Below are 57,671 nucleotides of genomic sequence, written 5' to 3'. Positions count from 1 at the left end.
GTCGATACTGTGAAAACGATTGAGATGCAGCAGGGTAATAAAATTACGCGGGTTTTAGCGTGGAGCTTCCAGTCAGCAGCTAAGCGCAAAATCTGGCGCGGTGAACACTTAGCCCGTTAAGACTTTTGAGTATGACCCAATTAAGTACTGCTAACAAAACAGGCGCTAATGGCGCCTGTTTTTATTAAAAGTAAAAATAGCCACTGTTACTGCGGCTTTTCTTCCTTATGATCGCGACGGAATAACGCCCACTCTTCAATTGTTTCACCGCTGGGTAAGGTGCAGATCCCATGTTCACCTTCGGCGGTTTTCTCAATTGTTAAGTTACCACCAATGGAGACACAATACTCAGAGGCGGGATTGGCTATTTTTACTTGTTCAGTATCACTGCATCCGACTAATACCACACTCGCCAGAAGTGGAGCAGTAACAAGCAGGAATTTGATTTTCATAGACACTCCTTGGTGAGTTATTTTCGCCCTAAAATCCGCAGGATCCGTAGGAACAAGTTGATGATATCCATATACAAAGCGGCGGCGCTATCGATGGCATTATCTATGGTTTTAGGGATTTGATTCGCTCTTCCCCAGTCATAACCAATATAACCGCAGAAAATCAGCACGACTATCCAATCTAAAATGCCGTGGTGAGTATTAAAGATAAACACTTCAATCAGTTCGACGACGATAACGAGCAATAAAGCAATCGTGAGTGCGCCGGAAATTTTTTGGAAAAAGGCGGGGAAGAGTGTGCCTAAACACATCATGGCTATGGTCACTAGCCCTGTGATTCGAATGGCTTCAGTCACCAATTCGGGATCGTATTGACTGACCACCATATTGATAATTAAGCCGAAGGGCACGACCACAAAGTTGTAGCCAATAAAACTGACAACGGGGTTAGTCGATTTTTGGAACAGATAAATCCCAAAGAAACAGGAGGCGAAATAGCCGATAAAGAAAATCCAAGGATTAACACTGGCAATCGCCTCTGGGTCGATATTGGTGACCATCCAATAGTTAACGGCAAAACCCCAAATCAGCGTGAGGCCGATAACGAGGTTGTAAATACCTGCGCCAACTATGGGGTCGTCTGTGGTCATGCGGTCAAATACACTGTTTTCCGAATCCATATGTTTTCCTTATGATTTCCTTATTTTAACGGGCCATTAAGCGTCATCAGTGTTGAGCTATATGACGGCAAATTAAGCGGTGGCAATTAAGCTAGTGTAAATAAAGCCGTTTTTCAAGCGAGAACAACCTAAGCCTCTTTAGTACCACAAACACTGCAGCGGACTTGTTTCGGTAACTTCATCTCGCGAAACTCCATCGTCATCGCATCGATCATCAAAATGCGTCCCGCTAAGGTTTTACCCATGCCAGTAATCACTTTGATGGCTTCAACCGCCTGCAAACAACCTATCATACCGACCACAGGGGCTAGGATGCCCGATTCAACGCAGCTCAGTTGTTGCTCGCCAAATAGGGCGCTAAAGCAATGATAACAAGGCGTTTCGCTGTGATAATCGAACACAGTGACCATGCCTTCCATCCGAATTGCCGCGGCAGACACTAAGGGCACTTTATGCTTAAAACAGCTGAGATTAAGTTGCTCGCGCACACTGACATTATCGGTACAGTCGAGCACTAGTCCGTGATCGGCGACAAGGCCGTCAATCTCATGATCATCTAATACTGCATTGATAATGTTGATCTTAATAAAGGGATTGAGCTGCATGAGGCTCTGTTTAGCCGATTCGACTTTAGGCTGGCCGACATTGGCATCTTGATGCAGCACTTGGCGCTGCAGGTTGGATAATTCAACTGTATCAAAATCGACCAGTGTCAGTTCACCAATACCCGCAACCGTGAGGTACTGGCTGGCGGCACAGCCCAAACCGCCAGCGCCTATCATCAGCACTTTGGCTTGTTTTAAGCGTTCTTGACCGTCGATATCCATAGCCTTGATGGATATTTGGCGGCTGTATCTTAAGAGTTCGCTGTCGCTGAGAATATCTTTTGGCACATTCATTGGGATTTTCCTAGCAAAGCACGCTGTTAAATGGCTCGACAGTCACTTGGGTGCCAGCGGGAGTATCACCTTGGAATTGCTCCAATAAAACGAAACAGTTTGCTAAGCTCATCGAAGTCAACATGCCAGAACCTTGGCTACCAGTAATGGCAACTTCAAGTTTACCTTGTGCATTACGGCTTAAAATGCCACGTTGATATTCGACGCGGCCCGGTTGTTTACGCACGGGCGTGGTGAGCGTAGCGTCTAACATCAAAGGTGCAACTGGGGTTAACCCCTGCATCTTGTTCAGTATTGGCCAAACGAGTTTGTAAAACGTCACCATAGAAGACACGGGATTCCCCGGTAAACCACAGAATATCGCTTTGCCGATACGGCCCATGGCGAAGGGCTTGCCTGGTTTGATGGCGAGTTTCCAGAAGGTAATCTTGCCTTCCTCATCAAGAATTTGTTTAGTGAAATCCGCTTCACCGACCGACACGCCACCCGAGGTTAATACCATGTCGGCTTGGCTGGCAGCATGGCGAAATGCCTGACGTATGGCTTCAGGATCATCGGCAATCACGCCTAAATCGAGCCATTCCACGTTAGCGCGGCTGAGTAAACCTTGGATCGAGTAACGGTTTGAATCGTAAATTTGTCCTAGGGCTAATTCGCTGCCAACGGGACGCAGTTCATCGCCAGTGGAGAAAAAGGCCACTTTAAGCTGACGATAAACTCGCACTTGGCTAACGCCAATCGTGGCCAACACCCCGAGTTCGGCGGCACCAATTTGAATGCCAGCACTGAGCACTTTAGTGCCTTGGGTGAGTTCTTCACCGCGGCAACGCACATTGGCGCCTTGCGCCCTAGGGTGGCGGATATGAATAATCTCTCCTTCAACCTCGGCTTCTTCCTGCATTTGCACTGTGTCATAACCTGTAGGCACAGGCGCGCCTGTCATGATCCGCATGCAGGTATTAGGTTTGGCTTCACCTTTAAAACCATGGCCAGCGAAGGAACTGCCGATAAGGCGCAATGCGGTCTGATTGGTTTGCGTATTTAAGTCGACAAAACGGAAGGCGTAGCCGTCCATAGAGGAGTTGTTAAAGGGCGGCAGGTCGATGCATGAAGCTAAATCTTCTGCTAGGACGCGGCCAAGGGCATGGGGAAGCAATACGACTTCGGTGTCTGACACTGGGCTAACTTGCTCGAGCAAAAGGGGAATAGCTTGATCTGGATGCATTAAGCTAGGTTGCGAACAAGGATCGGCTGTTACGGACATTAGGGTCTGCCTTATATGCAATGGGTCGTAATGACGCTGAATGAATTTCCACCTGATTATGACTGGCTATTATGCCACGGTGATCTGGGATGGCTATGATTTGCATGTGAGTTTCTGTGATAGGCCAGTCAGTTTTTTCTGCCACTTTGGGCGATAACCTCGCTAGAAGTCACACAATTTACTGCGCTAATTCGAGGGTTGAACGCGAGTCGATGAACAAATGAAAATCATTTTTATCAATGAATCATTAACTTAGCAAGAAATCCAAAGGTAAATTTTGTTGCTTTTGTCGACCCCCTTGATGACAATGTCCCCCATGATTCAGTTCGAATGCAAAAGAGGATTTACTATGCTGTCTGCAACTATGATCGAAAAGTTGAATGAACAAATTAATATGGAGTTCTTCTCCTCAAATTTATACCTGCAAATGAGTGCGTGGTGTGAAGATCAGGGATTTGAAGGCGCAGCTAAGTTTATGCGTGAGCACGCGGATGAAGAAATGGGCCATATGCGTCGTCTGTTCACGTATGTGAGTGAAACTGGTGGCTTACCCTTGTTAGGTGCGATTGCGGCGCCACAGTCACAGTTCGATTCTTTACTGGCGTTGTTTGAATTAACCTATGAGCATGAGCAGCTGATTACCCGTCAGATCAATGCCTTGGCCCATGCCGCATTTTCGAATCAAGATTACTCAACCTTTAACTTCTTACAATGGTATGTCGCTGAGCAGCACGAAGAAGAAAAGCTGTTTAAGTCGATTGTCGATAAGATACGTTTAGTGGGCGAAGATGGTAAGGCACTGTTCTTTATAGATAAAGATTTAGCTAAGCTAGCCTCTAAGGGGGGCGAAAGCATAATGAACGGTCAAGGCCAACCACAGGCTTAACCCGTTTTATTTGCCACAAAAAAGCAGCCTAGGCTGCTTTTTTGCTCTTTATCGTTTTATTTTTTATAAGCTTAGATATTCACGCATTTATTTTGATAGCCATCATTCAACAGTGCTGTGTGCTTGATGCGTAGCAAGGGAGTGATCTCGTTAAAGGGGAGCGGTTTGGAGATCAAATACCCTTGAGCGAAGTGACAACCTAAATCTCGTAGGAAGTGCCACTGTGCTTCGGTTTCTATGCCTTCAGCAACTAACTCCATTTCTAGGCTTTGCCCCATCATGACAATCGCTTTGACTAAGTTGGCGTTCGAGTTATTTTCGAGGGCATTTTCCACAAAGCTGCGGTCGATTTTAATCACTGAAATCGGGAATTTTTTCAGATAACTCAGGGAAGAATAACCCGTACCAAAGTCATCGATATAGATTTGCGAGCCTAAATGACGAATAGACTCGAGCGTGCTCAAGCAATGGCTGGCATCGCCCATCAGCATGCTTTCAGTGATCTCAATATGCACATTTCGTGGGTTAACGTGGTGGCGGTTGAAGCACTCTTGCAACACTTGGTCGAACCCCATACCGCGTGTATTGATACATTGGCGGCTGGAAACATTAATCGCGACATTGATATTTAAGCCACTTTTCTGCCATTGCCTCAGGTCATGCATGGCTTGGTTGAGCACCCATTCGCCCATAGGCTCTATCAGTCCGGTTTCTTCGGCTAATGGGATAAATTGATCCGGCGGGATCAACCCAAGCTCGGGATCTTGCCAGCGGATAAGGGCTTCGACGCTGCAGACACTTCCGGTTTGCATATCCACGATAGGTTGATAATGCAGGGCAAATTCATTTTGTGCCACGGCACGGCGTAGACGTTGTTCTAACTCCATCCGGGCGAACATGGCTTGATTCATACCCGCGGTGAAGTATTTAAAATTGTTCCGTCCCGCATCTTTGGCTTGATACATGGCGGTTTCGGTATTGCGGGTGAGTGAGCCAGTATCTAACCCATCTTCGGGATAGACGCCAATACCAAAGCTGGCCGAAATCTGGATCTCGCGGTCATTTAAGTTAAATGGCATACCTAAGGTTTCAATGATTCGGGTTGCCATGTGTTCTATGGCGAGTTCGTTAGTCAGCCGTGGCAAGATAAGCACAAACTCGTCGCCACCGATACGTGCGATAAAATCGGTTTTCCCCGCAATGCCTTCTAAGCGCTTTGCGACATCTTTAAGTAATAAGTCGCCAGTGGCATGGCCTTGTACATCATTGATATATTTGAATTGATCCAAATCAATCAGCAAGATAGCCAGCTTGCGAGAGTCATGCTGCGCCACATGGATTTCGTGCTGCAGTCGTTCATTGAACAGCTTACGATTAGGCAGCCCAGTTAATCCATCGAAGTTGGCCTGATACCAAAGATCCTGCTCATATTGCTTACGCTTACTGATATCCATAAATAAACCAATATGTTGGATTATTTTACCTTGTTCATTTCGCACCACAGTAATCGCTAGATACTCGGGATACACTTGGCCATCTTTGCGTTTATTCCAAACTTCACCCTCCCATTTCCCTTCTTTTTGTAGTGACTCCCACATGGCGGTATAAAAGTGCTTAGGATGACGGCTAGAGCTGAGTAGGGAGGGGCTGCGGCCTTTCACTTCTTCCAATGAATAGCCCGTAATGTGGCAAAAAGCGGGGTTGACCAGTTCAATATGGTTGTCGGCATCTGTCACCACTATGCCTTCGGCAGAATAGTCAAACACTGCTGCTGCGCGGCTTAGGGCATGGTTTGCTTTTTGCCGTTCGCTAATCATACGGTTCATGGCACGGGCCATGCGGGCGAGTTCATCTGTGCCTGAGACTTGGATATTAATATTGAGCTGTGGATCTGCTGCCATTTGCTGCATGTCATTGGCAATCTTAGTGATCTTATCCATAAAATTGCGGATGATCTTTTGTCCAAGCCAAAGTGTGATGGTTGCGGTGAACAAAGCCGAGAACAAGTATAAGCCGAGTAAGATTAAGGTGTGGTTTTGTTGATATTCGCTCTGCTGCGCCATGTTCTTGGTGATATTTTGCGCCAGCAAATGTAGTTGATTGATACGCTGAGTGGTGAGATCCCACCACTCCTGGCTATCAATTGGATGTGGCGGCATTAATAGTTGGCTCATCGCTTGGCTTAATTTGTCCTCGCTGGCAGGGACTTGCGCGATGGCTTTGATCTCCGTCATCGGCAAACCTTGCTGCTTCAGTTGCTGCAACTTGACCATGCTGAACTGGTATTGATTTATGCTGTCCTCAATGGTTTTCAGCGCCACCTTAAATTCGGGTAGAGAACGAGTCTCGTGACTGAGTTCATCCAAATTAAGCTGAATCGTCGCAAGTGCTGCATTAAATTTTTGCAGTGAAATCTCATCGCCCTTAAGCAAATAGTCCTGAAAACTGCCCATTAAGCCACCGTAACCTAAGTAGGCATTAATATTTTGTGCCAGAGCGCTAATGCGAGTTTGTTGTTCAATTTGCTTGCTGATTTGCAGAATGCGTTGATTTTCTGGCGAATCTTGTAGGTTTTGTAGTAAGGACCTTCTATCGGAAATTGATGCATTACTTGCGTGCATCACGGCTCGCTCATATTCATACATGAAGGAGATTATGGTGCGGTAATCATTAATATTGAGTGATTTGCTTAGCAGTAATTGATTGATGGCACTTCGTTCTTTTACGGCCAACTCCTGCACCATTAGTAGGTTCAATAGATCGGTATAGGCACGGGACTGGCTGATTTCGTTGGTTTGTAACTGTAATAACTGAATGAGCTGCAAAAGCTGAGTGTGGAATTGATTATAGAGTTCCGTAAACTGACTCAGTGTTTCGTCTGTGTGGTTTTGGTGAACGTTAGCGAGTTTGTTGCCTGTGAGTTTGAGCGCATCCAACAATGCGTTCATTTTGTTTGCTTCAATACTTTTAGGGTCGAGCGCCTCCAGAAGATGTTCTAAAGGCTCACTGTTCAGTAATGCATCGAGTGCTTTTGATCTAGTCGCTTGTTGCTGTAATAGCACTTCATCGGTTGGTCGCTGATTTGTACTTAGACCATATTCGTTTTGCAACTGATAGAGTAGCTCAGTGATTTGTACCGTCGTTTGTACCGCAAGATGATTGTGCTTGGCCGAGTGTGATTCCTTTATTAAGTCATGCATGCGCGTCAGAATGAAAAAGCTCATCATTAATAATGGGACTAACGAAAACAGAATGAGCTTTTGCTTCAAACTGAGATGGTGTAGCGCTGACGGCATTAAAGATCACTCCACTCGTTCGCCTAGGCAGAAAAAGAAAATTCAACGTAATAACGTTGAATCCGAGTTACAACAAATAGGACTAGGCACAGGGTGAGGATATTTAACATAGGCGGCCAGCCACCGCGACCTTTAGTTTATGGATATCTAATCTAGGTCACGAAATTAAGCAAATTGTTATATATCATGCTAAGAGACTATTTTTATTAACCTATTTTGCACCTATCAAACAAGCATTTGCTTTGTCTGTGATGTGAAGCAGTATTTCATCATTCGAAAGAATGACTTGTTTAACTTTACCTTTTATCGGTTTTTTAGTGCATTAGGTGGAACGCGATTGTTAACGGTAAATCTACTTAAATAAAAAGGACGTTTGCCGCAGCTAAACGTCCTTCTATTTAAATCAATGCCCTAGATTCAGGCGATTGGCATGTTATCTAGCCGACATTGGCCAGCAATGATTTGCGATAAACGACAATATCTTCAATCGTTAACACGGGTATATTGTGCTGAGCACCGAAGGCAATAATTTCGGGCAAACGCGCCATAGTGCCATCGGTGTTAGTGACTTCACACAATACGCCAGCGGCTTTTAAACCCGCGAGTTGCATTAAATCAATCGTGCCTTCAGTGTGACCACGGCGGGTCAATACCCCACCCGGTTGAGCGCGAAGTGGATACACATGGCCAGGACGAGCGAGATCACTTGGCTTAGCGCCATCGGCAATCGCCGCTTTAATGGTGGTCACGCGATCGGCGGCAGAAACCCCTGTAGTCACACCGACTTTAGCTTCAATACTCACAGTAAACGCAGTGCCGTATTGGCTAGAGTTGTTTTCCACCATAGGGGGTAATTCGAGGGCTTTGACTTTTGCATCGGGTAAACACAGGCAAACAATACCGCTACATTCACGGATGAGCATGGCCATTTGCGCGTTAGTCAGCGTCTCGGCAGCGAAAATTAAATCGCCTTCGTTTTCTCTATCTTCGTCATCGACAACTAATACACCTTGGCCTTGACGCAGGGCATTAAGACCCGCTTCAACGCGTTCGATAGCAGTACCAAAAGGAGCAAGTAAAGACTGATTCATGGTTAATATCCTTAAATAAACGACATTGGAATATCCAGAATCAGGGCGTGCAGAAATACAACGTAATCAAACCAAAAGGCTCGATTTTGCTGTAGCAATATCACTTCACTTGGGGTGAAGTTATTGCAAAACATGAGGCTAACACTGCAATACATAAGCGCGTTGCACTTAAATACCGCAAGGTGTTGTCTTACATTCTCTTCCATCCGGACTCAGCACTGTCGCCATTGAAGCAAACAGTCCATTACCGTCGGCTCTGGAATAGTCAGTTTTGCACTAAGCAAAATCTAAGGCACCAGATCTGCTGACCCCGAAAGTGATTTCGGGCGCTCGCGGGCTTTGGGTGTCGCTCAGCAAAATAATCACTTAGTCGTTACCCATTTACCGCCGGTGGGGAGTTTCACCCCGCCCTGAGAATTTGCTTTTGAGCCATTTGCGCTCAAAAACGCGGTTATGTTGCTCTTATTTACCGCGAATGGCAACTTCTCGCGTTCAATGTTTGCGCTAGTGCACACCTGACCACTATCATACTGAACACATAAGCTAATTGACTTGCCGTCGCACTCTTCGACGGTCGTTATGGACGTCACAAGGACGTATAAATGCGCTCTCTGCTACTCACTTTAGGTATTGTTATGCTGTTATCCGCTTGTTCGACCTCCAAAGGGCAAGTACCCGCCCCGGTTGCTGAAAAAATTCCCCATGTGATGACTTTACATGGCGTAACACGTACCGATGATTACTATTGGCTGCGTGATGATGAGCGCAAAGATCCTAAAGTGTTGGCCTATCTCAACGCTGAGAATCGCTATACCGCGGCTTATTTCAAACCATTAAAGCCGTTGCAAGATGGTCTTTATAAAGAGTTAACCGAACGTTTAGTCGCCGATGAGTCGAGCGTGCCGTACCAATGGCATCAGCACAGCTACTATCACAGATACCAAGAGGGTAGCGAATATCCGCTGATCAGCCGTAAGGGCGCCGATGGTGTTGAGCAAGTGATGCTCGATGTTAACGAGCGAGCTAAGGGCCATGAGTTTTATGGTTTAGGCGGCGCCAGTGTCAGCCCAGATGAAACCATGTTGGCCTTTGGCGAAGACGTCCTCAGCCGTCGTGTATATCACATCTATTTTAAAGACTTGGCTTCGGGCGACATGATCACCGACGTGCTTGAAAATACCGAAGGTCGCGTAGTGTGGGCGAACGACAACAAGCATGTGTTCTATATCGCCAAAGATCTAAAAACCTTGCTGGGCTATCAAGTGTATCGCCACGAGCTGGGCACTAAGCAATCGAGCGATGTCTTAGTGTATGAAGAACAAGACGATTCATTTTATATCTCGCTCGGCAAAACCTTAGATGAGTCGCAAATTGTGTTGTTCCAAGAAAGCACCACAACGAGTGAAGTGTCTATTCTCGATGCCAGCGAGCCTTTAGGTTTATTCAAGCCAGTGTTAGCGCGGGAAGAAGGCCACGAATACAGTGTGTCTAAGCTGGGTGATACTTATTACATTCTCACCAACTGGCAGGCGACTAACTTCCGTTTGATGAAAGTCGCCATTAAAGATGCAGCGGACAAATCTAAGTGGCAAGAAGTGGTTGCGCATAATCCCAATGCCCGTATCGAAGACGAGTTAGTGCTCAAGGATTATCTGATTATTCAGACCCGTGAAAACGGCCTGACGCGGATTAAAGTGATGCCGCTCAATGGTCAAAAGCCCTTCGAGTTGAGCTTTGATGAGCCTGCTTATGTGATGGGTTTAGAGATTAATTCCCAGCAAGACAGCAATAAGTTACGCATTTTCTACTCCAGCCTAACGACGCCAGAAGCCGTATACGAATATTCGCTGGTGAATCCCGATAGACGTGATTTATTAAAACAAGATCAAGTCTTAGGCGGCTTCGATGCCAGCCAGTATCGTGCCGAACGGATATTTGTGACGGCCCGCGACGGTGCAAAAGTGCCCGTCTCTTTGGTATATCGCAAAGATAAATTCAAGAAAGATGGCACTAACCCTCTGTATCAATACGGTTATGGATCTTACGGTTACACAGTAGAACCCGATTTTTCTTCATCCGTTATCAGTTTGCTCGACCGCGGTTTTGTGTATGCCATCGCCCATGTGCGCGGCTCAGAAATGCTAGGTCGCCCTTGGTATGACAATGGTAAGCTGTTGAATAAGCAGAATACCTTCAATGATTTTATTGACGTAACAACGGCATTAACGGCGCAAGGTTATGGCGACAAAAACAAGGTAGTTGCCTCTGGCGGCAGCGCGGGTGGTTTGCTAATGGGCGCGATTGCTAACCAAGCGCCGGACAAGTATTTCGCCCTTGCAGCCCATGTACCTTTTGTTGATGTGGTGACGACAATGCTGGACGAGTCGATTCCGTTGACGACCAATGAGTACGACGAGTGGGGCAATCCGAACGAGAAAACTTACTTTGATTACATGTTGAGTTACTCGCCCTACGACAATGTCACCGAGCAAGAATACCCACACATGTTAGTGACGACTGGTTTGCATGATTCCCAAGTGCAGTATTTTGAACCCGCCAAGTGGGTCGCTAAACTGCGCGATGTACAGAATAAGTGGTACAAGATGGATGATAAGGTGTTGTTATTCAATGTGGATATGGAAGCTGGCCACGGCGGTAAGAGTGGTCGTTATCGCCAGTACCAAGACACTGCCCAAGAATATGCGTTCTTCTTGAGTCTATTAGGTATGGCGAAGTAGGTTATTCGCAAGTGACTGAATCAGCCGTCAGCCTAGGCAATACTGACAGAGGCGCTTTACAGCAACATGAGTCACTGGTGGCAGACACACTTGCCCCAGTGGCTAGCGCTGTCGCTACCAAAGATGCAGTGACAGAAGCTTCGCTGAATCTCGTACCATTAAATCCTGCACCACCGAAGCCTACACCCATAAAGTCAGCACCCCTCTGGTATTTGTATCTAGTCCGCTGCGCCAACGGGCATTTATACACAGGCGTCACCACCGACGTAGCGCGACGCTTTAGCGAGCATCAGTCGGGTGGCATTAAATCCGCTAAGTATCTGCGCGGTAAAGGTCCATTAACGCTGATGTATCAAGAGCCGGTTGGCAGTCACGGCGATGCACTGCGCCGTGAAATAGCAGTTAAAAAGTTAAGCCGTAGTCAAAAGTTGGTGTTGATTGAGTCAGGGCGTGGATTACTAGAGCGTTAACACTGCATCATACTTGTTCTGTGACGAGGAATGAGAGTAAGCACTGTCATTCCAGTGACTCGCCGTAAATATGTCCCTATAGGCTCGACGACGGCATCCATGCCGTCAACGGTCACTTCCATGTCAGTGCTTAATTCCGTTAACCACTGAGTATTCTGTTTGCATGTAAGGGCTATCCATTTAGCGCCACCAGTGTCAATATGTAGTAATGAAAACTTCATCGTATTTATTAAAAGCTGGCGTCGATTACCCTACAAATTAGGACGAATTTGTTGATTGGTTTCATGATGAACAATCTTGCACCAGCTACCTTTACGCACTTCGTTGGCCAAACGGATTCATTTGCCCAAGCTGTTCGAGCTATCAATCACCTTATCAGTTAAGTAATGGCAAGTTAAAATGTCATGCTTGCCGTTCTCAGTGTTCAGTAACATCAAGTACACTTTTTGACAAAACAAGAACCCCCATGAAAAGTTGGTTTGCAGCTGTATGGTTTATTACAAATCAAAAGAATGGGGTCAGCGCTCTTGGAGTCCAAAGGCTATTAGGTCTTGGGAGTTATCAAACTGCTTGGTCTTTAATGCACAAGTTAAGATATGCCATGGTTGATCCTGAAAGAGATAAACTGTCCGGCATCGTAGAGGTTGACGAAACATTAATAGGTGGGGTCATTCCAAAATCATCTATTAAAAATCAACAGGGTAAGCGTAAAGCTGTAGTTTTGGTGGCTGTTGAGCTGCTATCACCCTCTGGATTTGGGCGGATACGTTTAAGGCAAGTAGAAAGTGCAACTAAAGAACATATCCATCAATTCATTCAAGATGTAATAGAACCTGGTAGCACAATTTGTAGTGATGGTTCTCAAGCATACAAACAAATAGACAAAAAAGGATATAAGCATAATCGGATAGTACATTTAGGTTCATCTGTACCTGCACATGAAACAATGGCTGGGGTACATCGAGTCTCATCATTATGTAAAAGATGGCTTTTAGGTACGTATCAAGGTGCGGTAAAGGCTAAGCAACTTGATTATTATTTAGATGAGTTTACATTTCGCTTCAACAGAAGAAAGTCAGATTCACGGGGATTATTATTCTACAGATTGCTTGAGCAAGCAGCGCGTTCTAAGCCGATAACGTACCAATCAATTAAAAATCGATAACCACAATATATAGTGGTTGGTCGTGCTAAGTGGATAGCCCTTTTGCATGTACATATCTCAATTCTGTCGTTACGTTGCAAAATTTAACAGCGAGTGTCTCGATAAACTCTGTTTACCTCGAATCAAATGTTAGAAAGTAATTCTGAGTTTTGGTTAGCATGTTGTTTTCTATTCTGATATATATCTGATTATTCGGATGTATTTGCTTGAATTTTGTAAAGGGTATCACTGATGGCATCATATTTTATCGAGGGTGCGAGGCGCTTTCTGTCTGACCATGAGCGAATTTTTTCAAACCCAAAAATTCAGGATTTTTATTGCGAATGGATACTACTTATTAGAGTTCGCGATAAACAATTTTTGTTGGCGGATATCCATGAGCTTGTTCATCATTACCCAAATGTTTATAAGGCATTTTTAGCAATTCAAGACTCAATAAATCTGCCGCATGAAAAGCTTTATCCAGAGCCATTGCAAAATTGGATTAATGCTGCTTTTAGACTTTGTGTGGATGTTTTGTGTGATGAAAACAAGGCCAATGTTGACGCATTGCTTCAGCACATCAATAGTGGCGGATATTACGAAGAATGCGTACCAAACTATTATCAACTTTGCGTAAAAGCTTATAAAAAAGTGAGCGAAGTATGCCGAAAGTATCCATTAGGCTCTAAAGAAATCAATCAAATAGTTAAGCACGCCTCAAACCTAACCGCTAGGGGCGGTCAATCTGACTCAGATAATCTTGCGAAAATTCTTAAATTGAACACTGATCTACTAAGTGAAAATGCCATAACAATACTTCATCTTGCCAAAAATAAGGAAGGGAAGCAGCTTGAGTTCAAATCTTCATTCGAGTATGACGTTAAATTGGAGTCAATAAAAAAGGAGCTTAAATATGAATGCACAAAGACGATAGCGGCCTTCTTGAACTCCAGAGGTGGAACGTTACTCGTTGGTGTTGATGATTATGGTAAAATTCTTGGATTACAAAAGGACTTATCTTATGTCGCTAACGTTCAAGACAACTTCCTTCTTAAGTTCAAAGATACTGTTTTCAACAGATTGGGGAGGGAAATTTCTAATTTGGTTGAATGGAGTCTTGTAGATGTTGGTACGAATTTGTTTGTGCTTATGGTTGATGTAAATCCTTCCCCATTCCCTGTTTGGGATAACAAAAGTTTTTTCATAAGGAATAATCCCTCAAGCGACCGCTTACTTGATGAAAGAGCATATAAGAGATATGTCAAAACTAGGTTTCCTGAGGAATTTGTCTCCGAATATATTGGTAAGTAGTAGCAGTTTATCTAGGCACCTATTGTTAAATTTTGACTCGAAAGTCAGTAATAGGCATTACTCGACTACCACTGGTGCGACTAATACATGAGCTGGCGAAAGCCTACAGTAGGCAAAGTTTGTCGAGACACCCATTGTTAAACTTTGCGCGTAAGCTATTGATCGTGGCTAACTTGCTTAAAGAGATATGACTGCTGAGATTGTTCGTTCGGTTTTCATGTCACGCTTAGGTGCTGTTTCAGACTAACAGAATACGATTTAGCTCGCGGAATTAAGCATTGTCATGAAAGTGACCGTTGGCGGCATGGCCGCTCTTTCACATCTAGGTGATCGCGGTATTTGCACTTCCGTATGCAGCAGATGACGCCGTTGAGCCTATAGGGACACTTCTTGTTAAACGAAAGTGCGGCGAGTTACTAGAATGGCAGTGCTTAATAGCTTAACGATTAATTTACATAATAAATCAAGTGGTTAAGGTTTGTCGTCACCAAAGACTGGTCTGCATTGGGGTGAGTCGATTTTTTCTTCTGCTGAGTGATAAGTTTGTCTGCTATTGGTATTCTGAAATCCATTCAACAGTTTAAGAATGCCACTTACACAGATCTTTTCGCGCTCTCGAACTACATGTCCGGCCTTTTTCTATGCTTAATTTACAATCCCTGGTAGGGCTTCTCTTAAAAGTTCCAACTCCTTTTTGTTTGCTTTAATCCAAAGTTTTTTCAAGTTTGGTATCGAAGCCAAGATTTCTACTGTCTCTTTAGTCTTAATTACATTTGTTTCAACAAGATACAACGCAAAAATATTTTTATTTCCACGCAACTCGTCAATACTGGACAACTGTGGGTTTCCACTGAGGTCTAAAATTTTTACGCTGTCCAGCGTTGAAATGATAGAACCAAAATCTAACTTTTGACATTTATTTAAAGATAAGTAGCTTAAATTCTGGGTGTTTCCGGTAATTTCAGAGAGTTTGCTTGCATGGGATACACTTAATGATTCAACTGAGTCTGAGCATAAATTAATTGACTCTAATGAACGAACAATGGAGCAGTTTAATGAAATTGCGACATCAACTTTTAGATTAATAACTTTGGAGTTGAATATATTTACATGCTTAATCCCGTCAACCAATTCAGATGATTCATTTTGCTCAACATAACCTTTCCGAATGAATGCCATTATGGCTTTCCAATCATCTCGCTGCCACTCAGCGTTATATACATAATCCAATATTGGTAATATAGAATCGAAGGTAGGTAATGAATTTTCCCATCTCTGCCATTCTGAAACATTTTCTGGTGCTAACTTTATATATTTCTTAAAAGATGAAATGTCCATATTATCACTTAATTAAAATTGGGTTGTCGAATTCAGAACGTTGATCTCTTCCTGTATATTTTTGCATTTCTTTTGAGAAGCGGCTCTAAATTCTGATGATTTATTCTGTCACGCTATCCCTTTACTCACTCTTATTTGAGCTGACTAAAGCTTTAAAGCGAAGGTCACTCTTGCTCGGAGGGGTAAGTGCCTCGGCTTGGGTGAGATATTGCATAGTGATGTGGATAGCATCTTGATGGTGACTAAATTCCCTAAAAATACGCTTTGCAATCAGCAGATTTAATTGATGTGTAGCTAATGAGGCATGCTCATGCTTTATCTGTAAAATAACATCTTCTAGGGAGATAGGGGGAATTTCTTCCAAGGTTATAAGAAAGGCTTTTGCGACAGTCCTGGCGTGTGATAAATAGTCTGAGTGCGCATCTAAGGCGTAAATATGCTTGAAAATGTGTTTGGCTAGGGCTTTATTGCCGTTGCGATAAAAAGATTCGCCATCAAAACAAATATCCCCTAGTCCTTCCATTATCTGTCTAGGGTTATCCGATAGAGAAAGCGCTTCAATTTCTTTTTGGTATTCCGAAAACTGATCCATATTCTCGACCTTACTGGCAATACAGTGTGACTTTTCGACTATTGAAGTGGGAAGGCTGACAATCTTAGCAAATCCACAAGGTTAAAGCGTAACGGTCTGAATAAAATCAACATCATTTCTGCAAACTCAAGCTTAATTTCGGTATAAAAAAATGCCACTACAAGGGGTTAGTGGCATAAATGCATAAGTCTGGCATACGCTTAAAAGGGTGGGTAGAAGACTGACATCTTGGCTGGGAACCGTTGCAACATCAGCCTCTACGCCGGGAAGTGGGTAAAACCTTTGGGTGTAGGGTAGTAAAACAGCGCGTTATTGCATGCTCACTGGGCCGTCGATTTTGTTAAATGTCACATCGCCAGAACCTGCCGCAAGAATCGTTAATCCCTTAGTGTTAAAGACATTAATATTGCCTGAGCCGTCTGTGATGGTCACAGCACTTTGCACATTGGCGACCTCGATGTTGCCCGAGCCGTCATCAATTGCGATATTGCCGCGAATATCGGTCACCTTGATGGCACCAGAGCCATCTTCAATGGTTAGGCTGCCGTTGATTTGGCTGATTTCAATATCACCTGAGCCATCCTCTATGTTGATATTGTTACCACCGTTGATAGTGAGCTCACCCGAACCGTCTTTGACGTTCATGTCCGACGTCATCTTGTTGATCAAAATAGCCCCTGAACTGTCATCGATATCCAGTGTAAAGAGCGCAGGGACTTGCAGTTTTAGGTCTATATAGGGCGAGTCATTATTAGAATCTGTTTGCTCAAAGTTGGCCTTGAGCTTGGCTTTATTGGCTTTTTTCTCAAGGGTGAGAATGACTTTGCTGTCATCGTTGCCGTCCTTATTGCTATAGATGTCGGCGATGAGTTTAATTTGGGCTAGGCCTTCGACACCGATAATTTCGAGACTGCCTGCGCCAGTTTCTGCAATCAGGCCTTGTAAGTCTTGGCTATCGAGTGTGAGTTCGCGTTGCTGGTGGTCTAAGTCTGGCATGCCTGCAGCGTTCACATTAAGAATGCAGCCAGTGAGCGATACTCCAGCAGTAAAAAACACTATAAAAGCGAGGGTGAATATAAATGGGCGTAGTGACATGTTAGCTTCCTTGTTTATCTGGCACTCGATTTTTTGGGTGAGTGCTGAGTCGTCTTGCGATGAATAAGACATTGCACAGCCCATGCCAATTTTAAGTTTCATTTATAATCAATTGGTTAAGCTGAAAGTGTCCGAGGTTCACTGTGCGGACATGTCCGCTACATGGGTGATTTACTCATAGATTAGTGAAATTGCTCATTTATTAAGTTAGTTTAAACTCCGTAAGTCACGCGGAATCAAAAATACAAAAAAGACAAGAAGGGATGCTGATGGATTATTTAACAACAAACAAAACGGCTTGGGATGCGCGCACTCGGGTACATTTAACTTCTGATTTTTATGATGTGGCGGGCTTTCTTAGTGGTAAGACTTCGCTGCGGGAAATTGAGCTAGGTGAACTCGAGGTTGCAGGTAAAAGTTTGCTGCATCTGCAATGTCATTTCGGCTTAGACACCTTGTCGTGGGCGCGAATAGGGGCGAGAGTCACAGGCGTCGATTTGTCAGAAGTCGCGATTGTTGAAGCGCAAAAGCTGGCAGAACGGACACAGTTGTCCGCCGAGTTTGTCTGTAGCGATGTTTACAGTGTGGCGAGCAAGGTTGAGCCTCACGATATTGTGTTTACGTCCTATGGCGCCATTGTTTGGCTGCCGGATTTAACCCTGTGGGCGCAGACGGTTGCCGACTGTTTAACACCCGGCGGACAGTTTTATATGGCCGAGTTTCATCCGGCGCAGCAGTTGTTCGATGGTTATAGCTATTTTAATCGGGGTGAGCCAGACATAGAGCTGGAAGGCACATATACCGAAAATACCGGTGATGATCAGCAAACCTTAATGTGCTGGTCGCACAGTTTATCTGAAGTGATCAATGCGTTATTGCAGGTAGGCTTAGTGTTGGAGTTCTTCCACGAGTTTGATTTCAGCCCCTATAACTGCTTTGAAGGGCTCGAAGCACAAGCCGATGGTCGTTATGTGTTAACACACCAAGGGCAGAAGGTGCCCTTGGTGTATAGCATCAGTGCGCGTAAGCCTGCGTAATCACAACCTTTTGTAATCGCGATGATCAACGACTACGGTAAACCGGATACTTAAGGTATTGGTTATCGTAGTAAGGGCTGCGTTCATAGAACCAGCGTAGGCGTGCCTCAGGATCGGCGGCAAACTCTGTATTAGTCAGTGCTTTGTCGAACTCAGCTTGTAGCTTAGGATCTTCTTTCAGCATCTTGGCAGCCAGTGGCTCTACTGCATAATCTTCAATGTATTCAGTGCGAGTGAAGATAGGATTGAAGAAACCCCATTGCAGTAAAGAATCTGGTGATTGCGGCTCAAGCAGTAAAATCGCCAGATCACCTAGCGGTTGATCCGTACTGATTTTAATGGTGCCAGCGGGCAGAGTTGTACTGACTTTGGTTAACTCTGACTCGGCTTTGACCGTTTGGCGGCCCTCAAAATCCTTAGTGTTAAACACGGGATTGCTGAGGGTATATTGTTGCAATTTCAACTCGGTTGGCTTTTTGAGCGTGGTCATGCGAATGCCATGCACGTTAAGACGATCAATCACTTGAGTCCATTGCGCTGGAATATAGTAAGCACTCGGACGAGTGACCTTAATGTCGGGCACTGTTTCAGCCATCACAGGCAAGTTAGGGTAAAGCTTAGGTTCACCTGTCCAGCGCACAACTTCAGCGCCACTGATGGGGCTCTTTTCAAGTTGATAATCTATGCCTTTAAAATCCCAGCCTTTTTCTAATGGTGCGAATTTCCAAGTAAGGGTGATTAGCGGTGAGGCGCGGTATTTATCTTCTTGAATCGCACTCTTAAGTTTCGTCGCCTGTTCACCCACGGTTTTGAGGGTTTGCGCTAACATCACATAAGTGCCGAGCACCCTTTGCTTAAAGGGCTTTAGGCTGTGGTTTTCAACCAGAATGGTGGGCAAATGGCGAGCATCGCCATAACCGTTAGAGAAGCGCGGGCTTGGATTCCACAGCGACATGCCTTTGTTAATATCGGCGTTATCCACGGCAAAAATCAGTGCGCCGGGAATATGGCCTTGTTCCGTTAATGCCGCTTCAACTGCAGGTCTGTAGCTGTTTTCGAGCCAGCGGTAACTGGCTGGGCTTAAGCCTTGGGCGAGGTTATAACCAAAGGTGACATCGTATTGATAGTCGATGCCGTCAGTAACATGCACATCGATATACAGATCCGGTTGCCATACGTTGATTGCGCGCAGCATGTGCTGCATTTCTAAGCTGTCGGCCTTAGCATAATCGCGGTTAAGGTTGAGATTATTAGCCGTAGTGCGCCAGCCCATATTCACAGGGCCACGTTGATTTACACGATTAAATTCGCCGCTGCGCTCATGGGCATCAACACTAAAAATAGGCACAAACAAGAGGTTAGCTTTATCGAGCAGGGCACTTTTATCGCCTTGGATAATGTCACGTAGCAGCATCATGCCGGCATCCTTACCATCGATTTCTCCTGCATGAATTCCCGCCTGCACTAGCACTGTCGGCTTAGTGTTTTGTTTGAGGCGTGCCGATTCATTAATGCCTTCACTGCTGGCGATATACATCCAAATATCGCGCCCTTGTGGGCTCTTACCTAAACTCACCTTTTGTAATTTATCTGTCTCGCCCGCGAGTTTGTCGAGCCAAGCGATAGTGGCATCGTAGCTTGGACTTTCAATACCGCCACTTTGCTCAAAGGGCGTCGCCCACTCGCTATCAACACTTAACATGAGCGATTCGCTGGCGCCATGCCAAGTGATGTTGGGCGGTAAAATCGCATCGTTGACAAAGGTGTTGGCTCGTTCAGGAATGGTCGCTGGTTGTGCTTCTGGCGCTGCGACTGCGGCATCGGCCAGTACATTAGTCGCAGTTTCAGTTGCTTGGCTATTCGCTGCTGGACTTGCATCCTGTGACGTTGTGATTACTGGGGAGCCAACTGCCAATGTTTCTGTGGTAGAGGCTTGCGCCATAGTGGCTGCCGGAGTTGTTTGGGTTGTGGTTTTCGCATCATTGGCAAAAGCATTCCCAGGGTAGAGATTGCCCGTAGAGAGACAGGCAATGGCGATAACGGAGAAAGAAAACAAGCGCATGAAAATAGTCCATATATCGAATTTTTATTAGGACGGTATCTTTTCATTAAACGCCCCGTTAACGCAAGGGCGGCTAAGGGTTATCCGGCATTTCTGACATGGATTTAAGCACTAAGCGGAATGGGAAAATCGACTAAGCCGTTTTGTTGGGCGTTATCTGAGAAGCTGGCCGCTTGTTATAGGCAATGTCGATAATGGCAATGTCTTTATAAAGTGCTTCGACGGCAATCGCGAGCTGATAAATTAGCCAGCTATAACCTGTGAGCGCAAATCCCTGCGGCACTTGGTCGTTTACGGCTGTCACTGGATCTGCGGTCGATGCTTGAGTGGCTGCGACTAGGGCAAGCTGGAGTCTGTGTTGCAATTCTTGATCTAAGCATTCTGGCAGTGTCGGCAATTGTTGAGCTTTACCCGCCACAAATTCTGCAAGTTGTTGCAAATAGAAGGCAAGCTCAGAGGCAACCGCATTAATCTGCAGATAGGCGTCTTTGTCTTCTTCCTGCCAGCGGGTTAAGGGTAATAGTTCGAGTAAGGTGATTAAGCGCACTTGTTTATTGGCTAGCTGCGACAGTAGCACTTTGTGTTTTTTGAGGGTTTGACTTTCCCATTCCAAGGAGAAAAACAGTTTCTTTTGAGTGAGTACGGCCTTCATCGCAGCCTCCAGTCTAGCGCGAAAATCGAGTTCATGATTGGCGGGCGCCTTAAGATGCTCGGCTAATACTTCGGCCATATTGTCGATGGCATGGGTGAGTTGGGAGCGCCAATCTTGTTTAGCTTTAATCGGAAAAATGAACAGTGAGACCAAAATAGCAATCACGCAGCCGGAGAGGATGTTGGCCGTGCGCCATAGTGCCTCAGAGGTGTCATGGTTGGCGTCGCCGACCACGATTATGATGGTAAATCCGGCCACTAAATAGGCGTAACTGTAACGTCCGGCCGAGATAAAACAAATCAAGCTAACGGCTAAGATCAGCAGGCTCATGATTAGCCAGTAACTGTCCACAGTGGCAACTAACATCACTCCATAAGCTGAGCCTAAACAAGTGCCTATCGCCCTTTGTAGCGACTTTTCAATCGCGCCGCCTACTTGAGGTAAGCTCATCATAATGATCACTATCGTGACCATGCTCCAAATAAAATGCGGTGGCGCCCAAATGGCATTAATAGTGACAGCAACGAGTAAGGCTAGCCCGAGCTTTAGGGCGTGAATTGAGCGGAAATGGCGATAGATAAAGTCGGCAAAGGGTGTGGCTGGGGCAAATACAGACATAGGGCAAAATTCCTTTGAGCTAACTTAGCGATGTTAATCTGGTGGCAGTATCGCAGAAAAACCGTGTCACTTGCGGCCATAGCGCCATAAAGAAATGTAAATTGCGAAATCTAGCAAATTGAGCTTAGTGGATGGCGCGGGAGAGATCACATTAACACTCAGATTAAATAGGCTTAACTGATGCGTGTAGAGGCAGGCCATTATACCGTGCTGCAGATATAAAAAAGGCTTGAATAAGCGTTGCCTATTCAAGCCTATATTCAAAGTGTTTGAGTTAGCTTAAGCTGCGCTCACTATCCGCTTTAACGTCAACTTCTGTGTATTTATCCATGATCAAGGCACAAGCAGCATCGCCAGTGATATTGAGTGCGGTACGGATCATGTCAAAAACCCTGTCTAACGCAAACAGCAAAGGTAAACCATCGATAGGAATTCCCGCAGCTAACAGCACTGCCACCACTAAGAAGGATGGGCCCGGCACACCTGCTTGACCAATTGCGCCTAAGGTTGAGGTGAAAATGATGGCCGCATAGGCTGTCATCGATAGATCAACGTTATACATTTGGGCGAAGAACATGGCCACTAAACCATAATAAATCGCGTTGCCGCTCATATTAATGGTGGCGCCTAACGGCAGTACAAAAGCCGTGGTTGCCTTAGAGACTTTAAGATCTTCCTCGCAGGTTTCCATATTCACTGGCAGAGTTGCCATTGAAGAGGCGGTCGATAATGCCATCACCTGCGGCTTCTTCATTGCCGAAATAAACTGGCGCGCCGACACTCTTGAGAAGAGTTGTACCACTAATGGGAAGAAGATAAAGCCGTAGATCAGAATCGCAGCAACAAACACGGCGAATAACTTAAACACGACTTCTAGTGCATCAAAACCGAAGGTGCCGACAGAATCGGCCATCAAACCAAATACACCGATAGGGGCAATGATCATCACGCAGTTGATCATCCACACAAAGGCATCGACGACTGTGTTGAGTGCGGCCAAAATAGGTTTAGCGCCATCGCCTTTAACTTTAGTCAGTGCGATGCCGAAGAAGATACTAAAGACTAAGATTTGTAATATGTTACCGCCGTTAAGCGACTCGAACACATTGGTTGGGATCATGCCGATAAAGGTATCCATTACCCCGGGCAATGCGCCATGTTCCTTAGTCACTTCCATCAAGTCTGTGCTGCTGTGGGCGGTAAAATCAACGCCTGCACCCGGTTGGAACAGATTACCCATCAAGAGTGCAAGCACAACGGCAAAGCCCGACGTGACAATAAAAAAGCCGAAAGTGCCAATACCAATCTTACCCGCCGATGGGCTATCGCCTAAGCTCGCTGCTCCGCTGATGATAGAAACCAATACCAGTGGTATCACTAGCATTTTGATTAAATGGATGAAAATGGTTCCGAGTGGTGCAAACACACTTGCACTCTCGCCCATCATAAAACCCACCAGTGCACCGATAATCATGGCAATAACCACTTGCACACCAATGTTACCTAATAAACTCTTGCTCTTCATTCTTGCGAAACTCCCCAGTTGCCGCAGCATTTTGTGTCATGCACAGACGATTTGAACCTAGACGACTCAAGCTTTAGTGATTAAGGCTTACTCTAGGCTAAAGGTTCACTCTATGTTAAAGGCAAATGCCCGACATTTTTGACCGAGTAAAGTACCACAATTGCATAGTAGGGGATTGTGAAACATCACTAACCTTGGTTTCAAAATAACCAAAGTCTAAATCACGTTAACATTAAATGAGAAATACTTAAATTTATGCGATTAAAAATGAATAAAGCTTATTTAATTGTGGAATTTTAACTGCAGAATTGATGAATTGTGATTTTGCGTTGGGTTGCAGAGTCGCGTTGGGTAGATATAACGACTGTTGAAAGTATCAATTTTAACCTTTGCTTAGTTTTTTCTGTGGTATACAACCCGTTTTTTCCATTATTTATGGATGAACTGACTGCAAGTGATTGGAAGGAGCAGATTAACTCAAAGCCATAGACTTATGTTTTTTAAGCAAGTTAACATGTCACTCTGACGTTAATATGAAGGAGACATTGGTGGATATAGGATCATTCCTTGGCGAATCAGAGCCGTTAAAAAACTGGATTAATAAGTGTATTACTCAGCGAGGCTTACAATATTGGCTTGTTTATCAAGATACTGCGGAAAATGAAACTCTCCAATTGACCACGCAGCTACTGCCAATTGTCGATGATATGAGGGATTGGTCTAATGAAGAAATCGATGAGTTTGAAGATAGTCTGATAAACAATGGTTATTGCTATCTGCTCAATATGGATCAGATTGAGGATGTGATCGATAACCTGATGCAGCAAAAAGCCCTGCCAAGTGAACAGGAACTGCTTGAAGCTATTATCTTTTACTATGAGCGAGATGCGTTTATAGATATTTAAGTGTTTATTTTTATTTTGTTGTTTCTATATAAAATAAAATTACGTGTTGTTAGCGGTAAAATACCGACGGTTAACGTCGGCATTTGTGTTTAAGGCGAGGTAATAAGTTGTGCACCATTTAGTGGTTATTGAGGTATTGAGCGCCTGTTTATTATGAATTCAATTTCGCAAGCACTCTGAATTCCTCTTGAACGCCCTAAGGCATTGCGGGGAAGGAGAGCGAGCTGCCAATCCCTAGAGGCAAGCCTAAGGCCCAATATGCCAGTAAGAAACCGCTCCAAAGTAAAAGAAAACTGATTGAAAACGGTAACATCAGTGCCACTAAGGTGCCGATGCCTGATTCCTTAACGTATTTTTGGCAAAACACCACAATTAACGGAAAGTAAGGCATCAGTGGGGTGATGATATTAGTGGATGAGTCGCCCACTCGGTAAGCGGCTTGAGTCAAATCCGGTGACACACCTAGTTCCATTAACATGGGCACCATAATGGCACCAATTAATGCCCATTTGGCTGAAGCGGAACCCACTAATAGATTGACGAATGCCGTGAGAAACACAATCCCCACCAGAGTCACGCCCATAGGAAGGGCCAATTCCTTTAACGCCAACGCGCCTTTAATGGCCATTAATGCGCCTAAATTGGATTGACCAAATGCATAAATAAACTGGGCACAGAAAAAAGCCATCACGATGTAATAACCCATGCCACTCATGGATTTACTCATGCCTTGAATAATGGCTCTGTGGTTGTTTGCCGTGCCAGCGACGTAACCATACACGATGCCGGGGATGAGGAAGAACACAAAAATAATCGCCACAATGGAGCGCATTAATGGCGCTGAAGCACTGGTTAAGGCGCCGTCAGTACCACGCCAAGCAGAGTTGTCCCCATAGGCAGTAAACACCAGTCCTAAGGCACATAACAACATGGATAGCATGGCGAATTTGAGTCCACGGCGCTCATGGGGTTGCAGTTCATCTAGGGTTGGGAGCGTGCTGGGATCGCCATTCACCGCAGTGTTTTTTAGGCGCGGCTCGATAACTTTATCCGTTAAGAACCAGCCAACTAAGATAATTAAAATGGCAGAAGTCGAAGTAAAAAAGATGTTATTTAGTGGGTTAATCGTTAATGTCGCGGCCGCGGGGTCGGCTGATAATCTTGCCGCTGCCTGAGTTAAGCCCGCTAGCATAGGATCAAGGCTGGATGGCACGCCAACGGTCGCAGAAAAACCACCGGATACGCCAGCGAAAGCGGCGGCAATACCGGCTAAGGGATGACGACCCGCGGCATAGAAGATCACCGCGCCGAGTGGGATAACGAGTACATAACCCGCATCAACCGCGACATGGCTCAGAATACCCACGGCTATCAATACCGGGGTGAGTAACATCTTGGGGGTAACAGATAAAATGGAGCGCAGCCCTGCATTAATAAAGCCAGTATGTTCAGCAACGCCTAGACCCAACATAGCAACCAGCACGACACCGAGCGGCGGGAAAGTCACAAAGGTCGTGACCATCGTCGAGGTAAACGCGGTTAGTGCACCGCCTTCGAGCATATTCACGACTTGAATCGGGTTACCAGTACGAGGGTCGATTTCATCAAAACTGACACCCGATAATCCCCAAGAGATCAGCCAGACTAAGCCCAGAAACATCGCAAATAATACCGCTGGATCAGGCAGTTTATTGCCGACGACTTCGACGCCATTGAGAAATCGCTGGAATCCAGTGACAGGTTTATGATTTTCCATTTGGGTGCCGCTTCCTAAAAATGATGATTGTTATCGGCGATTATAAAAACGCAGCATTAATTTAAGCTTGGTTTAACTAATCGATAAGAAATAAAACACATAAAAATCTATCGTAGTGGCTTTAGTGTGGGTGGATTTAATCATCACTAAATCAATTTAGCCGCAAATAAAAAGCGCGGGTTCATGACTGAACCCGCGCTTTTTTACTCAACAATGTGTTTGATTACATTATCCGAATGGAGCCGCTACGTGCTTAAGCCTTTGGGCCTGCATTGCGGATAGCGTCTGACACTTGATACTTAGCGAAGTTTTTAGTGAAAGCTTCTGCTAGCTTCTGGGCGTATTCGGCATATAGCGCTTTATCGCCCCAAGTGTTGATTGGATTGAGTAAGTTGCTGTCTACGCCTGTGACTGCCACAGGAACGGCGAGGTTCAAGGTGTCTAAGTGGACGGTTTCCACATCTTTCAACTCACCGCTGACAATCGCATCGACGATGGCGCGGGTGGTGGGGATGTCAAAACGTTTACCTACACCGTGTGGGCCACCAGTCCAACCAGTGTTGACTAAGTACACTTGGCTGCCGAAGGACTCAATGCGCTTCATCAACAGTTCTGCGTACACGCCAGCAGGGCGTGGGAAGAAAGGTGCGCCGAAGCACGTTGAGAAGGTGGATTGAATCGCTGAGGTTGAGCCGATTTCAGTCGAACCCACTTTGGCGGTATAGCCAGACAAGAAGTGGTATGCCGCTTGTTCTTTGGTCAGGATAGAAACCGGTGGTAATACGCCAGATACGTCGCAGGTTAAGAATACAACCGCATGTGGCTCAGCGCCGCAGTTGTCTTCTTTACGTTGGGCAATGTGCTCCAGCGGATAGGCTGCGCGGGTGTTTTCCGTCAGGCTGCTGTCTTTGTAGTTAGGTACGCGGTGTTCGTCCATCACGACGTTTTCAAGTACAGTGCCGAAACGAATCGCATCCCAAATCACGGGCTCATTCTTCTGGCTTAAATCGATACATTTGGCGTAGCAACCGCCTTCGATGTTGAATACGCCGCCGGGTGCCCAGCCGTGCTCATCGTCACCAATGAGGAAGCGTTTTGGATCGGCAGAGAGTGTGGTTTTACCTGTGCCAGATAAACCGAAAAACAACGTAGTGTCGCCATCTTTACCTACGTTGGCCGAGCAGTGCATTGGGAGCACGCCTTGGGCTGGCAGTAGGAAGTTTTGTACTGAGAACATAGACTTTTTCATTTCGCCAGCGTATTTCAGGCCAGCGAGCAGCACTTTACGTTCGGCGAAGTTTAAAATCACTGTCGCATCTGAGTTAGTGCCATCACGTTCTGGTACGCAAACAAAGTCAGGGGCATTGATGATCTGCCACACTGGTTTGTCTTTACGATTAAATTCTTCAGGAATGATAAATAGATTGCGGGCGAACAGTTGGTGCCAAGCGTATTGCGTGGTGACTCGTACTGGTTGGTAATGTTCAGTGTCGGCACCGACTTCGAGATCAGATACAAACAGTTCTTTATCGGCTAGGTAAGCTTCAACCCGTGCCCATAAACCTTCAAAAGCACCTGGATCGAAAGCCTGATTGACTGGGCCCCATTCGATATCAGCTTCTGAACTGGGTTCTCTTACAATGAAACGATCGCCAGGTGAGCGACCGCTGCGAGCGCCTGTTTTAGCAACTAATGCGCCATTGGCTGTCAATTCACCTTCGCCGCGTAGCAGGGCAAATTCGACAAGTTGTGCTGTTGAGGGGTTAAAGTGAACGCGGTTTAATCCATCCGCCATAGTGAGGTCTCCATTTGATTTGTAAGGTTATTTTAATATCGATCGTCTGCCGATTTAATTTTATTTATCGCCTGAGTCGTGCTAGGTGACAAAGTGAGGGCGATTGTAGCCTAAGCCGAGTGCAATGTGTGAGGGGATTATAGGTATGAATAAAAAATGGGCGCCAAATAGGGCGCCCATTTTTTAGCTGTAGTAGTTTTACTGCTGGGTTGTTGATGTCTGACCGTTAGCAAATAAGGTTGCTACGTCTATGGCATCAAAGGTGTATTTAGCGTGGCAATATTCGCAACCCATTTCTATCTTGCCATCTTCGGCCAGTATGGCTTCGATTTCTGCTTGATCTAAGGTTTTGATCGCGCCGGCACTGCGCTCATGGGAACAAGTGCATTTAAAGCTCACATCGATAGGATCAAATAAGCGTACTTCTTCCTGATGATAGAGACGATGTAACACGCTTTCTGCATCAAGAGTAAATAGCTCTTCGGCCTTGATGGTCGACGTCAGTTGGCTCAAGTGTTCGAAGTCGGCGTTGTGATCTTGCTGGCTTGGCAGAATTTGTAGGAACATGCCCGCCGCTTGTTTGCCGTCGGCAAATAACCAAATTCCCGTAGGTAACTGCTCAGATTGATTGAAGTATTCTTCAACACAGGCCGCAAGTGTTGGCTTGTCTAGTGCAACGACACCTTGGTAGCGTTCACCTTCGTCGGGTGTTAAGGTGATGACCATGTAGCCTTGGCCGAAGAGTTCTGTGAGGCTAGCATCATCGGCGAGTTCAGCATTCCAGCGAGCCACACCGCGTAACTCTTGTAAATTGTTACCGTTGATCACCGCTAAAGATACAGGGCCGTTGCCTTGTAACTGTACGCTGATATCACCGCTAAATTTCAATGTAGCGGTTAATAGTGAGGTGGCTGCCATTAATTCACCCAGTAGCACTTGCAGTACGGCTGGGTATTCTTGGGCGCTGATCACTTGTTGATAGCTGTCTTGTAACTGCACCAGTTCACCGCGCACATCGGCATTATCGAACAAGTAGCGGTGTAAAGTATCTTGGTTCATCGTGTATCTCACTGTTAAAGGTCTTTAAAGCGCATGAGCTGGCGTCGTTGCTTTTTATCTGGTTTCTGATCGGGTATCGGGTTATTGAGCATGTGGAGGCGTCGTTGCTCAGCATTAATGGCCCGTTTAGCCAGACTTGTCGCGGTTTCTTCGTACAATTCTTGTGCAATCGCACCACTTTGGCGTAATTGCGATAATTTTTTTATGACGATCTCTTTATCGTCATATCCTTGGCGTATCTTAAGGACGGCGCCTATCTCGGCATTCCTACTAGATTTGGCACGCTGGCCGTTGTAATGTACTTTGCCGCCGTTAATCATTTCTTTGGCGATGGCACGGGTTTTATAAAAACGTGCAGCCCAAAGCCACTTATCGAGTCGAATGTCTGTTTTATCGCTTTGACCTTGAGTCATAGTGTCTCCAGCTAAAAGATCGATGAGTTCACATGCCGAGCAAGAAAATGCGTGAAGAGCATTTCTATTATGTTAAAGGGTGGCGTGCTTCACACCCTTTTATGGCGGGCAAAGTTAGCATAATTGGCCTATTTTCGCCAATTTGAATGCTGTTATGGGCTTGTTGCCAAATGCTGCCTAGGTTAGCATGACACGGTAATCGCCTAATTATTATAATCAGAACAGAGACCTGTATCGAGGGTCCACATAAAATATGGATTTATTAGATAAAGTTATCGCGAAAGCCATTGGCATGCCCCATAAGCCCTTAAGCCGGATAGTCTTCTGGTTGGGTTTTATTGTGATCATGTTGTTAGCCGCGCAAATTACATGGAAATTAGTGCCTACTAGCTCATCACCCAGCGCTTGGTCGCCAACGCCCGTCAACCTGACGGGTAAAGGTGCTGGGCAGGTTGATCTTGCGGGTTTACAGCAGCTTGGTCTCTTTGGTAAGGCAGATGCTAAATCTGAAAAGCCAAAAACTGAGGTTGTTGAGACTGTGACCGACGCGCCTAAGACCACGCTCTCTATTCAGCTCACTGGCGTTGTTGCATCGACAGCGGATCAGAAAGGCTTAGCGATCATTGAGTCAAACGGCAGCCAAGAGACCTACAGCTTAGGCGATAAAATTAAGGGCACTTCGGCATCACTGAAAGAAGTCTATGCCGACCGTATTATCATCACTAACGCTGGCCGTTACGAGACATTAATGCTCGATGGCTTAGTTTACACTAGCCAAAGCCCAGCCAATCAGCAGTTACAACAAGCTAAGACTAATAAGACTGGATCGGCAGTGAGCCGTGTCGATCAACGTAAAAATGCCGAAATCTCCCAAGAACTCGCCGAATCCCGCACCGAATTGTTAGCCGACCCCAGTAAGATCACCGATTATATTGCCATTTCACCTGTCAGACAGGGTGACGCTGTGGCGGGATATCGCTTGAATCCAGGGAAAGACGCCAATTTGTTTAAGCAGGCGGGTTTTAAAGCTAACGATTTAGCCAAATCGATTAATGGATACGACTTGACCGTAATGAGTCAAGCGTTAGAAATGATGAGCCAATTACCCGAGTTAACCGAAGTTTCTATTATGGTTGAGCGGGAAGGACAATTGGTTGAAATCATGTTTAGTTTGCCGCAATAACACGCGTTAGAGGAAAGAAAAAGAATGAATAACAAAAGGATTCGACGCAAGCTGATTGCTGGGGTTGTTGCGGGTGCAGCCATGTTCTCCTCCCAATTCGCTTGGTCTGAACAGTATGCGGCCAACTTTAAAGGCACGGATATTCAAGAATTTATCAATATCGTTGGTAAAAACCTGAATAAGACCATCATAGTTGACCCGACAATTCGCGGCAAAATCAACGTTCGCAGTTATGATCTGTTGAACGATGAACAGTATTACCAGTTTTTCCTCAACGTCTTACAAGTTTACGGTTATGCCATCGTTGAGATGGAAAATAACGTTATTAAAGTCATCAAAGACAAAGATGCCAAAACCGCTGCAATTCGAGTCGCTAACGATAATGACCCCGGCCTTGGTGATGAAATGGTGACGCGTATCGTGGCCTTGTATAACACTGAGGCTAAGCAATTAGCGCCGTTATTACGTCAACTTAATGATAATGCGGGTGGCGGCAACGTAGTGAACTACGACCCCTCCAATGTCTTGATGTTGTCTGGCCGTGCTGCTGTAGTGAACAAGTTAGTCGAAATTATCCGCCGAGTGGATAAGCAAGGCGATACCTCGGTGCAAGTGGTGCCGTTAGAATTTGCCTCCGCGGGTGAAATGGTGCGAATTATCGATACCCTTTATCGTGCTACCGCTAACCAATCTCAATTGCCAGGCCAAGCGCCAAAAGTGGTTGCTGACGAACGTATCAATGCCGTAGTCGTGAGCGGTGATGAGAAGAGCCGCCAACGTGTGGTCGAGCTTATCCGTCGTCTCGATGCCGAACAAGCCAGCACAGGTAACACAAAAGTTCGTTATCTACGTTATGCCAAAGCAGAAGATTTAGTTGAAGTGCTGACCGGTTTTGCCCAAAAGTTGGAAGGCGAGAAAGATCCGAGCGCTCAGGCTGCAGGTGGTAAACGCCGTAATGAAATTAATATCATGGCACATACTGAAACCAACGCCTTAGTGATCAGTGCTGAACCCGATCAGATGCGCACTATCGAGAGCGTGATTAATCAACTCGACATCCGCCGTGCTCAGGTACTCGTAGAAGCCATTATCGTGGAAGTCGCCGAAGGCGATAGCGTCGGCTTTGGGGTCCAATGGGCCGCGAAAGCGGGTGGTGGTACTCAGTTTAATAACTTAGGCCCAACCATAGGTGAAATTGGTGCAGGTGTATGGCAGGCGCAAGATCAAGAAGGGACATTCATCACTAACCCGAGCACTGGTCAGGTGATAGGTCAAAACCCGAGTACTAAGGGAGATGTGACGCTACTCGCCCAAGCCTTAGGTAAAGTGAACGGTATGGCTTGGGGCGTGGCCATGGGCGACTTTGGTGCCTTAATTCAAGCAGTGTCGAGTGACACTAACTCAAACGTACTGGCAACGCCTTCTATTACGACCTTAGATAACCAAGAGGCCTCGTTTATTGTGGGTGACGAAGTGCCTATTCTGACAGGTTCTACCGCCAGCTCGAGCAACAGTAACCCATTCCAAACCGTTGAGCGTAAAGAGGTTGGGGTTAAACTGAAAGTGGTGCCGCAGATCAACGAAGGCAGCTCAGTTAAGCTGACGATTGAACAGGAGGTTTCTGGGGTTAACGGTAATACAGGCGTGGATATTTCCTTCGCGACTCGTCGCTTAACCACTACCGTTATGGCGGATTCTGGTCAAATTGTGGTACTCGGTGGTTTGATCAACGAAGAAGTACAAGAAAGTATACAAAAAGTACCGTTCTTGGGGGATATCCCTATTCTAGGACATTTGTTTAAATCTTCCTCGAGCAAAAAAACGAAGAAAAACCTCATGATCTTCATCAAGCCAACGATTATACGTGATGGCATCACGATGGAAGGGATTGCTGGACGTAAATATAATTATTTCAGAGCATTACAGCTTGAACAGCAAGAGCGTGGCGTTAACTTAATGCCTGATACTAAAGTGCCTGTACTAGATGAATGGAATCAGTCTGAGTATTTACCACCTGAAGTTAATGAGATTTTAGAGCGTTATAAAGAAGGTAAAGGTTTAGAGACCCAGATGCGTAAAACGGATCCAACGCTCAAAACGCTCGATGAAAACAAAAACAAAGATAAAACCAATGAGTGAAATTCAACTATCCCAAGTCGATGACCTCAGCCAAGTCTCTAATGAGCTAGGCCTTGAAGCTGAAGGTGATGAGGTATTTCGTTCGAGCAGTAAAGAGCGTTTACCTTTTGCCTTCGCACACCGCCACGATGTGGTGCTCGCGCTGGGTGAAACGGGCGCGTTAAGCTTGTTTTATACGAGTAAAACACCCTTAACGGCTATGCTCGAAGCACGGCGTTATTCGGGTGTTGATTTGCCTTTGGTTAAGCTCGAAGTGGCGAAGTTTGAGGCCAAACTCACTCAAGCATATCAGGCGAACTCGTCTGAAGCGCAGCAGTTGATGGAAGACATAGGCAACGAGATGGATTTATTCACCCTTGCCGAAGAGCTGCCGCAGACCGAAGACTTACTTGAAGGTGATGATGATGCGCCTATCATCAAATTGATTAATGCCTTGTTATCTGAAGCGATTAAAGAAGAAGCGTCGGATATCCATATCGAAACCTATGAGAAACAGCTTGTGGTGCGTTTCCGTATCGATGGTGTGCTCAAAGAGGTCCTCAAGCCAAACCGTAAACTGTCGTCGCTGTTAGTGTCGCGGATTAAGGTTATGGCTCGCCTCGATATCGCCGAAAAACGTGTGCCACAGGATGGCCGTATTTCGCTGCGAATCGCAGGTCGTGCGGTAGATGTGCGGGTATCGACCATGCCATCGAGCCACGGTGAACGTGTTGTACTGCGTCTGCTGGATAAAAATACTGGCAACCTCGATTTAGAACAATTGGGGATGACAGACAGTATTCGCGTTAAGTTTGAAGATCTTATTCGTCGTCCTCACGGGATCATTTTGGTGACTGGCCCAACGGGCTCGGGTAAAAGTACCACTTTGTATGCGGGTCTGACGGAGATCAACTCCAAAGACACCAACATACTCACAGTAGAAGACCCTATCGAATACGAGTTAGACGGTATCGGTCAGACCCAAGTTAACACTAAGGCCGACATGACTTTCGCCCGTGGTCTGCGCGCTATTTTGCGTCAAGATCCCGATGTCGTGATGATAGGTGAGATCCGTGACCTCGAAACTGCGCAAATTGCGGTGCAAGCGTCACTCACTGGCCACATGGTGATTTCAACCCTGCATACCAACACAGCGTCTGGCGCGATTACACGTTTGCAAGACATGGGCGTAGAGCCATTCCTCGTGTCTTCAAGTTTGCTCGGCGTGTTGGCTCAACGTTTGATCCGAACCCTTTGTCCTAAATGTAAAATCGAGCATGTGCCCGATGCGCGTGAGCGTGAGTTGCTGGGCATAGCCGCCGATGACGACAGACGTATTTTCCGTGCCAATGGCTGTAAATCCTGTGGTAACAATGGCTACCGTGGTCGAACCGGTATTCATGAGCTTTTACTGGTTGACGATAATGTGCGTGAATTGATCCATGGCGGCCGCGGTGAGTTAGCCATCGAAAAGTATATTCGTCAGTTTGTACCGAGCATTCGTCACGATGGCATGAGCAAAGTGCTCGCGGGCATCACCACTCTCGAAGAAGTGCTACGTGTGACTCGCGAGGAGTAATTTATGCCAGCATTTGAATATAAGGCACTGGATGCCAAGGGAAAGCAGCTTAAGGGCGTGATTGAGGCGGATACCGCCAGACACGCCCGCAGCCAACTGCGCGATCAGCGCATGATGCCCTTGGAAATACTGCCTGTTACTGAAAAAGAAGCCAAAGCTAAGAGCAGCAGTTTTTCATTTTTCAAACGTGGTATTTCAGTTGCTGAATTAGCTTTGATCACCCGCCAAATTGCGACCTTAGTGGCCGCGGGTTTACCGATTGAAGAATCCCTTAAAGCCGTTGGTCAGCAGTGCGAGAAAGATCGTCTCGCGAGCATGATTATGGCGGTACGTTCTCGGGTGGTGGAAGGTTATAGTCTGGCCGATTCCTTGGCTGAATTTCCGCATATTTTCGATGATTTATACCGTGCCATGGTGGCCTCGGGTGAAAAATCAGGTCACTTAGAAGTGGTGCTTAATCGTCTGGCGGATTATACCGAGCGACGCCAACAGCTTAAATCTAAGCTGACCCAAGCCATGATTTATCCCGCGGTTTTGACCACAGTGGCGATAGGGGTGATTTCAATCCTGCTAGCAGCGGTTGTGCCTAAAGTGGTCGGACAGTTTGAGCACATGGGCGCTGAGCTTCCCGCCTCGACCCGATTTTTGATCTCGGCCTCTGACTTTGTTCAAAACTATGGTGTGTTTGTGGTCATCGCCTTAGTGCTGCTGTTCGCACTCTTTCGGCGCATGTTAAAGTCACCTGCGTTTCGGATGAAGTACGATAATTTTTTATTGAGCATGCCGGTTGTTGGCCGCGTGAGTAAGGGATTAAATACGGCGCGTTTTGCTCGGACGTTAAGTATCTTATCCGCCAGTTCAGTGCCTTTGCTCGATGGTATGCGTATCGCCAGTGAAGTGTTGCAGAATATGCGAGTGCGCGCCGCAGTTGACGATGCGACCGCACGCGTGCGGGAAGGAACTAGCTTAGGTGCAGCGTTGACTAATACTAAGTTGTTTCCGGCTATGATGTTATACATGATTGCGTCGGGCGAGAAGAGTGGTCAACTTGAGCAGATGTTAGAGCGGGCCGCCGATAACCAAGACAGGGAATTCGAAGGTAACGTCAACATAGCATTGGGTGTATTCGAGCCTATGCTGGTGGTCAGTATGGCGTGTGTTGTGCTCTTTATCGTGATGGCAATTTTGCAGCCAATTTTAGCCTTGAATAACTTGATTAGCGGTTAATTTTTGAATTTATGGATTATGACCAAGTCGATTGGCATAGGATTTTTTAGGAGAAGTAGTCGATGCAAATGAACAAGAAACATCAAGGTTTTACCTTACTCGAAGTGATGGTTGTTATCGTGATTTTAGGGATTTTAGCCTCTATGGTTGTGCCTAACTTGATGGGTAACAAAGACAAGGCTGACCAACAAAAAGCCGTGTCTGACATAGTTGCACTCGAAAATGCCTTAGATATGTATAAGTTAGATAACGGTGTCTATCCATCGACCGAACAAGGCTTAGAAGCATTAGTGCAAAAGCCTACGATTTCGCCTGAGCCACGTAACTACCGTGAAGATGGTTATGTAAAACGTTTGCCAGAAGATCCATGGCGCAATAACTACCTGTTGTTAAGCCCTGGCGAAAACGGCAAGTTAGATATTTTCAGTGCAGGCCCCGATGGTCAACCAGGTACCGAAGATGACATCGGTAACTGGAATTTACAGAATTTCCAATAAGATGCTAAAGCTGCGTCACGCTGGTTTCACCTTAATGGAGGTGATGCTAGTGATTTTGTTGATGGGGCTCACGGCTGCGGCCGTGACTATGTCTATCGGCAATTCTGGGCCGCAACAGGCCTTAGATAGAACGGCGCGGCAGTTTATTGCGGCCACTGAAATGGTGCTTGATGAAACTGTTTTAAGTGGCCAGTTTATTGGTATTGTGATTGAGAAAACCAGTTATCAGTTTGTTTTTTATAAAGACGGTAAGTGGGAGCCTTTGGATAAAGACAGACTCTTATCTGAAAAGCAAATGGAGCCAGGGGTTGTACTGAACTTAGTGCTCGATGGTTTACCTTTGGTACAAGAGGATGAGAAAGACGATTCTTGGTTTGAAGAACCGCTGATTGAACCCTCTGCCGATGATAAGAAGAAACACCCTGAGCCACAGGTCATGCTATTCCCGAGCGGTGAAATGAGCGCTTTTGAGCTGACGTTTATCGCTAAAACTAACAAAGGCCAGCAGGCCGAAACGTTAGTGGTCGGTGATGCGCTGGGTAGATTAACCATAGGGCGCCCCGATGAAACGCGTTAAGGGCATGACCCTACTCGAAGTGATTGTGGCCCTTGCCGTATTTTCGATTGCGGCCGTGTCTATCACTAAAAGTTTGGGCGAGCAGATGGCAAACATGCCGATTCTGGAATCGCGCACTTTAGCACAGTGGGTGGCTGATAATCAGATGGTCGATGCCAGACTTGATCCACAGTTTCCTGAAATCGGTAAAAAAGAAGGTCAAGTTGAGCTCGCAGGAAAGGATTGGTATTGGCGTAAAGAAGTGGTGAAAACGACGGACGATAATTTTCGTATGATCCGCATAAGTGTGAGTGAAGACGAACGCTATCAGCGTATTGCCGCACAAGTGAGCAGTTATGTCCTTAAAACTAACTAGTGCGCAGCGGGGATTCACCCTGCTGGAAATGCTGATCGCCATCGCGATTTTCGCCATGATAGGTTTGGCTTCTAATGCGGTACTCAGCACAGTGCTGACTAACGATGAAGTGACGCGCGCGTTTTCAACTCGGCTTAAAGCTCTACAGCAAGGTTTTGGTGCGATTGAGCGTGATCTCGCCCAAATGGTGGCGCGCACGCCAAGATTACTCGAAGGTGGTCGAGGTTCGACCGTCTTCCAAACGGGCAATGATATCTTAGATTCGGAATCAGAAGCCTTAGTGTTTTACCGTTTAGGCTGGTTAAATCCCGACGGTTTATTACCGCGAGGCAGCTTACAGTCGGTGGCGTATGTGGTGCATGAAGGGCGGCTGGAACGTTGGTATTTTCCTTATCCTGAGCCTGAATTTGGCGCCGAGCCGATTAAGACAGTGATTATCGACAAAGTGCTATCGGTGGAATATTCCTTCTTCATGGAAGACAAGTGGGAGCGCAAGGTCGAGGCGACTAAGTTGCCTAAAGCGATCGCCATGGAGATTGAGATTGAAGGTTTAGGCAAGATCCAACGTAAGTTCTTGTTGCCGCTGGGTGCTGTTGCACCAGAAAAGTCTAAGGATGACGATAATAAAGACGAAAATCCGGACGATACGAACAAAGATAAAGACAAAGATGGTGATGGAGTCGATGATGGCTCGGGGAACGATCCAGGTGACGGTTCTGGTGATCCAGGTGATGGTGACCCTGAAGATGAGGGCCGCGAATGAGAACCCAATCTCGGTCTAAACAGCGCGGTGTCGCACTGATAGTTGTGCTCTTGATTGTGGCCATGGTGGTGATCATCGCGACAAACATCACAGGCCGTAATCAGTTATCCATGCGTCGAACGTTGAACTTGGCCCAGTACGATCAAGCCTATTGGTACGCGATTTCTGCCGAAGAACTGGCGAAGAAAATTTTAAAACAAGATTTAGACGACTCGGAAGGTCGGGTCCACAGGCAACAATATTGGGCCATGGCCGATGTAGTGTTTCCGGCGGAATACGGTGAAATTGCTGGCAAGATCACTGATATGCGTGCCTGTTTTAACTTAAATGCCTTGTCTGTGACCACGAAAGAGGTGGAAAACAGTCAACCTAAGCTGCCGCTGGCGGCTAAGCAATATAAGGCCTTGTTGGTGAGTTTAGGGATGGACGACTTTAGTGCGGACCGTCTGACCCAGACCTTAAAAGATTATATCGACGAAGACACCACTGCTAGCCCTTATGGTGCCGAAGATGCGGAATACGAAGCGCGAAATGTGCCTTACCGTGCGGCCAATACGCTGATGAATCATCGCAGTGAATTACGGGCAGTGATGGGATACACCCAAGATATCTATTTGAAACTCTTGCCCTATGTATGCGTTATCCCTGGCAATGACAGGCAATTACTGAATGTGAATACCTTGGAAGTTGAGCAAGCGGCACTGTTGGCTGGCATGCTCGAAAATCAGATTTCGGTAGGCGAAGCAGAAAGTATCATCAACCAACGCCCCGGTGATGGCTTTGCCAAGATAGATGATTTTTATGAAAGCTCATCCATGGGATCGATCAAGTGGGAAGGTGCCATGAAGTCGAGCTTTGTCATCGATAGCCAATATTTTTTATTGGCCTCGGGGGCGAAGGTTGATAACGCCGTATTTAGAATGGAAAGTGTGCTCAAAAAGAGCGGCGGCAATAAAATGGAAGTGCTCACCCGTCAGTTTGGTGGACAAAAATAATGGCAGTGCTCACCCGTCAGGGTTTGATGTTGGTGGCCAAAAATAATGGCAGTGCTCACCCGTCAGGGTTTGATGTTGGTGGCCAACAATAATGGAAGTGCTCACCCGGCAGGGTTTGATGTTGGTGGCCAAAAATAATGGAAGTGCTCACCCGGCAGAATCTGGTGGACAAAAATAATAGCAACGAGCTCAGTCACGCTTTCTTGACTGGGACTGGTGGAGAAAAACTGTGAGTGAACGGCTATTTATTCGCTTAGGCAGAACAGCAGAGCAAGCGTGCTCTTGGCTCGTTTGGTCGGAGCAAGAACAGGAAATTATCGCCTCTGGCGAGCTCGCCAATGCTCAAGGTTTGTCGACCTTAACTGAGCGTGCGGGCAATCGTCCCGTCGATGTGTTAGTGCCCGCCGCGGCAATGACGCTCACTAGTGTGCATTTGCCCGAAAAAGGTCAACGCCAAGCCTTGAAAGCCTTGCCTTTTATGCTCGAAGAAGCCTTAGCCGATGATGTCGATGCCATGCATTTTACTGTTGGTCCACGTGATGGTGATGCCTTAAGTGTGGTCGCAGTGGCCCATGAGCAAATGCAGACTTGGCTGAGTTGTTTGACTGAAGCGGGTTTAAAAGTGAAGCGTATTGTGCCTGATTGTTTAGCCTTGCCATTGCAAGAGTGCCAATGGGCGGCAATGAATTTTGGCAATGAGCTATTGCTGCGTACCGGATTAGCTTCAGGCCAGAGCTTACCTCTGCCTTGGTTGCCAATTGCGTTAGAACAACTTAAGCCAGTGCAAGGTGAGGTCTCTGTCGCCAGTTATACCGAGATGGAACTCGAGGGTGTCGAGCTTAAGCCGCAGTCACTCGAGCTACCTATGTTAGTGTTAGCCCGCGGTATTTTGCATGCGCCAGTGAACTTACTGAGCGGCGTTTACACGCCGAAGCGTGAATACAGCAAACAGTTGATGATGTGGAAAAGTGCAGCCATCGTTATTGCCATCGCTTGTGTGCTGGCCTTAGTGAATAAAGGGCTGACTATACATCAAGTCAATGGTCAGGTTGCCGATCTTAAAGCCCAGAGTGAATCCATTTATCAGCAAGTGATCCCGGGAAATTCGCGCATTGTTAACCTACGTTCGCAGATGGAAAGTCAGTTACGTGCATTGCAGGGACAGGGTAGTGGTGCCGAGTTTTTTGCCATGCTCGATGGTTTACAGGATGCCTTTAAGCAAGTGCCTGAACTTAAACCTAATAGCTTAAGATTCGAAAGCGCTCGTAACGAGATCCGCATGCAAGTGAGTGCGAAAAATTACGCGCAGATCGAGAAGTTTAAAGAGATTGTCGGTCGTCGTTTTCAACTCGATGGCGGCACTATGAATAGCGGTGAAGAGCAAGTCACCAGTACCTTAACTTTGAGGAGCAAATAAGATGGATAATTTGCGGACTTGGTGGCAAGGGCTCGCATCGCGCGAGCAGCAGTTAGTAGGCTTTTGCTCGGTATTTTTAGTCATTGGTATTTTTTATTGGGGTGTTTGGACGCCGATTGCCAATGCTGAAGCCGATGCATTACGTAACCTCAATGCACAGCAACAGACGTTGAACTATGTAAAACAAACGGCGAATAAAATAGCGAGTCTTAAGCAGAACGGTGCTAAGCCAACTACGTCGGGCAGTTTAAGCTCAGTGGTTAACCAAACTGCGGGCAATTATGGGTTAGTGATTACTCGCATGCAGCCCCAAGGCGATAAGATCCAAGTGTGGATGGACGATGTTCCTTTTGATGCCTTGTTAGGTTATTTGAGTGAGTTAGTACAGAAGAAAGGACTTTCACTCGAAAGTGTTGATTTGGCTGAGGCCGATGTACCTGGCTATGTCAAAGTGAGACGTATCCAATTAGCGCAATAAATTAAGGTGTAGCTGTGAGTTTGATAAAAAAAGTCATCATAGGCGTACTGATTTATTTAATATTTTTAGTCGTTCTATTCCCCGCTAAGATTGCGATAGCGTTAGCCCCATTGCCCGCGAATATCAGTGTTTCGGGTGTGAGTGGCAGTATTTGGTCTGGCAGCATAGAAACCTTAAGTATGCCGCAGCGCCAGGTAGAGCAAGTGCGTTGGGATCTGAGTCCTTGGGCGCTATTTTTAGGTAAAGTGAAAGTTGATTTTCAAGTGGGCAGCCGCGCAACACCTGTCAGTGCTAAGGGATTAATTTCTTGGTCTATGGGAGGCTTAAGTGCGCAGGGGCTACGTTTCGAAGCGCCGGATAGTTTTTTACTCGGCAATGCAAAACTGCCCTTTAGAACCGAAATTACCGGTGAAGTCAGTTTGTTGGTTGAGACGCTAGAGCAAGGTAAGCCTTGGTGTGAACAGTTGTCTGGTAAGCTGTTTTTGAATCAAACCAATGTTAAGAATCAGTTTGGTAACTATCCTCTAGGTAATATTGAACTCGGACTGAGTTGTGTCGAAGGCAAAGCGCAATTGGCCACAGATGAAACCAAGAACCAGCTTGGTATTGTTGGTACCTTACAGTTAGATGAAGGCAATATGGTGAAGGTTGAGGCTAAGATTAAAGAAACGGCAGAGCAACCGGAAGATATGCGTGAGTCGCTGAATATTTTAGGTAAGCGTGGTGCGGATGGTTATTTCCCTGTGGTATATCAGGGGCGGATTCCAGGGTTATAGCGCTGTTTTAGATGAGCACTTAAACTTAATGTGAGTGCTCAGATGTGAAGGCCGTAATGCGAGAGTTGCGATTAAATGTCCGATCATAAAACAACGCGATGAATAGAAACGAAGGCACCTTAGGTGCCTTTTTTATAGCCTTTTTATCGCGTTAGATCAGTCAGTAGTGAGTGATAGTCGGTAATTGCGGGAAAATCGTGAAAGACTTTGATTGGTTTTTTACTGTCAGGGTTAGCAATCCCCAATTGATGACCCACACCGGCAAGTTTAGCGGCTTTGAGTATGGGTTCGCTATCGTCGATAAAGAGACAGCGACTTGGTTCAAGGTTGAATTGTTTAAACAAGGTCAGCCAAAATTGTGGGTGTTCCTTAGGGTAACCTGTCTCGTGGCTAGAAATCATGTCATCGAGCCCTGCTGCCAGCTCGGTATGTTCAAGCTTTAGGGCAAGACTCTTGGGATGCGCATTGGTCACTAAGATGCGCCGTTTACCCGCAGAGGCCAAGGCCACTAAAAATGACATGCTGTCTTGGCGCAGTTGAATGCGATCCACTAAAGTGCGGTGCAAGCCCATAATGTCGAGCTGCAGTTGCTCCTGCCAATAATCGAGACAGTACCAATCGAGTGTGCCTACGACTTTCTCATAGGCGTTCACAACTAATTGCTGCGCTTCGTTGTGGCTCACACCTTGTTGTCGACTCAATTCCTGCGGTACTAAATTCAGCCAAAAATGATTGTCGAAGTGCAAATCCAATAGGGTGCCATCCATATCGAGCAGAACCGTATCGATAGTCTTCCAGTTAAACATGGGTATTTCCTATTTTTGCAAAACTGAATCACGCTTAGCATTGATTGTTGCACTGCGTAATACTCAGTGATGACGATGATTCGAGTCACTTGTATGCTTAAATCTTTGTGCTAGTCTTGGATGATTAATTATTTTTAGTCTGAAAATTAAGCGGTTGGATATGGATATCTGTTCTTTTGCCCTATTAGCTCAAGTTTCAAACTCCCTTAGTTTACAGCAAGAGTTGAATGCTTTGCTGCAACAAGACTGGTTACCCCATGTAAATCAGCGTGATTATATGGGGGGGTGGGATGTTCTCGTCTTACGCTGTGCTGCAGAGTATCGCGGTGTTCATCCTATCTTGCAAGCCTTCTCAATTTCTACTGGTCAGCACTGGCAAGATTTGCCTCAACTCGAATCGAGCCCTGCGTTATGCCATTTTCTGCAATCCTTAGCCTGCCCAGTGAAATCCGTGCGTTTGATGCGCTTACATGCGGGGGCAGAAATCAAACCCCATAGAGATCAAGGACTCTGCCTAGAACAAGGCGAGGCAAGATTACATTTGCCACTGCAAACGAATGAGCAACTCAACTTTTACGTGGACGATAAACGTGTACCCATGCAGGCCGGAGAGCTTTGGTATATTAATGCCGACCAAGTCCATTGGGTTGAAAATAAAGGGCAGGATGCGCGGATCAATTTAGTGATTGATTGCGAGGTCAACACTTGGTTAAGGGAGTTAATCGATGCTGCAAAGATCAGAGCTTGAATTAGGGCATAGTTTGGATGTAGCTGTATTAACTCAGTTTGCTAATGCGCTACTGCTGTCAACCTCAGCAGGGGAGTCTAAACGGCTCATTGATCCCATGCTGAAGCAGTTGTGCCAAATAGCGGCAGTGGAGTTACACCCCGAGTCTTTTTTGGATACTGAGGCGAGCCATACGCCTTTTGGTAAGGCGGTGTCATTCACTACCGCGGCGCAGTGTGCCGAAGATCCCGAACGGGGTCGAGTCTTTATACAAGGGATTTATCAAGCAATACAAGATCGTCTAAAGGCTCATCCCGGGCAGATTGTGAACATCTTATATGCGGGGACTGGGCCTTTTGCTTGGTTATTATTACCTCTGCTGCCGTTATTTTCTGCGAGTCAAATTCAAGTGACCTTGCTCGACATTCATCAAGCCTCGTTAGATAAAGTCACCAAGCTTATTGAACACTTTGATTTGGCTGATCGTGTGGTGGAGAGTGCCTGTGCGGACGCCACGCTTTGGCAGCCAAATACAGTCGTAAAGTTTGATGTGATTCTTTCCGAAACCATGAAGCACTTGTTGCAACAGGAGCCGCAAGTGCAAATTTTTACCCATTTACAGGCGTATCTTGCAGATGATGGTGTGCTCATCCCGCAAAATATTGAGTTAGACGCTTGGCTTGAGTGTCGTACTGTGCAGGATTTTGTGGAGACGCATTATTTAGGACCTTTGTTTGCACTCAACCTGCAAACTGCGCGCTTACTTGCCAGTGGAGACCGTAGCTTCTTGGCTGGTACTTTACTGCTCCCCGATTTCACCCCGAGTGCGGTAACGCTTAAGTTCACGACTTCCGTTCAAGTCTATGGTAATTCCACGCTGAGCGAATACCAATCTCAACTCACGTTACCTCGATATCGACGTGAACATTGGCTTAAGCCACTCTCATGCCTTGCTTTTCGATATGAGCAGGGTACTCATCCCGATTTTGTGTTTGATGTTATAGAGCAAAAACCAGTGCTGGTGTCGAGTGACGATCTGAGCTGCTTAGGCATTTATCATTTGCAGCGGCTTTGGCAAAAGATACAGCTACGCAAACGGGGAGTGCCATTCACTGAACTGGCTAATGAATGGCACTTAGATAAAACCTTGCTGGATCTTTGTGGAATAGGGCTAGAGCCGGGTCTAAGAGCTTTATATCAAAACGATCATCAGTCAGCTTTTGTTGCTTACATTCAGCAAATCGCCAAGCTGACAGCCGCGGATATTGCAGGGATTAATCAGCAATTAGGCGCTATTTTCCATGGATTAACGCCATCGGTCACTGTACCAGAAGTCGAAGACTTCAATTCAGCGGAGGTTGAAGACTCAAATCCGGCGGCAGTACTCAGTGAGTCACAACTCAATTTTTGGCAAAGTGAAGGCTACTTAGTGATCCCGCAAGTACTCACGGCAGAGCAATGCGCCGCAACTCGAGATTTTATTTGGCAGCAGTTAGGAGCCAATGAACAAGATCCCACCACTTGGTATCAACCTCATGAGTTTATGCAGAAAATCATGCTACAACTGTTTCGCCATCCGCAACTAGATGCGAATCGACAAGTCTCCAAAATCCGTCAAGTGTTTGAACGGTTGTGGCAGCGAACTGATTTAGTTATGACAACCGATAGAGTCAGTTTTAATCCACCTGAAACGCCAACTTGGCATTTCCCCGGTCCGGATATGCACTGGGATATGCCGCTACAGCTACCCGTTAAGTTTGCGACTCAAGGGTTAATTTATTTAACCGATACCAGTGCCGAACAAGGCGCATTCTGTTGTGTCCCCGGATTTCATCTCAAGATAGAGGAGTGGCTTCTCGAACAGAACAAGCCTGATATTGAGCTTCAGCAACAGGATTGGCATCGCTGGCAAGTAAAACCTATAGCGGCTAAAGCGGGCGATTTAATCATTTGGCACCATGCCTTGCCCCACGGCGCCAGTCCTAATCGTGGGACGTTACCGCGTATGGTGCAATACATTAACTTTTACCCTATGGCTTCCTAATGGTTGATTTTAAAGAACAACAGCAACGCTATTGGTTGTTAGTTCATAATCCAGCCGCCCTGAGGGAGCTTGGCAAGGTTATGACTCTCACCAACTTTTGCCAATATTTGCGGCTTTTTTGGTACTTACCAGACTGTGGCGATGATACGTTACTGGCCATCTTGCATACTGGTAATCGACAAAGGATAGAGCCGGATTATTCACTCTTCTGCCAGTTTTGGGCGCCAGCAGACTATGACCCTAAACGCAGAGTATTAGAGTGGATGTCCGCCGCAGAAAAACCGATTCATCCTTTCTACTCGGAGCATATTTCTGCCGTGCGGGGTCAGTTATTGTCCGCCTTGATCAAACCCCAAACTGCTCTGTTACCTGCGCCAAATCTTTCTGGGCTAGTAGAACAAGTGCAGCCTGCCGGATTTATATTTCACCTCTCTCGCTGTGGATCTACCTTAGTGTCGCGCAGTTTTGCGGGGTTATCTAAATGCAGGGCGTTATCTGAATCGCCTTTGCTGACTCAAGTGCTATTGGATAGGAACCTATCAGACACTGAAAGACGCGCAGCTTTAATATTTTGCATTAATACCCAAGGTCAGTTGTTTCATCCTGAACAGCATTTGTTGATTAAATGGAATGCGTGGGATTTGCAGTTTTGGCCATTGATCCTATCACTTTATCCTCAAGTTCCCGTGTTATTGCTACTTAGGGACCCCGTCGAGATCTTAGCCTCACAGCAAAAGTCTGCTGGATATCATATGGTGCGACAACCGTCTCGACCTTTATTCCGTGAATTATCAGTACCAGAGGAGGGGGAGTCGATACTGGATTATCAATGTAAGGTATTGCGCTTGTTATTGGGTTATGGGTTAGAGATGAGTCAGCGTAACCAAGTGATGGTCGTGGATTATCAGGAGTTGTTACCCGCGATAGCGAATAAAATCGCAAACTGGTTTTCGTTGGCTCTCTCTAAAGAAGAGTGCAGCCAAGTCGAACAATGTCAGTTAATACATGCTAAAACAGCCACGCAGCCCTTTGTAGCAGATTCACAATCTAAACAAAGTTTTTTTTCGGCTAAGCAAAAAGAACAGATCCACCGTTATTGTAACTGGTCTAATCTTCACCTTTTTGAAACTAAAGGTTAACATAAATCTTGTATTTTTGTGTGATGTGAACTAGCTTTAGCCAACTATCTATATTAAAAAATATCAGCAAGTTAACGTTTTTATTCTAGGGATGGAAAATGCAACCATGTACTTCCAAGTCGTTAGCCTTTTTTATTCTGCGAACGCATTTCCCTGAGTCTCTCTTTAAACCTGTCATTCGATTTGTCGAGTTTTTTGTCCGTTAACCCCGAGATGCCACGACGAATTAAAGAACTATAAAGCGCTGTTAGAGTTACTTACTACAGGGAATGTATTTGATGGTAGAAGACATAGTATTACCTAAAGCCTATTCATTGCGTTATGCGTATAAAAATGACGATGCTTTTGTATTTTCACTATTTTGTTCTGCAAGGACGGAACTGTCTCTATTACCACTTCCCCCACAGCAACGAGAGTTGTTAGTGCAACAACAATACCGCTTACAGCAAGCGGGTTACGCAGCCCAATATCCTCAAGCCATGACTCTGATCATTGAGTATCAATCAATTTCTATTGGCAAAATCATACTTAATCCATCGACTAACGGTGTGCATATCGTCGACTTTGTCATCGCACCGCAATTTCGTGGCTATGGTTATGGTTCAGTCATTTTGGACTCGGTAAAAGCCTATGCCCAAGCAAAAGAGGCGAGTGTGAGTCTGAGTGTTGATCGACAAAATATGCGTGCCAAACAGCTATACCTTCGCTTGGGTTTCTTACCTTTTGAAATATCACCTACTCAAGAGTGGCTATCGTGGCCATCACCATAGGTAGTGTTGTTTGAGGGAAGAGGAAAGCATGTGTAATCAAACAGATGATGTATAGATAGGTTTATTTTTATTAAGGAGTCATGGATGTCTGATTTTTTTCTCGGAGAAATTAAGCTTCTCCCATACAACTGGGCACCTAAGTATTGGACTTTGTGTGCAGGGCAATTATTGCCCATCAACACCAACCAAGCGCTTTTTTCACTCTTGGGTACGACCTACGGTGGCGACGGTATCAATACTTTTGCGTTGCCGGATTTACGTGGCCGCGTACCAGTTCACTCTAATGTTAGTGCAGGTTTGCCTCAGGGCAGTAAGGCGGGTGTTGAAAATGTAACCCTAGTACCTAACAACCTGCCAGTACACAATCACCTTGTGATGGCCAGTTCTACGGCGGGCGATACCACGTTGCTTGCAGGCAATAATATTGCCACCGCCAAAAATGCAGCAGGTGAGGTCAATTTGTATGGGTCCGCTGCAAGTTTACAAGCGTTGGACCCTGCAACTGTATCCAGTACCGGCGGCAATCAAGCCCATGAAAACTGTCAGCCTTCACTGGTAATGAATTATTGCATTGCCACTCAAGGCATTTACCCTTCACGTAACTAGAGGAGAATCACTATGGATCCTTATATCGGTGATATCCGTCTTTTTGCGGGTAGTTTTGCACCTAGAGGTTGGATGTTGTGCGCTGGTCAGCTATTAAGTATTAGTGAGCAAAGCACTCTTTTCGCAATTATCGGAACCACTTATGGTGGTGATGGGGTAACAACATTTCAATTGCCGGATTTGCGCGGTCGCCTTCCGGTTGGGCAGGGTAATGGCCCTGGTCTGACTCCCCGTGTTATCGGTCAGCAGTTTGGTGTTGAATCCATTACCTTATTAACGCCGCAAATACCTTCACACAGCCATAGTTTGTCGGCGAGTACTGCAAGTCCCTCCACATCACCTAGCCCTATGGGTAATGTCTTTGCCCACAGTAATACCGATAATATTTATGCTCCTTTGCCATCTAGCGGTGCCGATCCCCAAGTTATGAATGCACTCAGTGTGCAAGCCTCAGGGGGAACACAACCACACAATAACATCATGCCTACTACAGCGATAAATTACATCATATGTATTGAAGGCATTTTCCCATCGCGTAATTAAGGAGCGAAATTATGGATCCATTTATAGGTGAAATCCGTTTGTTGCCATTCAGCTTCGCTCCCCACAATTGGGCGCTGTGTAATGGCCAAATATTGTCAATCGCAAGTAATACCGCGTTGTTTTCAATTATCGGAATTACTTATGGTGGCAATGGTACAACCACGTTCCAATTGCCTAATTTGCAGGGGCAGACCGTAGTTGGTGTAGGTCAGGGCCCCGGGCTGAGAACCTGGGATTGGGGCGAACAGTTTGGTGAAAATGGGGTGACGCTGATCTCCACTGAAATGCCAGCACACAACCACACGCTGACCGGTTTGAATAATCAGGGGACTTTGCCTTCTCCGGCAGCGAATACCTATCTTGCGAAGGATGGACGTGGTGGTGGCATAGTCAACTATATGCAGGCAGCACCAGGTACATTAAATACCACTATGGCACCACAGACTTTAGGTCTAAATGGTGGTGGTCTACCCCATGAAAACCGTCAGCCATTTATCGCATTGAATTATTGTATTGCCCTTTATGGTGTATTTCCGGCACGCAATTAATTGATGAATGATCCCGGCATGTTTGTCGGGAAGTTTTTAATAAATATTTTTAATTAGTAAGTCACATTAATGCCAAACAAATTACATTTTATTTCAGGTTTACCGCGTGCTGGCTCGACGCTGCTCGCAGGTATACTTCGGCAAAATCCACGCTTTCATGCGGCTATCAGTAGCCCTGTAGCGGGGCTTGTGAATGGTGCCCTCGAACAAATGGGGGCAGGTAGTGAGTCCTATTCATTTTTCGATGAACATAAACGTAAGGTCATTTGTCGGGCATTAATTGATGCTTATTACCAAGATAAAAATCATCCGGTTATTTTCGACACCAACCGTCACTGGACTGCCCGTCTACATCAATTGGTAGAGTTGGTTGATGATTTTAAAGTGATTTGTTGTGTGCGCAATCCGGCTTGGATTATGGATAGTTTTGAAGTGATTTACCGTAAAAACCCATTTGATTACAGCCGTATGTTCAATGCGGCCTCGCGTCAGACTGTGTATAGCCGCTGCGAGTCATTAATCAATGCTGGTGGTGCGGTTGGAAGTGCATGGACCGCACTCAAGGAAGCCTATTACGGCGAGTTTTCTGATCGCTTGCTATTAGTGGATTATGATCTGCTTACCCAGCATCCGGCACGCACGCTGGAGTTAATCTATCGTTTTATTGGCGAACCGCAATTCGATCACGATTTTAATAATGTCGACTATGCTGAAAATGAGTTTGACCACAATCTTGGGGTCAAAGGTTTGCATAGCGTTAAGCGGAAAGTGGAATACAAAAGTAGGCGCAGTATTTTACCGCCTGACTTATTTATGAAGTATCAAGAAATGGACTTCTGGCTGGATAGTACTGGCACTGCAGCCAATATTATTGCAAGTAAAAAACCTGTAGCACCTAACGCAAAAAATGAAGGGAATCACTTATCATGAGACACGCACTGCTTAGTGGGCTTTCCTCGCTGTTATTACCATTCGGACTCTATGGTGCTGGTGCTATTGCAGCGCCGAGTTATCAGCGATCCTATTTGAGTTCATCGATAAGTGCATCGACCGATCTATTATTGCGTTCAGACACCTCTCTACCACAGGATCTAATTGATTTATCAGGCGATCAATTGGATATCCAGAGTGCACATCCGGTGCGTGAGCTGGTGATTGTTGATGGTGCAGTGGCTGAAGCTGATAAATCGGTATTGCGCCGCGCCCTTAAACCTAGAGTTCAATTGGTAGAGTTAGATTCTTCTATCGCTGGATTACCGCAATTAATTAATGTACTTGATGGACACAAAAATCTCGCTGCTATTCATGTGGTCTCCCACGCACAAGCGGGCGCTATTTTGCTCGGTAATTCACGTATTACTCCGGAGACAATCCAGCGTGAAGTGTTGGCATTTGCCGCGTTAAAAGGCGCGGTGCGTGAAGGTGGCGATTTATTATTTTACGGTTGCGATCTGGCCGCGAATGACAGCGGTGAAGAGTTGCTGGATATCATCAGCAATAACACAGGTTTGGATATTGCCGCCTCCAATAATTTAACCGGCAATGCCGAATTACAAGGCGACTGGGATTTAGAAGTTACCCGCGGAAATATTGAATCTACTTTGGCGTTTTCTGAAAAAGCATTAAGGGATTTTTCAGGGGTGTTAGCGCCAATTGTAAATGGCACTTATGGTTTTGTAGGTTGGAGTGGGCAGGCAACTGCACAGCTCAGCACAACTCATTTCAGATTAACCGCTAAGGGTGGTGATGGCGTCACTCAAAATCTAGCTAGTAGCATTGGCAATTTTGCTTACATGCATGGTGGTGAGACTAGCACTAACCATTATTTTTATTTGCGCGCAGATGGTACCAATACCACTGCATTTGAGTTAACGGGATTAACGGGAGGCGAGGCTGCTGATCCTGCCTATACAGCTCAATTTACTAATCTGCGTATTGTTGGTTACTTGCAGAATGGCGGAACTGTTACCTCCTCGACTGTTAACGGAAGCGGAGTTAAAGAGACCTTTACCTTTGCACCAGGACAATTGGCGTCTTTTTCGGGCGTTAAGCTAAAAGGCTTTAAATTGTTTTTTGATTGTGCCAGTGCTTGTAATTCTTCAACGGATGGCCCCGAGTTCTTTGAGTTTTATGGTTTCACCGTCGCGAATGCAATAGATACTCCTCCTGCCAACTCTGATGCCACCCTCATCGCAGCTGGTGGCGTTGTTGAGCCTATTGGTCTTGCCACCACCATTGATTCGGTCGGCGAAGCTGTGGATGTTTTTGACTTCACCATCAGCGACGGTGGCACCTCTGATGGTCTTGCGACCACAGTGTCTCAAATTGTTGTCAACGTTAGTGGCACCAGTACTGATGCCGAGCGCAGTAAAATTACCTGGCGCCTGAACGGGCCGGATGCCAGCAATGTGACCGGTACTTACAACGCTGGTGCAGATACTATTACCTTCTCTGGCCTGACTATGTCCGTTGCTGACGGGGGCAATGAAACTTACACGGTTAATGCCTATTACAACGACAATACGACGCTCACAGAAGATCGCACTATTATTTTGAGTGTGGATGGCGATACCAACCTCACGGTCGGTGGCAGCGGTACGCAAATGGAAAGCGGGCAGAGTGCTGTCACCAATGGCAGCGGCACAACCCTTGATGTGGTCGCTAGCCAGCTAGTCTTTACCACCCAGCCTGCGGGTTCTGTTTCCGGCGCGGCATTGACGACCCAACCTGTTATTGTGGCGCGTGATGCGTTCGGCAATACCGATGTGGACTTCGCCGAAACCCTTACCTTGACCGAGTCCAGTGCGGGCACCTTAACCAACGCTACTCAAGCGGCGACCGCGGGTGTGGCGACATTTAGCAACCTGACTTATACCGCCACCGCCGATCAGCAAGCATTCACTCTGACCGCGAATGATCAGGATGGCGTTGGTTCAAATTTGCCGACTGTTGATGGCAATTCTGTAACCTCAGATGTAGTAGCCACCCAATTGGTATTCGATACTCAACCTACACCTACTAGCGTCATTAGCGGTCAGAACACAGCTTTCTCTACTGTGCCAATCGTATCGGCACGCGATGCAAACAGCATTGTGGACACGGGTTATGCTACAGGTATTACCTTGGCGGAAGTTAACGGTGCGGGCAGCGCGACGATCACGGGGACGGGAGATACCGATGGTAATGGTGCCACAGTGTCTATCACTCCCAGCAGTGGCGTATCCACTTTTACCAGTATGCAAATTACCTACACCAATTCTGGCGCGGGTAGTGAAACTTTCAATTTGCGCGCATCTTCTGGTGGTTTAACCACGGCAGATAGCAGTCAATTAACGGCGTCAACCACACCGACAGTAACCGATGGCAATATCAGCATTTCAGGGGGGACAGGGTCTGGGGGAGCCTTCAAAATTGGCGATACCGTCACTGTGACTTGGAATAATACCGCTGGCGGCAATAATAATGCCGGAATCACAGGTGTGACTGTCGATTTCTCGCAATTTGGTGGTGGCGCCGCTGTGGCTGCGACGGATAGCAGCGGAACCTGGACGGCAACTTATACTCTCACTTCTGGTGCGATTGATGCCTCCAGTCGTAATGTCAGCGTGACCGCAACCAATGCCCAAGGGGACACTACTACTGCTGACACAACCAATGCCGTTGTGGATAACGTTGTGCCAGTTGTCACAGATAACCGTCTTAGCATCAGTGGTGCCACTGGTACCGGAGATGCCTATAAAATTGGCGATACAGTAACCGCCAGCTGGAATAATACTGCGGGTGGCGATAACAACACCGACACTATCAGCAGTGCTACTGTGGACTTTTCTGCATTTGGTGGCGGTGCTGCAGTGGCGGCGAGCAATAGTAGCAGTACTTGGACAGCAACCTACACTATTACCTCAGGTGCTATTGATGCCACAAACCGCAATATCAGTCTTACTGCGATTGATAACGCGGGCAACACTACAACAACTGCAGACACCAGCAACGCGACAGTCGATAGTATTGCGCCATTGGTATCCGATGTGAATATCGGCATTTCCGGCGGCACTGGTACTGCGGGCGCTTATATCGCCGGCGATACAGTCACGGCTACCTGGAATAACACCGCTGGTGGTGATAACAACAACGACACCATGAATGCTGTGACTGTTGACTTCTCCCTGTTTGGCGGCGGTGCAGCTGTCGCGGCAACCAATAACAGCGGTACTTGGACGGCGATTTATACCTTAGTTGCAGGCGCTATTAATACCACTAATCGTAATGTGTCAGTCACTGTAACGGATAATGCAGGTAATACCAGAACTCAGGCAGATAGCAGTAACGCCACTGTGGATAATGTGGTGCCAGCGGTAACGAGTGTTAGCGTTCCGGCCAATGCGACTTATGGAGAGGGGCAAAACCTCGATTTTACCGTCAATACCAGCGAAGCTATTACTGTTGGTGACACGCCGCGTATTGCATTGACGCTCGGTGCATCCACTGTGTATGCCAGTTATCTTTCCGGTACTGGCAGCAGCGCATTGACTTTCCGCTATACAGTGCAAAGTGGCGATCTCGATACCGATGGGATAGCGATCGCGGGATCGATAGAAGCCAATGGTGGCACCTTAAAAGAGAGTTCTGGTAATAGCTTGAGCTCAACCTTAAATGCAGTCGGAAGTACCTCGTCTGTCTTAGTGGATGCGATAGCGCCTACTGTGAGTAGCGTCGCGGTCCCTGCGGGTGATACTTATGTGGTTGGAGAAACCTTGAGTTTTACGGTGAGCAGCACTGAAAATGTAACTGTTAATACGGTCGGTGGTACGCCGCGTATCGTCTTGACTATTGGCGGAATAACCCGTTATGCCCCATATATCAGTGGCTCCGGAACCTCCAATTTAGTCTTTAGTTATACAGTGCAGTCTGGTGATAACGATACCGATGGTATTGGCTTGGCATCTAGCGTTGATGCCAACGGGGGAACCTTGCTTGACGGTGCGGGTAATAATTTAGCGCTTACGCTTAACTCGGTTGGTTCTACTACCGCGATTCTCGTGGATACAGCCACGCCAACAGTACAGAGTTTTAACCCCTTAGATGGCGATGTTGGGGTGGCAGTTGGTGCCAATTTTGTGCTGACCATGAATGAAAGTATTCAACTCGGTAGCGGTAATATCGTTATTTACAACACCGACGATGTGCCCGTAGCGACGATTGATGTGGGTTCACCTGCTGGACAGTTAACGATAACGGCGGGTGTGTTGACTATTAACCCAACCGCTAATCTAGTGGAAAATACCAGTTATTACATTCAAATCGCCAATGGGGCTATTACTGACTTGGCGGGTAACCTTTACGCTGGGATTAGCAATAAAACCGATTGGAACTTTACCGTTGCCGATGTTACACCGCCGGTGGTGACTGGGATTGTCGTAACGGGATCACCCGCAGTGAATGCGGCTAGCCTAGTGTTTACTGTGAGTTTTGATGAGGTAGCGAGCAATCTATCTGCCGATGATTTTGTGCTCACGGCAACAGGCTCGGCAAGTGGCAGTATTGCCAGCGTTTCTGCGGCATCTGGAACAAGTGTTGATGTGACTGTGAATACTGTGAGCGGCACTGGTAGCCTGAGACTCGATGTCAAGGCGAATTCCAATATCCAAGATGCTTCCGGTAACGGTAATGGAACCAATGGCTATACTGCCGCTTATACCGGTGGCGCAAGTCACACAGTCGATCGCGATGCGCCTTTAGCACCTTCGGGACTCGATCTTGCCACGGCTTCCGATTCCGGGATCAGCAGCACAGATAATTTAACCAGCGATACCACTCCGACACTCACAGGCAACGCTGAGGCGAATAGTACTGTGACGCTCACGAGCAGCATCGATGCTGTATTGGGTACCACAACTGCAGATGGTTCTGGAAATTGGTCGTTTACCACGCCGCCATTAACCAGTAATTCCGCGCATAATATTACGGCTACTGCGACCGATGTTGCGGGCAATACTGGTGCGGTGTCAACGGCACTTGCGCTTACGCTCGATACACAAATTCCCTCGATAACCAGCTCGGCTCCTGCAGGAGGTGCCGCAGCGGATGCCAGTGTGATATTCAACCTCGCTTTTAGCGAATCAGTGAATAGTCTGACGACGGAAGATTTTGCTCTGGCGAGCACAGGCACTGCATCTGGCACTATTTCGAGCGTTTCCGCTAGCTCTGGAACGGGTGTTGCCGTCACTGTTAATGGCATATCGGGTACGGGTAGTCTGAAGGTAGGCCACACAACGAGTGATATTGTTGATGATGCGGGTAATGCACTCGGTGCTTATAGTGCCGGCACTGCACACTCTGTCGATACGGATGCACCAACTATTTCGGGTGTCAGTTTTGACCAGACGTCGGTTACTCAGGCAAATCAAAGTGCGATTAGCTTGACCTTAGCGAGTGCGGAGGCCGGAACCAGCGCGAATTACACTATTACTGGTAGTTCAGGCACGCCTGTCACAGGATCTATTGCGGTCGCAAGTGCGTCACAACAGATCGTCAATATAGACGTGAGCGGCTTAGGAGATGGCACTCTGACAGTGAGCCTGACCCTGACCGATGCGGCGGGCAATGTTTCTAGCCCTGCCGTGACCAATACCATATCGAAAGATGCTGCAGTGCCTACTGTGGATGTCGTCGCCGTTAGCGATGGGCATTATGGTGTCGGTAGCACTATCGATATCACGGTCACCTTGACCGAGGATGTGACTGTTTCTGGCACGCTTTCTACTCTGTCGATCGATATCGATGGTGTGGCTCGTCAGGCTGTGTTTGTGTCTGCGGCGAGTGGTGTGCTGACCTATAGATATACAGTTCAAGCGGGTGACAATACGGGGGCGAGTGGGTTAATTGTCGATGCTAATGGCATAGCGCTAAATGGCGATACCATGCGGGATGCGGGTAGCAATGATGCCGACCTAAGCTACAGCCAGTGGAGCAGTGTCGATGTGATTGTCGATACGACGGATCCCGTTAATCCTATAGTGACGACACCTTCAAGCGCTATGAGCACCAATCAGGTAACGACATTGGTCAGCGGTACGCACGCTGAAGATGGGGTGACAATCAGCCTCTATGCCGACGTGAATAATGACGGTGTTGCCGATAACGCGACTGTGTTGGATGACACTATTGTGGTGGCGGGCGCTTGGACCCTGAGCGCCGGATTATCGACGGACAGTGACAATAATTTTGTCGTGGTTGCAAGCGATGCTGCGAGTAACGTTTCAGCCCCTCAGAATGTCCCCACTATTACTCAAGACGCCACAGCACCTGTCGCACCTTCTGCACCTGATCTCGATGCGGCAAGCGATTCAGGTGTGAGTTCAACGGATAACATCACCAAGAATACGACTCTCGTACTAACGGGCACTGCAGAGGCCGGCGCCGGCATTGTCCTTAGCAGCCATCTTGATGGAGTGCTTGGCACTGTTAACGCAGATGGGAGTGGTGACTGGAGTGTCACCGCGACGAACGTGAGTGCTGGAACCCATAGCATCACAGCCGTTGCTACTGATATTGCAGGAAATAGCAGTATCGAATCGAGCGCCTTATCTGTGACCCTTGATACGATCGCACCCACTTCTTCTGCAATTGATAATCAAAACATTCAACCTGGTGAGAGCTCATCGGCACTCGCATTTACCATTGCCGATGATGTCACCGCTGCGGCAGATATCCTAGTGACGCCGGCTAGTTCAGATACTTCGGCGGTTCCACTTGCGGATGTTGTGCTGGCAGGAAGCGATGCTAATAGAAGTGTGACTGTGACTGCGTTGGGATCGGGTACGAGTACCATCACCTTGACGCTCGAAGATGATGCGGGCAATACCAGTACTCGGAACTTCGATGTTGTGGTGAATAGTGCGCCCACTATTTTGGGGACACCTGCGACCAATGTAGCTCAAGGTACATTTTATAACTTCATGCCCACCGCCGCAGACGCGGACGGTAATAGTTTAGTCTTTGATATTACGAATCGACCTTCGTGGGCGAGCTTTAATACAGCGACGGGGGCATTGAGCGGTACGCCGAGCAATGCAGATGTTGGTACGACGACGGCAATTGTGATCAGTGTGAGTGATGGAGTGCTCAGTGCGAGCCTGCCCGCTTTCAATCTCACAGTGACGAACGTCAACGATGCGCCGACGATTAGTTCAACGGCCATCACAGCTGCCACTCAAGATGCGGCGTACAGCTACAGCTTGACTGCTACTGACTCTGATACTGGCGATAGCTTAACCTTGAGCGCAGTGACCAAACCGAGTTGGTTGAGCTTCACTGCGGCGACGGGTTTACTCAGTGGTACGCCAGGCAATGCTGATGTGGGCAGTCACGCTGTGTTACTGCGGGTGACGGACACGGATGGCTTAACGACAGAGCAAAGCTTCAGCATCACAGTGACCAACGTCAACGATGCGCCGACGATTAGTTCGACGGCGATGACGGCAGCGACCCAAGATGCGGCGTACAGCTACGCCTTGACTGCAACTGACTCCGATACCGGCGACAGCTTAACCTTAAGCGCAGTGACCAAACCAAGCTGGTTGAGTTTCAACGCGGCGACGGGTTTACTCAGTGGTACGCCAAGCAATGCGGATGTGGGCAGTCATGCGGTCACCTTACGAGTGACGGACACGGATGGCTTAACCGCTGACCAGTCCTTCAGCATAACCGTCACCAACGTCAACGATGCGCCGACGATTAGTTCGACGGCGATGACGGCAGCGACCCAAGATGCGGCATACAGCTACAACTTAGTGGCCAGCGACTCTGATACTGGCGACAGCTTAACGCTGAGCGCAGTGACCAAACCAAGCTGGTTGAGCTTCAACGCGGCGACGGGTTTACTCAGTGGCACGCCGAGTAATGCGGATGTGGGCAGTCATGCTGTTACCTTACGAGTGACGGACACGGATGGCTTAACGGCTGAGCAAAGCTTTAGTATCACGGTCACGAACGTCAACGATGCGCCGACGATTAGTTCGACGGCGGTGACGGCAGCCACTCAAGATGCGGCGTACAGCTACAGCTTGACTGCAACTGACTCCGATACCGGCGACAGCTTAACGCTGAGCGCAGTGACCAAACCAAGCTGGTTGAGTTTCAACGCGGCGACGGGTTTACTCAGTGGTACGCCGAGCAATGCGGATGTGGGCAGTCATGCGGTCACCTTACGAGTGACGGACACAGATGGCTTAACGGCTGAGCAAAGCTTTAGTATCACGGTCACGAACGTCAACGATGCGCCGACGATTAGTTCGACGGCGGTGACGGCAGCCACTCAAGATGCGGCGTACAGCTACAGCTTGACTGCAACTGACTCCGATACCGGCGACAGCTTAACGCTGAGCGCAGTGACCAAACCAAGCTGGTTGAGTTTCAACGCGGCGACGGGTTTACTCAGTGG

At 46.7% G+C, this 57,671-nt stretch carries 46 protein-coding genes, 1 pseudogene and 1 riboswitch (1 of these 48 running past the window's edge); of the genes and pseudogenes, 29 read left to right on the top strand and 18 right to left on the bottom strand.

The features are described 5' to 3' along the window. A protein-coding gene (gene rlmF, locus KFE26_RS14445) for a 23S rRNA (adenine(1618)-N(6))-methyltransferase RlmF (protein ID WP_212600814.1) crosses the window boundary here: on the top strand, positions 1–120 show its final stretch. Its footprint begins 981 nt before the window's first position; 120 of the gene's 1,101 nt are visible here — the last part of the coding sequence; its start codon lies beyond the left edge, outside the window; the stop codon is at positions 118–120. An 86-nt stretch (positions 121–206) separates the two neighbouring features. Here the strand turns inward: rlmF and KFE26_RS14440 are convergent, their stop codons facing one another. From KFE26_RS14440 to glp, 4 genes are all read right to left on the bottom strand, one after another. Then, positions 207–452 (bottom strand): DUF333 domain-containing protein, encoded by a 246-nt coding sequence (locus KFE26_RS14440; RefSeq protein ID WP_212600813.1) that lies wholly within the window; start codon positions 450–452, stop codon positions 207–209. Between the two features lie 17 nt (positions 453–469). Then, complete coding sequence (locus KFE26_RS14435; RefSeq protein ID WP_168826929.1) at positions 470–1,132, bottom strand: Bax inhibitor-1 family protein; 663 nt, start codon at positions 1,130–1,132, stop codon at positions 470–472. 128 nt (positions 1,133–1,260) lie between these two features. Then, the gene (moeB, locus tag KFE26_RS14430; RefSeq protein ID WP_212600812.1) at positions 1,261–2,031 is read right to left on the bottom strand and encodes a molybdopterin-synthase adenylyltransferase MoeB; all 771 of its coding nucleotides are present in this window, start codon (positions 2,029–2,031) and stop codon (positions 1,261–1,263) included. Positions 2,032–2,041: 10 nt separating this feature from the next. Next, the gene (gene glp, locus KFE26_RS14425; protein WP_212600811.1) at positions 2,042–3,295 is read right to left on the bottom strand and encodes a gephyrin-like molybdotransferase Glp; all 1,254 of its coding nucleotides are present in this window, start codon (positions 3,293–3,295) and stop codon (positions 2,042–2,044) included. A gap of 349 nt (positions 3,296–3,644) precedes the next feature. Here glp and ftnA point away from each other — a divergent pair, with 349 nt between their 5' ends. Next, positions 3,645–4,181 carry a non-heme ferritin gene (gene ftnA / locus KFE26_RS14420; protein ID WP_105250975.1) on the top strand — a complete coding sequence of 179 codons (537 nt, stop codon included), beginning with the start codon at positions 3,645–3,647 and terminating at the stop codon, positions 4,179–4,181. A gap of 71 nt (positions 4,182–4,252) precedes the next feature. On the opposite strand, the gene KFE26_RS14415 is transcribed toward ftnA, so the two are convergent. Both KFE26_RS14415 and ribB read right to left on the bottom strand, forming a co-directional pair. After that, on the bottom strand, positions 4,253–7,477 hold the full coding sequence (locus KFE26_RS14415) for an EAL domain-containing protein (RefSeq protein ID WP_212600810.1): 3,225 nt from the start codon (positions 7,475–7,477) through the stop codon (positions 4,253–4,255). Between the two features lie 437 nt (positions 7,478–7,914). Beyond that, on the bottom strand, positions 7,915–8,568 hold the full coding sequence (gene ribB, locus KFE26_RS14410) for a 3,4-dihydroxy-2-butanone-4-phosphate synthase (protein WP_105250977.1): 654 nt from the start codon (positions 8,566–8,568) through the stop codon (positions 7,915–7,917). 190 nt (positions 8,569–8,758) lie between these two features. Then, positions 8,759–8,990: riboswitch (FMN riboswitch) on the bottom strand. 180 nt (positions 8,991–9,170) lie between these two features. Here ribB and KFE26_RS14405 point away from each other — a divergent pair. After that, positions 9,171–11,306: a S9 family peptidase gene (locus KFE26_RS14405; protein ID WP_105250978.1), complete on the top strand. Its 2,136-nt coding sequence runs from the start codon at positions 9,171–9,173 to the stop codon at positions 11,304–11,306. A gap of 11 nt (positions 11,307–11,317) precedes the next feature. After that, positions 11,318–11,776 carry a GIY-YIG nuclease family protein gene (locus KFE26_RS14400; protein WP_198573362.1) on the top strand — a complete coding sequence of 153 codons (459 nt, stop codon included), beginning with the start codon at positions 11,318–11,320 and terminating at the stop codon, positions 11,774–11,776. Here KFE26_RS14400 and KFE26_RS14395 read toward each other — a convergent pair. Continuing rightward, a complete protein-coding gene (locus KFE26_RS14395) occupies positions 11,773–11,997 on the bottom strand; it encodes a hypothetical protein (RefSeq protein WP_212600837.1) in 225 nt (74 codons plus the stop codon). The genes KFE26_RS14400 and KFE26_RS14395 overlap by 4 nt on opposite strands. Here KFE26_RS14395 and KFE26_RS14390 point away from each other — a divergent pair. Then, positions 11,985–12,941, top strand: a pseudogene (locus KFE26_RS14390) (IS1595-like element ISSod11 family transposase). The gene KFE26_RS14395 and the pseudogene KFE26_RS14390 overlap by 13 nt on opposite strands. A 231-nt stretch (positions 12,942–13,172) precedes the next feature. Then, entirely contained in the window at positions 13,173–14,234 is a 1,062-nt protein-coding gene (locus KFE26_RS14385; RefSeq protein WP_198573361.1) for a helix-turn-helix domain-containing protein, read from the top strand. 645 nt (positions 14,235–14,879) lie between these two features. On the opposite strand, the gene KFE26_RS14380 is transcribed toward KFE26_RS14385, so the two are convergent. The 3 genes from KFE26_RS14380 to KFE26_RS14370 form a co-directional block, all read right to left on the bottom strand. Further along, entirely contained in the window at positions 14,880–15,572 is a 693-nt protein-coding gene (locus KFE26_RS14380; protein ID WP_198573360.1) for a hypothetical protein, read from the bottom strand. Between the two features lie 121 nt (positions 15,573–15,693). After that, positions 15,694–16,164: a hypothetical protein gene (locus KFE26_RS14375; protein WP_198573359.1), complete on the bottom strand. Its 471-nt coding sequence runs from the start codon at positions 16,162–16,164 to the stop codon at positions 15,694–15,696. A gap of 309 nt (positions 16,165–16,473) precedes the next feature. After that, positions 16,474–17,259, bottom strand: a complete 786-nt coding sequence (locus tag KFE26_RS14370; RefSeq protein ID WP_212600834.1) for a DUF4097 family beta strand repeat-containing protein — start codon at positions 17,257–17,259, stop codon at positions 16,474–16,476. Between the two features lie 269 nt (positions 17,260–17,528). On the opposite strand from KFE26_RS14370, the gene KFE26_RS14365 reads away from it, so the two are divergent. Next, the gene (locus KFE26_RS14365; RefSeq protein WP_212600809.1) at positions 17,529–18,296 is read left to right on the top strand and encodes a bifunctional 2-polyprenyl-6-hydroxyphenol methylase/3-demethylubiquinol 3-O-methyltransferase UbiG; all 768 of its coding nucleotides are present in this window, start codon (positions 17,529–17,531) and stop codon (positions 18,294–18,296) included. A gap of 25 nt (positions 18,297–18,321) precedes the next feature. Here the strand turns inward: KFE26_RS14365 and KFE26_RS14360 are convergent, their stop codons facing one another. From KFE26_RS14360 to KFE26_RS14350, 3 genes are all read right to left on the bottom strand, one after another. Continuing rightward, complete coding sequence (locus tag KFE26_RS14360; RefSeq protein ID WP_212600808.1) at positions 18,322–20,358, bottom strand: M14 family metallopeptidase; 2,037 nt, start codon at positions 20,356–20,358, stop codon at positions 18,322–18,324. Positions 20,359–20,491: 133 nt separating this feature from the next. Continuing rightward, a complete protein-coding gene (locus tag KFE26_RS14355) occupies positions 20,492–21,628 on the bottom strand; it encodes an FUSC family protein (protein ID WP_131525700.1) in 1,137 nt (378 codons plus the stop codon). 274 nt (positions 21,629–21,902) lie between these two features. Then, positions 21,903–23,153 (bottom strand): dicarboxylate/amino acid:cation symporter, encoded by a 1,251-nt coding sequence (locus KFE26_RS14350; RefSeq protein WP_131525701.1) that lies wholly within the window; start codon positions 23,151–23,153, stop codon positions 21,903–21,905. A 548-nt stretch (positions 23,154–23,701) separates the two neighbouring features. On the opposite strand from KFE26_RS14350, the gene KFE26_RS14345 reads away from it, so the two are divergent. Next, positions 23,702–24,058, top strand: coding sequence for a hypothetical protein (locus tag KFE26_RS14345; protein ID WP_105250987.1), 357 nt, complete (start codon positions 23,702–23,704; stop codon positions 24,056–24,058). A 196-nt stretch (positions 24,059–24,254) separates the two neighbouring features. Here KFE26_RS14345 and KFE26_RS14340 read toward each other — a convergent pair whose 3' ends face one another. The 4 genes from KFE26_RS14340 to hslR all read right to left on the bottom strand — a co-directional run bounded on the left by KFE26_RS14340 (position 24,255) and on the right by hslR (position 29,081). Continuing rightward, the gene (locus KFE26_RS14340) at positions 24,255–25,814 is read right to left on the bottom strand and encodes an AbgT family transporter (RefSeq protein ID WP_212600807.1); all 1,560 of its coding nucleotides are present in this window, start codon (positions 25,812–25,814) and stop codon (positions 24,255–24,257) included. Positions 25,815–26,067: 253 nt separating this feature from the next. Beyond that, a complete protein-coding gene (locus tag KFE26_RS14335) occupies positions 26,068–27,609 on the bottom strand; it encodes a phosphoenolpyruvate carboxykinase (protein ID WP_173497001.1) in 1,542 nt (513 codons plus the stop codon). 198 nt (positions 27,610–27,807) lie between these two features. Next, positions 27,808–28,668, bottom strand: coding sequence for an Hsp33 family molecular chaperone HslO (gene hslO, locus KFE26_RS14330; protein ID WP_105250990.1), 861 nt, complete (start codon positions 28,666–28,668; stop codon positions 27,808–27,810). A 14-nt stretch (positions 28,669–28,682) separates the two neighbouring features. Continuing rightward, positions 28,683–29,081 (bottom strand): ribosome-associated heat shock protein Hsp15, encoded by a 399-nt coding sequence (gene hslR, locus KFE26_RS14325; protein ID WP_011848177.1) that lies wholly within the window; start codon positions 29,079–29,081, stop codon positions 28,683–28,685. Between the two features lie 253 nt (positions 29,082–29,334). On the opposite strand from hslR, the gene gspC reads away from it, so the two are divergent. The 12 genes from gspC to KFE26_RS14265 all read left to right on the top strand — a co-directional run bounded on the left by gspC (position 29,335) and on the right by KFE26_RS14265 (position 41,046). Beyond that, the gene (gene gspC, locus KFE26_RS14320; protein WP_131525237.1) at positions 29,335–30,264 is read left to right on the top strand and encodes a type II secretion system protein GspC; all 930 of its coding nucleotides are present in this window, start codon (positions 29,335–29,337) and stop codon (positions 30,262–30,264) included. A 24-nt stretch (positions 30,265–30,288) separates the two neighbouring features. Continuing rightward, positions 30,289–32,403 (top strand): type II secretion system secretin GspD, encoded by a 2,115-nt coding sequence (gspD, locus tag KFE26_RS14315; RefSeq protein WP_212600806.1) that lies wholly within the window; start codon positions 30,289–30,291, stop codon positions 32,401–32,403. Then, entirely contained in the window at positions 32,396–33,961 is a 1,566-nt protein-coding gene (gspE, locus tag KFE26_RS14310; RefSeq protein ID WP_212600805.1) for a type II secretion system ATPase GspE, read from the top strand. The genes gspD and gspE overlap by 8 nt, the downstream gene beginning before the upstream one ends. 3 nt (positions 33,962–33,964) lie before the next feature. Beyond that, complete coding sequence (gene gspF / locus KFE26_RS14305) at positions 33,965–35,188, top strand: type II secretion system inner membrane protein GspF (RefSeq protein ID WP_105250995.1); 1,224 nt, start codon at positions 33,965–33,967, stop codon at positions 35,186–35,188. 62 nt (positions 35,189–35,250) lie between these two features. Beyond that, positions 35,251–35,685, top strand: a complete 435-nt coding sequence (gspG, locus tag KFE26_RS14300) for a type II secretion system major pseudopilin GspG (RefSeq protein WP_105250996.1) — start codon at positions 35,251–35,253, stop codon at positions 35,683–35,685. A 1-nt stretch (position 35,686) separates the two neighbouring features. Then, positions 35,687–36,262: a type II secretion system minor pseudopilin GspH gene (gene gspH / locus KFE26_RS14295; protein ID WP_131525242.1), complete on the top strand. Its 576-nt coding sequence runs from the start codon at positions 35,687–35,689 to the stop codon at positions 36,260–36,262. Continuing rightward, positions 36,249–36,617, top strand: a complete 369-nt coding sequence (gspI, locus tag KFE26_RS14290; protein ID WP_105250998.1) for a type II secretion system minor pseudopilin GspI — start codon at positions 36,249–36,251, stop codon at positions 36,615–36,617. Before gspH ends, gspI begins: the two co-directional genes overlap by 14 nt. Then, complete coding sequence (gene gspJ, locus KFE26_RS14285; protein WP_105250999.1) at positions 36,598–37,380, top strand: type II secretion system minor pseudopilin GspJ; 783 nt, start codon at positions 36,598–36,600, stop codon at positions 37,378–37,380. Before gspI ends, gspJ begins: the two co-directional genes overlap by 20 nt. Further along, on the top strand, positions 37,377–38,375 hold the full coding sequence (gene gspK / locus KFE26_RS14280; RefSeq protein ID WP_105251000.1) for a type II secretion system minor pseudopilin GspK: 999 nt from the start codon (positions 37,377–37,379) through the stop codon (positions 38,373–38,375). Before gspJ ends, gspK begins: the two co-directional genes overlap by 4 nt. Before the next feature lie 229 nt (positions 38,376–38,604). After that, positions 38,605–39,792, top strand: coding sequence for a type II secretion system protein GspL (gene gspL, locus KFE26_RS14275; RefSeq protein WP_212600804.1), 1,188 nt, complete (start codon positions 38,605–38,607; stop codon positions 39,790–39,792). 1 nt (position 39,793) lies between these two features. Continuing rightward, on the top strand, positions 39,794–40,270 hold the full coding sequence (locus KFE26_RS14270; RefSeq protein WP_105251002.1) for a type II secretion system protein M: 477 nt from the start codon (positions 39,794–39,796) through the stop codon (positions 40,268–40,270). Between the two features lie 14 nt (positions 40,271–40,284). Beyond that, positions 40,285–41,046, top strand: a complete 762-nt coding sequence (locus KFE26_RS14265; RefSeq protein WP_173497004.1) for a type II secretion system protein N — start codon at positions 40,285–40,287, stop codon at positions 41,044–41,046. Between the two features lie 143 nt (positions 41,047–41,189). On the opposite strand, the gene yrfG is transcribed toward KFE26_RS14265, so the two are convergent. Further along, entirely contained in the window at positions 41,190–41,852 is a 663-nt protein-coding gene (yrfG, locus tag KFE26_RS14260) for a GMP/IMP nucleotidase (protein WP_212600803.1), read from the bottom strand. Between the two features lie 160 nt (positions 41,853–42,012). On the opposite strand from yrfG, the gene KFE26_RS14255 reads away from it, so the two are divergent. The 9 genes from KFE26_RS14255 to KFE26_RS14215 all read left to right on the top strand — a co-directional run. Then, positions 42,013–42,600 (top strand): aspartyl/asparaginyl beta-hydroxylase domain-containing protein, encoded by a 588-nt coding sequence (locus KFE26_RS14255; RefSeq protein WP_212600802.1) that lies wholly within the window; start codon positions 42,013–42,015, stop codon positions 42,598–42,600. After that, complete coding sequence (locus tag KFE26_RS14250) at positions 42,578–44,623, top strand: phytanoyl-CoA dioxygenase family protein (protein WP_212600801.1); 2,046 nt, start codon at positions 42,578–42,580, stop codon at positions 44,621–44,623. The genes KFE26_RS14255 and KFE26_RS14250 overlap by 23 nt, the downstream gene beginning before the upstream one ends. Continuing rightward, on the top strand, positions 44,623–45,762 hold the full coding sequence (locus tag KFE26_RS14245; protein ID WP_212600800.1) for a sulfotransferase family protein: 1,140 nt from the start codon (positions 44,623–44,625) through the stop codon (positions 45,760–45,762). Before KFE26_RS14250 ends, KFE26_RS14245 begins: the two co-directional genes overlap by 1 nt. A gap of 278 nt (positions 45,763–46,040) precedes the next feature. Then, positions 46,041–46,532 (top strand): GNAT family N-acetyltransferase, encoded by a 492-nt coding sequence (locus KFE26_RS14240; RefSeq protein ID WP_212600799.1) that lies wholly within the window; start codon positions 46,041–46,043, stop codon positions 46,530–46,532. Between the two features lie 84 nt (positions 46,533–46,616). Beyond that, positions 46,617–47,138 carry a phage tail protein gene (locus KFE26_RS14235; RefSeq protein WP_212600798.1) on the top strand — a complete coding sequence of 174 codons (522 nt, stop codon included), beginning with the start codon at positions 46,617–46,619 and terminating at the stop codon, positions 47,136–47,138. Positions 47,139–47,150: 12 nt separating this feature from the next. Then, a complete protein-coding gene (locus KFE26_RS14230; RefSeq protein ID WP_212600797.1) occupies positions 47,151–47,681 on the top strand; it encodes a phage tail protein in 531 nt (176 codons plus the stop codon). Positions 47,682–47,692: 11 nt separating this feature from the next. Then, positions 47,693–48,229, top strand: a complete 537-nt coding sequence (locus KFE26_RS14225; RefSeq protein WP_113941567.1) for a phage tail protein — start codon at positions 47,693–47,695, stop codon at positions 48,227–48,229. Between the two features lie 69 nt (positions 48,230–48,298). Then, positions 48,299–49,159 (top strand): sulfotransferase, encoded by an 861-nt coding sequence (locus tag KFE26_RS14220; protein WP_212600796.1) that lies wholly within the window; start codon positions 48,299–48,301, stop codon positions 49,157–49,159. After that, the coding region (locus KFE26_RS14215; RefSeq protein WP_212600795.1) for a putative Ig domain-containing protein at positions 49,156–57,671 on the top strand (8,516 nt) is incomplete at its 3' end. The genes KFE26_RS14220 and KFE26_RS14215, both read left to right, overlap by 4 nt.

This window comes from Shewanella sp. M16, from assembly GCF_018224605.1.
Taxonomy (GTDB): Bacteria; Pseudomonadota; Gammaproteobacteria; order Enterobacterales; family Shewanellaceae; genus Shewanella; species Shewanella oncorhynchi.
This window is presented reverse-complemented; position numbering and strand designations above follow the sequence as displayed.

Bases quoted from the DNA above. Each gene is read 5' to 3' on its own strand.
- KFE26_RS14375 (WP_198573359.1), bottom strand. From the start codon at position 16,164: ATGGATCAGTTTTCGGAATACCAAAAAGAAATTGAAGCGCTTTCTCTA.
- KFE26_RS14240 (WP_212600799.1), top strand. From the start codon at position 46,041: ATGGTAGAAGACATAGTATTACCTAAAGCCTATTCATTGCGTTATGCG.
- KFE26_RS14245 (WP_212600800.1), top strand. From the start codon at position 44,623: ATGGTTGATTTTAAAGAACAACAGCAACGCTATTGGTTGTTAGTTCAT.
- yrfG (WP_212600803.1), bottom strand. From the start codon at position 41,852: ATGTTTAACTGGAAGACTATCGATACGGTTCTGCTCGATATGGATGGC.
- hslR (WP_011848177.1), bottom strand. From the start codon at position 29,081: ATGACTCAAGGTCAAAGCGATAAAACAGACATTCGACTCGATAAGTGG.
- gspG (WP_105250996.1), top strand. From the start codon at position 35,251: ATGCAAATGAACAAGAAACATCAAGGTTTTACCTTACTCGAAGTGATG.
- KFE26_RS14360 (WP_212600808.1), bottom strand. From the start codon at position 20,358: ATGCGCTTGTTTTCTTTCTCCGTTATCGCCATTGCCTGTCTCTCTACG.
- gspJ (WP_105250999.1), top strand. From the start codon at position 36,598: ATGTCCTTAAAACTAACTAGTGCGCAGCGGGGATTCACCCTGCTGGAA.
- gspC (WP_131525237.1), top strand. From the start codon at position 29,335: ATGGATTTATTAGATAAAGTTATCGCGAAAGCCATTGGCATGCCCCAT.
- gspD (WP_212600806.1), top strand. From the start codon at position 30,289: ATGAATAACAAAAGGATTCGACGCAAGCTGATTGCTGGGGTTGTTGCG.
- KFE26_RS14355 (WP_131525700.1), bottom strand. From the start codon at position 21,628: ATGTCTGTATTTGCCCCAGCCACACCCTTTGCCGACTTTATCTATCGC.
- ribB (WP_105250977.1), bottom strand. From the start codon at position 8,568: ATGAATCAGTCTTTACTTGCTCCTTTTGGTACTGCTATCGAACGCGTT.
- KFE26_RS14385 (WP_198573361.1), top strand. From the start codon at position 13,173: ATGGCATCATATTTTATCGAGGGTGCGAGGCGCTTTCTGTCTGACCAT.
- KFE26_RS14440 (WP_212600813.1), bottom strand. From the start codon at position 452: ATGAAAATCAAATTCCTGCTTGTTACTGCTCCACTTCTGGCGAGTGTG.
- KFE26_RS14435 (WP_168826929.1), bottom strand. From the start codon at position 1,132: ATGGATTCGGAAAACAGTGTATTTGACCGCATGACCACAGACGACCCC.
- gspK (WP_105251000.1), top strand. From the start codon at position 37,377: ATGAGAACCCAATCTCGGTCTAAACAGCGCGGTGTCGCACTGATAGTT.
- KFE26_RS14225 (WP_113941567.1), top strand. From the start codon at position 47,693: ATGGATCCATTTATAGGTGAAATCCGTTTGTTGCCATTCAGCTTCGCT.
- KFE26_RS14405 (WP_105250978.1), top strand. From the start codon at position 9,171: ATGCGCTCTCTGCTACTCACTTTAGGTATTGTTATGCTGTTATCCGCT.
- hslO (WP_105250990.1), bottom strand. From the start codon at position 28,668: ATGAACCAAGATACTTTACACCGCTACTTGTTCGATAATGCCGATGTG.
- KFE26_RS14250 (WP_212600801.1), top strand. From the start codon at position 42,578: ATGCTGCAAAGATCAGAGCTTGAATTAGGGCATAGTTTGGATGTAGCT.
- KFE26_RS14235 (WP_212600798.1), top strand. From the start codon at position 46,617: ATGTCTGATTTTTTTCTCGGAGAAATTAAGCTTCTCCCATACAACTGG.
- KFE26_RS14370 (WP_212600834.1), bottom strand. From the start codon at position 17,259: ATGTCACTACGCCCATTTATATTCACCCTCGCTTTTATAGTGTTTTTT.
- KFE26_RS14230 (WP_212600797.1), top strand. From the start codon at position 47,151: ATGGATCCTTATATCGGTGATATCCGTCTTTTTGCGGGTAGTTTTGCA.
- KFE26_RS14255 (WP_212600802.1), top strand. From the start codon at position 42,013: ATGGATATCTGTTCTTTTGCCCTATTAGCTCAAGTTTCAAACTCCCTT.
- KFE26_RS14270 (WP_105251002.1), top strand. From the start codon at position 39,794: ATGGATAATTTGCGGACTTGGTGGCAAGGGCTCGCATCGCGCGAGCAG.
- gspI (WP_105250998.1), top strand. From the start codon at position 36,249: ATGAAACGCGTTAAGGGCATGACCCTACTCGAAGTGATTGTGGCCCTT.
- moeB (WP_212600812.1), bottom strand. From the start codon at position 2,031: ATGAATGTGCCAAAAGATATTCTCAGCGACAGCGAACTCTTAAGATAC.
- KFE26_RS14340 (WP_212600807.1), bottom strand. From the start codon at position 25,814: ATGGAAAATCATAAACCTGTCACTGGATTCCAGCGATTTCTCAATGGC.
- ftnA (WP_105250975.1), top strand. From the start codon at position 3,645: ATGCTGTCTGCAACTATGATCGAAAAGTTGAATGAACAAATTAATATG.
- KFE26_RS14335 (WP_173497001.1), bottom strand. From the start codon at position 27,609: ATGGCGGATGGATTAAACCGCGTTCACTTTAACCCCTCAACAGCACAA.
- gspE (WP_212600805.1), top strand. From the start codon at position 32,396: ATGAGTGAAATTCAACTATCCCAAGTCGATGACCTCAGCCAAGTCTCT.
- KFE26_RS14415 (WP_212600810.1), bottom strand. From the start codon at position 7,477: ATGCCGTCAGCGCTACACCATCTCAGTTTGAAGCAAAAGCTCATTCTG.
- KFE26_RS14365 (WP_212600809.1), top strand. From the start codon at position 17,529: ATGGATTATTTAACAACAAACAAAACGGCTTGGGATGCGCGCACTCGG.
- gspH (WP_131525242.1), top strand. From the start codon at position 35,687: ATGCTAAAGCTGCGTCACGCTGGTTTCACCTTAATGGAGGTGATGCTA.
- KFE26_RS14350 (WP_131525701.1), bottom strand. From the start codon at position 23,153: ATGAAGAGCAAGAGTTTATTAGGTAACATTGGTGTGCAAGTGGTTATT.
- KFE26_RS14220 (WP_212600796.1), top strand. From the start codon at position 48,299: ATGCCAAACAAATTACATTTTATTTCAGGTTTACCGCGTGCTGGCTCG.
- glp (WP_212600811.1), bottom strand. From the start codon at position 3,295: ATGTCCGTAACAGCCGATCCTTGTTCGCAACCTAGCTTAATGCATCCA.
- gspF (WP_105250995.1), top strand. From the start codon at position 33,965: ATGCCAGCATTTGAATATAAGGCACTGGATGCCAAGGGAAAGCAGCTT.
- KFE26_RS14380 (WP_198573360.1), bottom strand. From the start codon at position 15,572: ATGGACATTTCATCTTTTAAGAAATATATAAAGTTAGCACCAGAAAAT.
- KFE26_RS14395 (WP_212600837.1), bottom strand. From the start codon at position 11,997: ATGAAGTTTTCATTACTACATATTGACACTGGTGGCGCTAAATGGATA.